At 60.1% G+C, this 57,671-nt stretch carries 40 protein-coding genes, 2 pseudogenes and 1 riboswitch (1 of these 43 running past the window's edge); of the genes and pseudogenes, 25 read left to right on the top strand and 17 right to left on the bottom strand.

Annotated features, from left to right (window positions below):
- Positions 1 to 805, top strand: partial view of a class I SAM-dependent methyltransferase gene (locus EOB59_RS04810; protein ID WP_024504268.1) — the 3' portion only. 254 nt of this gene lie to the left of the window's left edge; the window shows 805 of its 1,059 coding nt (coding positions 255-1,059); its start codon lies beyond the left edge, outside the window; it ends in the stop codon at positions 803 to 805.
- A gap of 610 nt (positions 806 to 1,415) precedes the next feature.
- Here EOB59_RS04810 and EOB59_RS04805 read toward each other — a convergent pair.
- From EOB59_RS04805 to EOB59_RS04795, 3 genes are read right to left on the bottom strand one after another with little or no spacing between them, the layout of a single operon-like run.
- Positions 1,416 to 2,471, bottom strand: coding sequence for a hypothetical protein (locus EOB59_RS04805; protein ID WP_024504266.1), 1,056 nt, complete (start codon positions 2,469 to 2,471; stop codon positions 1,416 to 1,418).
- Positions 2,468 to 4,534, bottom strand: a complete 2,067-nt coding sequence (locus EOB59_RS04800; protein ID WP_127873393.1) for a hypothetical protein — start codon at positions 4,532 to 4,534, stop codon at positions 2,468 to 2,470. The genes EOB59_RS04805 and EOB59_RS04800 overlap by 4 nt, the downstream gene beginning before the upstream one ends.
- 2 nt (positions 4,535 to 4,536) lie before the next feature.
- On the bottom strand, positions 4,537 to 5,874 hold the full coding sequence (locus EOB59_RS04795) for a metallophosphoesterase (RefSeq protein WP_128287788.1): 1,338 nt from the start codon (positions 5,872 to 5,874) through the stop codon (positions 4,537 to 4,539).
- Between the two features lie 1,076 nt (positions 5,875 to 6,950).
- Positions 6,951 to 7,067, top strand: a riboswitch (TPP riboswitch).
- Between the two features lie 103 nt (positions 7,068 to 7,170).
- On the opposite strand from EOB59_RS04795, the gene thiC reads away from it, so the two are divergent.
- The 6 genes from thiC to EOB59_RS04755 are packed head-to-tail and all read left to right on the top strand — an operon-like array spanning position 7,171 to position 12,353.
- Positions 7,171 to 9,006, top strand: coding sequence for a phosphomethylpyrimidine synthase ThiC (thiC, locus tag EOB59_RS04780; protein WP_063169414.1), 1,836 nt, complete (start codon positions 7,171 to 7,173; stop codon positions 9,004 to 9,006).
- Positions 9,003 to 10,004, top strand: a complete 1,002-nt coding sequence (thiO, locus tag EOB59_RS04775; protein ID WP_128287787.1) for a glycine oxidase ThiO — start codon at positions 9,003 to 9,005, stop codon at positions 10,002 to 10,004. The genes thiC and thiO overlap by 4 nt, the downstream gene beginning before the upstream one ends.
- The gene (thiS, locus tag EOB59_RS04770; RefSeq protein WP_024504260.1) at positions 9,973 to 10,170 is read left to right on the top strand and encodes a sulfur carrier protein ThiS; all 198 of its coding nucleotides are present in this window, start codon (positions 9,973 to 9,975) and stop codon (positions 10,168 to 10,170) included. The genes thiO and thiS overlap by 32 nt, the downstream gene beginning before the upstream one ends.
- 1 nt (position 10,171) lies before the next feature.
- On the top strand, positions 10,172 to 10,945 hold the full coding sequence (locus tag EOB59_RS04765; protein WP_128287786.1) for a thiazole synthase: 774 nt from the start codon (positions 10,172 to 10,174) through the stop codon (positions 10,943 to 10,945).
- The gene (locus EOB59_RS04760; protein WP_128287785.1) at positions 10,942 to 11,547 is read left to right on the top strand and encodes a thiamine phosphate synthase; all 606 of its coding nucleotides are present in this window, start codon (positions 10,942 to 10,944) and stop codon (positions 11,545 to 11,547) included. The genes EOB59_RS04765 and EOB59_RS04760 overlap by 4 nt, the downstream gene beginning before the upstream one ends.
- Positions 11,538 to 12,353, top strand: a complete 816-nt coding sequence (locus EOB59_RS04755) for a hydroxymethylpyrimidine/phosphomethylpyrimidine kinase (protein ID WP_128287784.1) — start codon at positions 11,538 to 11,540, stop codon at positions 12,351 to 12,353. Before EOB59_RS04760 ends, EOB59_RS04755 begins: the two co-directional genes overlap by 10 nt.
- Before the next feature lie 668 nt (positions 12,354 to 13,021).
- Here the strand turns inward: EOB59_RS04755 and EOB59_RS37145 are convergent.
- The 7 genes and pseudogenes from EOB59_RS37145 to EOB59_RS04725 all read right to left on the bottom strand — a co-directional run bounded on the left by EOB59_RS37145 (position 13,022) and on the right by EOB59_RS04725 (position 19,589).
- A complete protein-coding gene (locus EOB59_RS37145) occupies positions 13,022 to 13,156 on the bottom strand; it encodes a hypothetical protein (RefSeq protein WP_281061708.1) in 135 nt (44 codons plus the stop codon).
- Positions 13,156 to 13,819 (bottom strand): annotated as a pseudogene (locus EOB59_RS04750) (hypothetical protein). The gene EOB59_RS37145 and the pseudogene EOB59_RS04750 overlap by 1 nt, the downstream one beginning before the upstream one ends.
- Before the next feature lie 27 nt (positions 13,820 to 13,846).
- Positions 13,847 to 14,029: a hypothetical protein gene (locus tag EOB59_RS04745; protein WP_128287783.1), complete on the bottom strand. Its 183-nt coding sequence runs from the start codon at positions 14,027 to 14,029 to the stop codon at positions 13,847 to 13,849.
- Positions 14,030 to 14,809, bottom strand: coding sequence for a hypothetical protein (locus EOB59_RS04740; RefSeq protein ID WP_128287782.1), 780 nt, complete (start codon positions 14,807 to 14,809; stop codon positions 14,030 to 14,032). It abuts the gene before it with no gap.
- 1,002 nt (positions 14,810 to 15,811) lie between these two features.
- The gene (locus EOB59_RS04735; protein ID WP_245486530.1) at positions 15,812 to 16,576 is read right to left on the bottom strand and encodes a hypothetical protein; all 765 of its coding nucleotides are present in this window, start codon (positions 16,574 to 16,576) and stop codon (positions 15,812 to 15,814) included.
- A 558-nt stretch (positions 16,577 to 17,134) separates the two neighbouring features.
- Positions 17,135 to 17,980, bottom strand: a complete 846-nt coding sequence (locus EOB59_RS04730) for a matrixin family metalloprotease (protein ID WP_128287792.1) — start codon at positions 17,978 to 17,980, stop codon at positions 17,135 to 17,137.
- 88 nt (positions 17,981 to 18,068) lie between these two features.
- Positions 18,069 to 19,589, bottom strand: a complete 1,521-nt coding sequence (locus tag EOB59_RS04725) for a hypothetical protein (protein WP_128287780.1) — start codon at positions 19,587 to 19,589, stop codon at positions 18,069 to 18,071.
- A 957-nt stretch (positions 19,590 to 20,546) separates the two neighbouring features.
- Here EOB59_RS04725 and EOB59_RS04720 point away from each other — a divergent pair.
- Positions 20,547 to 22,496 (top strand): C1 family peptidase, encoded by a 1,950-nt coding sequence (locus EOB59_RS04720; protein ID WP_128287779.1) that lies wholly within the window; start codon positions 20,547 to 20,549, stop codon positions 22,494 to 22,496.
- A gap of 198 nt (positions 22,497 to 22,694) precedes the next feature.
- On the opposite strand, the gene EOB59_RS04715 is transcribed toward EOB59_RS04720, so the two are convergent.
- The 3 genes and pseudogenes from EOB59_RS04715 to EOB59_RS04695 all read right to left on the bottom strand — a co-directional run.
- Positions 22,695 to 22,928 carry a hypothetical protein gene (locus EOB59_RS04715; protein WP_128287778.1) on the bottom strand — a complete coding sequence of 78 codons (234 nt, stop codon included), beginning with the start codon at positions 22,926 to 22,928 and terminating at the stop codon, positions 22,695 to 22,697.
- 2 nt (positions 22,929 to 22,930) lie between these two features.
- Positions 22,931 to 25,240, bottom strand: coding sequence for a recombinase family protein (locus tag EOB59_RS04705; RefSeq protein WP_245486529.1), 2,310 nt, complete (start codon positions 25,238 to 25,240; stop codon positions 22,931 to 22,933).
- Positions 25,241 to 25,719: 479 nt separating this feature from the next.
- A pseudogene (locus tag EOB59_RS04695) lies at positions 25,720 to 26,193 on the bottom strand (transposase); the annotation flags it as partial.
- Between the two features lie 178 nt (positions 26,194 to 26,371).
- Here EOB59_RS04695 and EOB59_RS04690 point away from each other — a divergent pair.
- From EOB59_RS04690 to EOB59_RS04675, 4 genes are all read left to right on the top strand, one after another.
- Complete coding sequence (locus tag EOB59_RS04690) at positions 26,372 to 27,628, top strand: endonuclease/exonuclease/phosphatase family protein (protein WP_128287776.1); 1,257 nt, start codon at positions 26,372 to 26,374, stop codon at positions 27,626 to 27,628.
- Positions 27,629 to 27,894: 266 nt separating this feature from the next.
- Positions 27,895 to 29,709: a hypothetical protein gene (locus tag EOB59_RS04685; RefSeq protein ID WP_206622030.1), complete on the top strand. Its 1,815-nt coding sequence runs from the start codon at positions 27,895 to 27,897 to the stop codon at positions 29,707 to 29,709.
- Positions 29,709 to 31,253: a hypothetical protein gene (locus tag EOB59_RS04680; protein ID WP_206622029.1), complete on the top strand. Its 1,545-nt coding sequence runs from the start codon at positions 29,709 to 29,711 to the stop codon at positions 31,251 to 31,253. Before EOB59_RS04685 ends, EOB59_RS04680 begins: the two co-directional genes overlap by 1 nt.
- Entirely contained in the window at positions 31,250 to 36,574 is a 5,325-nt protein-coding gene (locus EOB59_RS04675) for an FtsK/SpoIIIE domain-containing protein (RefSeq protein WP_128287775.1), read from the top strand. Before EOB59_RS04680 ends, EOB59_RS04675 begins: the two co-directional genes overlap by 4 nt.
- Here EOB59_RS04675 and EOB59_RS04670 read toward each other — a convergent pair.
- Positions 36,562 to 37,014: a hypothetical protein gene (locus tag EOB59_RS04670; RefSeq protein WP_128287774.1), complete on the bottom strand. Its 453-nt coding sequence runs from the start codon at positions 37,012 to 37,014 to the stop codon at positions 36,562 to 36,564. The two genes, EOB59_RS04675 and EOB59_RS04670, sit on opposite strands and share 13 nt — an antisense overlap.
- Before the next feature lie 132 nt (positions 37,015 to 37,146).
- Between EOB59_RS04670 and EOB59_RS04665 the strand changes: the two genes are divergently transcribed.
- From EOB59_RS04665 to EOB59_RS04650, 4 genes are read left to right on the top strand one after another with little or no spacing between them, the layout of a single operon-like run.
- Positions 37,147 to 38,280: a cysteine desulfurase family protein gene (locus EOB59_RS04665; RefSeq protein ID WP_128287773.1), complete on the top strand. Its 1,134-nt coding sequence runs from the start codon at positions 37,147 to 37,149 to the stop codon at positions 38,278 to 38,280.
- Between the two features lie 40 nt (positions 38,281 to 38,320).
- Entirely contained in the window at positions 38,321 to 39,256 is a 936-nt protein-coding gene (locus tag EOB59_RS04660; protein WP_128287772.1) for a DUF4007 family protein, read from the top strand.
- Positions 39,253 to 42,594 (top strand): ATP-binding protein, encoded by a 3,342-nt coding sequence (locus EOB59_RS04655; protein WP_128287771.1) that lies wholly within the window; start codon positions 39,253 to 39,255, stop codon positions 42,592 to 42,594. Before EOB59_RS04660 ends, EOB59_RS04655 begins: the two co-directional genes overlap by 4 nt.
- Positions 42,591 to 43,439 carry a phosphoadenosine phosphosulfate reductase family protein gene (locus EOB59_RS04650; RefSeq protein WP_206622028.1) on the top strand — a complete coding sequence of 283 codons (849 nt, stop codon included), beginning with the start codon at positions 42,591 to 42,593 and terminating at the stop codon, positions 43,437 to 43,439. Before EOB59_RS04655 ends, EOB59_RS04650 begins: the two co-directional genes overlap by 4 nt.
- A gap of 832 nt (positions 43,440 to 44,271) precedes the next feature.
- Here EOB59_RS04650 and EOB59_RS04645 read toward each other — a convergent pair.
- The gene (locus tag EOB59_RS04645) at positions 44,272 to 45,450 is read right to left on the bottom strand and encodes an acetyl-CoA C-acetyltransferase (RefSeq protein ID WP_128287770.1); all 1,179 of its coding nucleotides are present in this window, start codon (positions 45,448 to 45,450) and stop codon (positions 44,272 to 44,274) included.
- A gap of 301 nt (positions 45,451 to 45,751) precedes the next feature.
- On the opposite strand from EOB59_RS04645, the gene phaR reads away from it, so the two are divergent.
- Complete coding sequence (gene phaR / locus EOB59_RS04640) at positions 45,752 to 46,363, top strand: polyhydroxyalkanoate synthesis repressor PhaR (RefSeq protein ID WP_128287769.1); 612 nt, start codon at positions 45,752 to 45,754, stop codon at positions 46,361 to 46,363.
- A gap of 21 nt (positions 46,364 to 46,384) precedes the next feature.
- On the opposite strand, the gene EOB59_RS04635 is transcribed toward phaR, so the two are convergent.
- Positions 46,385 to 47,524 (bottom strand): citrate synthase, encoded by a 1,140-nt coding sequence (locus tag EOB59_RS04635; protein WP_128287768.1) that lies wholly within the window; start codon positions 47,522 to 47,524, stop codon positions 46,385 to 46,387.
- A gap of 92 nt (positions 47,525 to 47,616) precedes the next feature.
- On the opposite strand from EOB59_RS04635, the gene EOB59_RS04630 reads away from it, so the two are divergent.
- The 3 genes from EOB59_RS04630 to EOB59_RS04620 all read left to right on the top strand — a co-directional run bounded on the left by EOB59_RS04630 (position 47,617) and on the right by EOB59_RS04620 (position 50,854).
- Positions 47,617 to 48,705, top strand: coding sequence for a citrate synthase/methylcitrate synthase (locus tag EOB59_RS04630; RefSeq protein ID WP_128287767.1), 1,089 nt, complete (start codon positions 47,617 to 47,619; stop codon positions 48,703 to 48,705).
- Between the two features lie 186 nt (positions 48,706 to 48,891).
- Positions 48,892 to 49,674 (top strand): 3-hydroxybutyrate dehydrogenase, encoded by a 783-nt coding sequence (locus EOB59_RS04625; protein WP_127809045.1) that lies wholly within the window; start codon positions 48,892 to 48,894, stop codon positions 49,672 to 49,674.
- Positions 49,675 to 49,720: 46 nt separating this feature from the next.
- The gene (locus tag EOB59_RS04620; RefSeq protein ID WP_127270167.1) at positions 49,721 to 50,854 is read left to right on the top strand and encodes a patatin-like phospholipase family protein; all 1,134 of its coding nucleotides are present in this window, start codon (positions 49,721 to 49,723) and stop codon (positions 50,852 to 50,854) included.
- A 33-nt stretch (positions 50,855 to 50,887) separates the two neighbouring features.
- Here EOB59_RS04620 and EOB59_RS04615 read toward each other — a convergent pair whose 3' ends face one another.
- On the bottom strand, positions 50,888 to 51,484 hold the full coding sequence (locus EOB59_RS04615; protein WP_127322484.1) for a TetR/AcrR family transcriptional regulator: 597 nt from the start codon (positions 51,482 to 51,484) through the stop codon (positions 50,888 to 50,890).
- Positions 51,485 to 51,606: 122 nt separating this feature from the next.
- On the opposite strand from EOB59_RS04615, the gene EOB59_RS04610 reads away from it, so the two are divergent.
- The 5 genes from EOB59_RS04610 to EOB59_RS35955 all read left to right on the top strand — a co-directional run.
- Positions 51,607 to 52,068 carry a (2Fe-2S)-binding protein gene (locus tag EOB59_RS04610; protein ID WP_013529191.1) on the top strand — a complete coding sequence of 154 codons (462 nt, stop codon included), beginning with the start codon at positions 51,607 to 51,609 and terminating at the stop codon, positions 52,066 to 52,068.
- A 2-nt stretch (positions 52,069 to 52,070) separates the two neighbouring features.
- Positions 52,071 to 54,344, top strand: a complete 2,274-nt coding sequence (locus EOB59_RS04605) for a xanthine dehydrogenase family protein molybdopterin-binding subunit (RefSeq protein WP_128287766.1) — start codon at positions 52,071 to 52,073, stop codon at positions 54,342 to 54,344.
- A complete protein-coding gene (locus EOB59_RS04600; protein ID WP_127323174.1) occupies positions 54,341 to 54,949 on the top strand; it encodes a hypothetical protein in 609 nt (202 codons plus the stop codon). Before EOB59_RS04605 ends, EOB59_RS04600 begins: the two co-directional genes overlap by 4 nt.
- A gap of 154 nt (positions 54,950 to 55,103) precedes the next feature.
- Positions 55,104 to 56,276: an efflux RND transporter periplasmic adaptor subunit gene (locus tag EOB59_RS04595; protein WP_128287765.1), complete on the top strand. Its 1,173-nt coding sequence runs from the start codon at positions 55,104 to 55,106 to the stop codon at positions 56,274 to 56,276.
- Between the two features lie 82 nt (positions 56,277 to 56,358).
- Positions 56,359 to 57,671 (top strand): efflux RND transporter permease subunit (locus EOB59_RS35955; RefSeq protein ID WP_245486527.1); only part of this gene is annotated, 1,313 nt, incomplete at its 3' end.

Here is a 57,671-nt window from a genome sequence, read left to right as displayed (position 1 = left end):
CTATCTCAACGCCGAGCAAGAGCTGGTGTTCGCTGATGAAGACAGCCCGGCCTTCATGGCAGGCGCATTCGAGTTCCTGTCCGCGCTGTGGCTCGATGAAGAAAAGGTGAGGCAGGCATTCCAGTCCGGCAAGGGCGTCGGGTGGCACGATCATAGCGCGTGTCTGTTTCGCGGTACGGAACGGTTCTTCCGTCCAGGCTACAATGCCAATCTGATCGACTCCTGGCTGCCGGCCTTGGAGGGCGTCGTCGAGAAGCTCGAACGCGGCGTGGACGTCGCGGATGTTGGATGCGGTCATGGTGCATCGACCGTGCTCATGGCACAGGCCTTCCCCAATTCGCGCTTCGTCGGCTTCGACTATCATGCCCCTTCGATTGAGCGCGCCCGCAAGGCGGCCGAGGTAGCCGGCGTCGGCGTTAACACGCGGTTCGACGTGGCGGCCGCCAAGAGCTATCCCGGAACCTATGACCTCGTCACATTCTTCGATTGCCTTCACGACATGGGCGACCCGACGGGCGCCGCCACCCATGTCCACGGATCGCTCAAGCCGGACGGCACGTGGATGATCGTCGAGCCGTTCGCGCATGATCATCTGGCGGCGAACCTCAATCCCGTCGGCCGCGTTTACTATGCCGCTTCCACTTTTGTGTGCACGCCCGCATCCGTGTCGCAGGAAGTCGGGCTCGCGCTTGGAGCCCAGGCCGGTGAGGCGAGGCTGCGCAAGGTTGTGACCGGCGGCGGCTTCAAGCGATTGCGTCGCGCCGCGGAGACACCGTTCAACATGGTGCTGGAGGCCCGCCCTTAGCGTGGCCGTCGCCAGAAATTGCAGCTCATCGCATTTGATGAAGATCACCGCCAAAAATCCGGACGCATCGGGCACATTTTCAAGGCGCCTGGGTTCACGCAGAGGTCGCTGCCGAGTTGTGTGCCAAGAGTCCCATACGTTGCGGCTCAGAAAGGACCCGACGCACGGCTACGAACATGCCCATAGCGATGGCCGCTATAATCACATATGCCCACCATGGCGCGTTCACAAAGCTGGTAAGCCACGTCGCACCGAACGCGCTTACGACAAAAACGAGAGCCTCGATAAAAAGACTGAGCCTGTACACATTGAGTCGTCTCATCCTCATACCACCCATCCAAGGACTGAGCTTGTTGCGCTACTGCGACAGCAGCCTAACATATTGGAGAGCGCTCACTATTTCTATGCTGAACAGTCTCGCCTGAGTATATGTTTTAGCTAGTCGCTAATTATGGAATTCTGCCAGTCTGCATTTCCCCCTGATCTGATGTAGAGCAGCTTCCAAGTGGGAATTAGTCCCCCATCGACCGGATCGGGCGACACGAACATGCGCTGAAGGCTTGGCGGAACGGCTACTGGGACCATGATGCTACTCGAATGCAAGATAGTGTCAGAACGTCCCGGGAAGGCTGCAGGCAGGGGATGTCAGGTCAATCAGCCTATAGATATGATACCGCCCATTCGCTGAGACTTCACGATGGGCATAGGAGGTGGGAATTCGTGCCTTGAGATGGACGCGGCTGTCGGAGCAGGCGAGCACGGCAGCAGCGATGGCCTGAACCTTCGGGCCGCTGACAAAAACGTTCACCACCGCACGCGAGCCGAACCCGTCGAGATACGTCTCGAAAGCATCGAGGTGGGCCATCAGCCCGAAAGCCTGGATGTCGCGAACTTCGCCATCTTCGAGCCGGTGGGTTTCACGTACCTTGGCCACCTGTTGATCGAGCAAAGCATCGATATGCGCATTCTTCTCGCTTCTTGGGACGAGGAGCGAGATCCGTTCCGGACTGACGATATCGATCAATCCGTAGAATACGTCTGCATCTCCTCCGATCCCCACGAGCAGGACTTTCTCTTCGCCCATTCCTCCGCTGCCTTGAAGATGAGGGACGGTGACGTATCGGTCCAAGCCGCTGGAAAAATCCTCTTTGCCGATCGCGTTCCCGTAGATACCTTCGGCGTACCCGAATTCGAGAGACTGAATCGACATTTTCTTGAATGCCACCGCAATCAGCCATTGGATGTAGATTCGCGGCATCGTCGAGCACTCGACGAAAACCTTCCGCAGGCTTCCTTCGTATGAGCCACATGAAGCGGCCATCTGAGTGAGCAGGTGATCGAGGAGATTGATGTTCTTCTGATACTCGATGGAAGGCTCGAGGGTGATCACAGTCACTTCGACGCCCCATCGGGTACCCATAGCGATGAGCTTTCGCCGGTTTTCTTCGACGGCTGGGACGTTCGCTTCCTTCAGAGCAAAGTCCAGAACCACGATCTTGCCGACCTTCAGGTCAAGATGGTTTTCGAACGCGGCGAAACGCGTTTCCCATCCAAGCGCGACGATCGCGATATCTGCCTTCATCGTTTCGCAGGTACCTGCATCTCTCGCCTTCTCGGTGACGGCCAGATGGCCGAAGACTCGATACTCGACAGTTGAAGCGGTCATTCGAGATCGCTCTCGAAAAGCGAGTGCTGGAATTCGGTCTTGAGTGCGGGCCGCGCGACGAGCTCCTTAAACACCGAGTCGGCCCAGTCTTCTGGGAGCCGATGCCTGGTAAAAAGCAGGTCGACCATCCGCGCCGCAGGGATTGTGTTGATTTCGTACGGGCCGCGATAGGAGAACCCGAAGTAAGGTGCAAATCGCCGATGCAATCTGATCATCATCTCCTTCGATGCGGGGTCGGCGCGGTCCACCTCAAAGTTGCCGGCGGCGGAGACCTCCCGGATAAACCCATCCCTTTCCGCCCGACGCAGGACCTCGTCCAGTTTTCCGCTGGGTTGCTCCAGTCGGTTCACCAGCGAGCGCATTTCCTTTAGATCGACCCTGAAAATGCCTCTCTCTGTCGTTCCTAGAGCATTTTCTTCGGCAAACTCTGTCTGGAGGCGAGCGGTCAGGTAACCCAACGCCCGCACCATGCGCACGCTCTCTTCTTCGTACGGATGTGAAAGCGCCTGAAGTCCATCAAGCTTCCGTTGAGAGGCGGCGTTCACAGCCTGTCTCTGCTGTTCGAGATGAATCTGTAAATCCGAGTTGATGAATTCCACCAGTTTTCGTGGATCACTGGAACTCGGAACACTGCGGCGGAAGATCTCTCCCATTATATCAAGGAAATCGCGTATACAGACGTCGCTCAATGATGTGATGATCTGGTGCCCTACGTACGGGTAGTCATGCAGACGCAGCATCTGGCACGCTTTCAGAAAAGCCCATCCCTGTTTCCGGGCGATCGACCTCTTCAGATTTGAAGCATCCGCCTTGCTCATGGGCCGGCGCTTAATTTCCGGGTTCATGAGCGCGAGCGCCAGCCCTTCGGCATAAGGGCGCGCTTTTCGATCAAGAAGGAATTGCTGCTGATCCGCCGTCCTCAAATTCACGGAGAGGAATTCACGTGCTGCATCAGCAAGTGCCACAAGCTCTTCTCTGCCCTCGGAATGACCCGATATGATAACCCGCTCGATGATGTCATTGACGGAAAGCCGCCCCAGCCGGTTTTTGAGCGAAAACGCGCTGAGCGCATCGTTGCGCTCGAGATCACTCCGCAGATGGTCAGGAAGCGCATAGTACAGCCGAAGCGACGACACGTTCTCGCACAGCGTGGCGAACTCCCTCGGATCGACTGAATCAAGATTCTCGACGTCCCGGTCAGCATTCGAGAGCGACTGGCCGGGTATGATCGTCCGGATCGTGTCGTAGAGGCCGCCGATGTAGGCGAGGACCCATTTCACGTTGCCGCGCGTCTTTCTCACCAAGGTGTTCAGGAACTGCTGTTGGAGCGGTGTCAGTGCTTCACAGTCGTCAATCAGTATCTTGAAGAAGGGCGCCCTGTCACCGGCGAAAGATGGGCCATTTAAAAGTGGAGTGATCGCGGTCGCGACCTTGTTAATGATCGCGCCAGGGTCTGTTGCTCTGAAGCCGGTCGCTCCGGCATCGGCGGCAAAGAAGAACGCGTTGAAGCATTCGTCGACGTACCGGGTTATCCCACCCCGCAGCTCATCGATGCTGAAGAAGTCGAGACGGGCAGGTTGGGGTATGAAGTGCAGCACTTCGCGATGCAGTGCCAGGGCGACGTCCCTATCTTCGGAGGCCCGGTATTTCAAGTGGCCGTCGCGTCTGAGCTGGCCGATGCTCTCGAGCAGGCGTTCGACTATCTTCAGCTCCAGATAGTGAGAGAAGATTACGAATTGCCGCGGGATCACGGCGGCCGTGTCGAAGCGTATCCGCTCCGGAATGAGGTTCAGAACGGCGTTGTCGATTAGGGGCGAGAATGTCTCATTGAGCTGGAAGAAGACGCCATACCAGGCGAGCTTGCCGACTTGGTCCGCGAGACTTTTGTCTTCAAGAATATGGACTGTGGAAAGCGAGCGAAGAATGCTGGTCTTGCCGCTGCCTCTCGTCCCTGCGACGAAGACCGGCTTGGCGGCGGCAGAAATCAACGCCGACTTCTGACTGAACCACAGTATCGGGCGGCTTTCGTACTCGATCCTGTTGGGGCCGAACGGATTCTCCATCGCTATTCGTCCCTTACCTTAATGCGCCAAGCCGAGTTTGCCTTGGTGAGGCCGTCTATCTCGATGAAGCGCGCCGCTTGGAGCATCAGAAGAGAGTCTTCCAGATCTAGCCCGAGCTCGGCGGAGGCAGCAATCTCAGTGATCTCGTCCCAGAAGAGTAACCCATTCCCGCGCCTGGTGGCATGGTCGCGCAGTCGGCGCAGCAGGTCAAACGTGTCGTTGTTCAGAAAGGCCTTGCCGTTGGACATGGTGGAAATAAAGCAATGTTCGCCTTCCATGACCGTCCCGTCGGCGACATTGGTGCGGTAGGGTATAAGTCGGATGCCGACGAGCTCTCCCTGATCGGTCGTGAAGAAGACGAGCTCATTGAAACCTGACTGTATCTCTGGTGCTGAGATGCAGATCAATTTGCCGTCCGGAAACCTTGGATCGTTGACGATCTCGACCGGATCAGCATGTATGTGTCCATGCAGGTAGACGATAGGCTTGTTGCCCTGCAGCAGCTGAGTTCTGACAAATCCGCTGTTGAGCATCTCCGCGTATGGCGTAATGCGCGGAGTCTTTTGTGGCAGCAGATTGTGATGGCCGATCATGATGCCGTAACGCATGTCGGGCTGCTGGAGCAATTCCTGTAGGCCTGCAAGCATCTCACGCGAGATGTATGGCGTGTCCATCTGACCGTAATACTCGTCGTCGGACGCCTCCTTGTCTGGATCGCTGGGAGGTGTCGCGGGCGAATGTCCCGAGATGTCCGGCGAGCCGAGATCTACAGGCTCTGTAGAAGGACTGAGTGCCTCGAGACGATCACGAAGGAACGCGGGAAGGTTTTGAAGCTCCCAACTGCCTATCGCTGTGTTGACGAGGATGAAGTTTGCGCCTGCGGATCCTGTCGGAAGTCTGAAGTGCACGGGTTGGTCCACGGGAACGGTCTGCCAACCCAAGCGGGCGGCTAAACTCGCCATTTCGCTGAATTTCTCAGTCGGTCCAAGTTCGCGCGCGTCATCACGGTTCACATCGTGATTTCCCGGTACGAATATCAACGGAAGCGCCTTTGAACTGCGTCCCTGTGCGCGGCAGAGCAACGTGAAATGCTGGAATGCCGAAGCAATGAAGGTCTTGTCGCCACGGCTCGTGAAATCCCCCATGAAGGCGATCGAATCCAAGGGCTTCGAAGTCGTCAGCCGCCGAAGTTTCGTCAAGACGGCACGCAGCGAAGACGCGCGTAGCTTCTGCGTTATTTTCGGAGCGAACTTGCTATCCTTGGCATCGATGTTGCTAGAGGAAGGATGCCAGTCCGGATAGTGAATATCGCCTACTTGAAGGATTCGCACCCGCCGCATAACTCGCCCCCCTGCCGAGAGCCATAGACTAATCCGTTCGCTTTTGCCAAGCGCGAACGATCATCCGCAGTGTCCTTAACGAGGTAGCCTGCACTTTTCGAGAATTGCCACGGCGGCTATTTTTCGGCTGTGAAGCACACGAGACCCGTGACGTGAGACCCAGTTGCTCAATGCCCAGTTGCTCAATGCCCAGTTGCTCAATGAGCTTTCTTACGAATAAGGGAGAATTTCCGCGGCCGGACTATCTCTGAGCGAGCGTGCATGACTGCCAACGGAAGGTCTTGCACGCACCCTTGCGATCTTGAGCAATGGTCGCCATGACTTTCTTCTTGCAGGCTTTTGAGTGGCCCAGCCTGCGATCACCAGACCCCACCGATTCTAAAGAGCGTGGCAGATGGGATAGTCGAGGTTGCCCGTGCACAGTCACGCTCAGGGCTTGCGCCGCCCAGAGGACACGCTGAAAAGGCAGATTGGGGCGCAAGCACGCCATTCACGAGAGGTTCGACATGAAGACCATGCAAGAAAAAGACATTCCGGCATTCGTACAAGCAGTTGTGGACGCCGGCTGCAAAATTTGCGCGATTGGCAACTTGGGATACGTCTTTGGCGATGCTGATTTCACGCCAGCGCAACGGAGGGCCGTCGAGCCACAGCTGCGTAGGATACGGCGAACGCGATCATCTCATGAACGAGATAGCTGTATATCTGCGGTCGATCGGACGCCATGTCGAGGTTGAGCCGAAGACAGGTATTTCCTGATGGCCGTGATCGCGAGAAGCCGTCTTCCAACCTCTGAATCCTAAAGGAGGTGACCCCCAAGGCCGTTCGTCACCTTCGACCAGAATAACCACATCCGTGACCGCCTGAGCTACTTGGTCGATACGCGCACATGGCCAATACAGTTTCTCCATCCTTCACGAAGCGAATGAGGCTTTGGCCATTCAGCCCCGGTCTACGGGGCGTGACTTGTCCCCGATGCATGCGCGAGCTCTCCGCCCGGCTGGCCGCCGGTCGTCGCCACCGGCCGAAGGCGCCCGAATGCGCTTGACAAGATAGCGTCAGCCCGTTCAACCTAAGGCATTCACCAGGGGAGTCCCGGCAAGGGGCTGAGATACTGCTGGCTTTCGCGGCGCAGTGACCCGTTGAACCTGATCCAGTTCATACTGGCGTAGGGACGGTGCAAGCGCTTTGCGGGAGTTTACGCCCGAGGTCCTGCTGCAGCAGGTCTACAGAAGCGTCTTTTCATCCTTCCGGCACAGAACTGGGTCTCCAATGCATGAGCAAAGGAGCCTCACGATGAATGCCCTCACCCCCGCCGTATCGACGGGACCACTGCCCGCCTCGCGGAAAATCCACAAGCCCGGCGTCCTCTACCCACAGATCAGGGTGCCGATGCGCGAGATTTCCGTCCATCCGACGGCCGGCGAACCGCCCGTCACCGTCTACGATCCGTCCGGCCCCTACACCGATCCATCAGTCGAAACCAGCATCGAAAAAGGCCTTGCCCGGCTTCGCCACGAATGGGTCACGGCGCGTGGCGATGTCGAAGCCTATGACGGCCGCCACGTCCGGCCGGAAGACAATGGATTCGCCACCGGCGAGCGCCTGACACCGGAATTTCCGATACGCAATCGGCCGCTCAAGGCCAAGCAGGGCAAGGCGGTGACCCAACTTGCCTATGCGCGCGCCGGCATCATCACGCCAGAAATGGAGTTCGTAGCCATCCGCGAGAATCTCGGCCGCGAGGTGATGCGCGGCAAGCTGCAACGCGACGGCGAAGCCTTCGGCGCGGCGATCCCAGATTTCGTCACACCCGAATTCGTGCGCGACGAGGTGGCGCGCGGACGCGCAATCATTCCCGCCAACATCAATCATCCCGAGAGCGAGCCGATGATCATCGGTCGCAATTTTCTGGTCAAGATCAACGCCAACATCGGTAACTCGGCTGTCACATCGTCGATGGCCGAAGAGGTCGAAAAAATGGTCTGGGCGATCCGCTGGGGCGCGGACACGGTGATGGACCTGTCGACCGGCCGCAACATCCACAACATCCGCGACTGGATCGTGCGCAATGCGCCGGTGCCGATCGGTACGGTGCCGCTCTATCAGGCGCTGGAAAAGGTCAACGGCATCGCCGAGGATCTGAACTGGGAGGTCTACCGCGACACGCTGATCGAGCAGGCCGAGCAAGGCGTCGACTATTTCACCATCCACGCCGGCGTGCGGCTGCACTACATCCCGCTGACCGTCGACCGGGTCACGGGCATCGTCTCGCGCGGCGGCTCGATCATGGCCAAATGGTGCCTGCACCATCACCGGGAGAGCTTCCTCTACGAGCATTTCGAGGAGATCTGCGACATCGCCAGAGCCTATGACGTCTCCTTCTCGCTCGGCGACGGCCTTCGTCCCGGTTCAATCGCCGATGCGAACGACGCGGCGCAATTCGCCGAACTGGAAACACTTGGAGAACTCACCAAGATTGCCTGGGCAAAGGACTGCCAGGTGATGATCGAAGGCCCGGGCCATGTCCCCATGCACAAGATCAAGCAGAACATGGACAAGCAGCTCGCAGTGTGCGGTGAGGCGCCGTTCTACACGTTGGGGCCGCTGACGACCGACATCGCGCCGGGCTATGACCACATCACCTCAGGGATAGGTGCCGCCATGATAGGCTGGTTCGGGACCGCAATGCTTTGCTACGTCACGCCGAAAGAGCATCTCGGCCTTCCCGACCGCAACGACGTCAAGATTGGCGTGATCACCTACAAGATAGCCGCCCATGCAGCCGATCTGGCGAAGGGCCATCCGGCAGCGAAAACCAGGGATGATGCCCTTTCGCGCGCGCGCTTCGAGTTCCGCTGGGAGGACCAGTTCAACCTGTCGCTCGACCCCGAAACCGCACGGTCCTTCCACGACCAGACCTTGCCCAAGGAGGCGCACAAGCTGGCACATTTTTGTTCGATGTGCGGGCCGAAATTCTGCTCCATGCGCATTTCCCACGACATCCGTGCCGAGGCCCAGAAGGAAGGCATGGCGGCAATGGCGGCAAAATACCGGGAGGGCGGCGATCTCTACATGCAGGCGGACGAGACTGGCGTACCGGTCGTGCCAGAGGCTCCCAAACCATCATGAGGGTGCTCGTCAAAGGGGCCGGCGTTGCCGGCCTCACCGTCGCTTTCGAACTCGCCGCCCGCGGCGCGACGGTCACCGTCGCCGAGATGCGGCATGGCCTTGGTGGCAACGCGTCGTGGTTCGCCGGCGGCATGCTGGCGCCATGGTGCGAGCGCGAAAGCGCGGAGCAGCCGGTGCTGGATCTCGGACGCGATGCTGCCGACTGGTGGGATGCGGTGCTGTCGGGTCAGGTGACACGGGCCGGGACATTGGTCGTGGCCGCGCCGCGTGATGCCGGTGAGCTTGACCGGTTCGCCAGTCGCACGTCAGGGCATCGGCGCGTCGATGAAAACGAAATTGCGCTCCTGGAACCCGACCTCGCCGGCCGCTTCCGGCGTGGATTGCTCTTCCCCGACGAGGCTCACCTCGACCCACGCCCGGCGATGGCGGCACTTCATGACAAGCTTGCGACCATGGGTGTCAAATTCCACTTCGGCTGCGACGCCCGGCCTGTTTCGGGATTCGCCCGTCAGATAGACTGCATGGGAATGGCAGCGGCCGATGACAGGCTGCGCGGTGTTCGCGGCGAAATGCTGATCCTTCGCACGCCTGATGTCTCGCTGTCGCGGCCGGTCCGTTTGCTTCATCCACGCTTTCCGCTTTATGCCGTGCCGCGCACCGATCACTGTTTCATGATCGGAGCGACGATGATTGAAAGCCAGAGCGCCGGACCGGTGACGGCGCGTTCCATGATGGAGCTGCTGGGCGCCGCCCATGCCCTCCATTCGGCCTTTGGTGAGGCCGAGATCGTTGAAACCGGTGTGGGTGTCCGTCCGGCATTTCCCGACAATTTGCCACGCGTCGAAACAGACGGTGAGATCATCGCGATCAACGGTCTTTATCGTCACGGTTTTCTCCTCGCCCCCGCCATGGCGCGCCAGGCTGCCGACCTGGTTTTCAGTCAAGACAGAACCAAGGAGCATGCTCATGAAACTGATGGTCAACGGCGAGGCGCGTGAGATTGCCGCCACCACGCTGGCCGAGTTGCTTGCCGCGCTCGATTATGAGGGCGATTGGCTCGCCACCGCCGTCAACAGCGACCTCGTGCACAAAGCCAACCGCGCGGAGTTCCAGTTGAGCGACGGCGACCGGATCGAAATCCTCTCGCCCATGCAGGGCGGCTAGCATGTTGGAGCTTTATGGAACCGAGCTTTCGTCGCGCCTGCTTCTCGGCACGGCTCAGTATCCTTCGCCGGCCATCCTTGCCGATGCAGTCAAGGCATCGGGCACGTCGGTGGTGACCGTCTCGTTGCGGCGTGAGATGGCGGGCGGTAGGGCCGGCGAACAATTCTGGTCGTTGATCCGCTCGCTGGGCGCCAGAATCCTGCCCAATACCGCCGGCTGCCTCTCCGTCAAGGAGGCCGTCACCACCGCGAAAATGGCGCGCGAGGTCTTCGGCACCAACTGGATCAAGCTCGAAGTGATCGGCAATCACGACACGCTACAGCCGGATGTGTTCGGTCTGGTTGAAGCCGCCCGCATCCTGTGCGAGGACGGCTTCGCGGTATTCCCCTATACCACCGACGATCTCGTTGTCGCCGAGCGGCTGCTGGAAGCGGGCTGCAAGGTCCTGATGCCGTGGTGCGCACCGATCGGTTCCGCCTTGGGACCGGTCAACATGACGGCGCTGCGCTCGATGCGCGGACATTTCCCTGGCGTCCCGCTGATTGTGGATGCGGGGCTGGGACGGCCGTCGCACGCGGCCACCGTCATGGAACTCGGCTTTGACGCCGTGCTCCTGAACACAGCGGTCGCCAAGGCGGCAGATCCGGTCGGCATGGGGCGTGCGTTCGGTAAGGCGGTCGACGCCGGTCGTGAGGCGTTCAGTTCGGGAATGCTCGAACCGCGCGACGTCGCCGTGCCATCGACACCGATGGTCGGCAGGGCCGTTTTTTCATGAAGCTCGATCCCTTTTATCTGATCGTCGACAGCGCTGCCTTGATCGAACGGCTGGTGCCGCTCGGCGTCGAGCTGGTGCAGCTTCGTATCAAGATCATGGACGAAGCCGGGTTGCGCGCCGAAATCCGGAAGGCCAAGGCCTTGTGCGCCGAGCACCAATGCAAGCTCATCGTCAACGACCATTGGCGGCTGGCGATCGAGGAAGGCTGCGACTTCGTTCATCTCGGCCAAGAGGATTTGCAGACCGCCGACCTCTTGGCGATAAAGGCAGCCGGTGTAAGGCTCGGACTCAGTACCCATGACGATATCGAACTGGAAATGGCTATGGCCGCGGGACCCGACTATATCGCGCTTGGCCCCATCTATCCAACCATCCTGAAGAAGATGAAATGGGCACCGCAAGGGCTCGGGCGGATTAACGAGTGGAAGCGCCGGGTCGCACCGGTTCCTTTGGTCGCCATTGGTGGCCTCAACCCTGACCGGCTCGACGGTGTCTTTGCGGCCGGTGCGGACAGCGCGGCGGTGGTCACCGACATCACATTGAATGCCGATCCCCAAGCGCGCACGCGAGAATGGATCGAAAAGACAGATCGATGGCGCTGAGGCGAGAACCGCATGTGCTTGTCGTCGGCGGATCCGACTCCAGCGGGGGCGCCGGAATCGTGCGCGACATCGAGACGATCTCTTCCGTTGGTGTTCGCACCTGCCTCGCTGTCACGGCGCTAACGGTGCAGACGCATGATGCTGTGATGGAAATCCAACATTCGTCACCAAGCCTGGTGGCCGATCAGATGCGCGCGGCGCTGCAGGCCAACGAGGTGGCTGCCGTTAAGATCGGCATGCTCGCGACGGCAGAGATCGTTGCTGCAGTTGCCTGCGTGCTGCGCGAAAATCCGCAAGTGCCGGCAGTACTCGACCCGGTGCTGGCCTCGACCTCAGGCCGGGCGCTGCTGGAAGCGGGCGCCATCGCCGCCATGAGGCGGAATCTGATGCCGCTTTGCCGTCTGGTCACTCCCAATCTCATCGAGTTGGCGCTCCTTGTTGGCTCAGAATTGGCGATGGATGAGGACGGCGCGGTGCTGCAAGGCCAAGAATTGCTGGCGGTCGGGTTTCACGCCTTGCTGATCAAGGGCGGCCACGCATCGGGGGCTCGATCGACCGATATTCTGTTACGCTCCGATCATGAACCCATCCACTTCGACACGCCGCGCCTTGCTATATCGATGCGCGGAACAGGTTGCATGCTGGCCAGCGCGATTGGGGCGCATCTGGCGAAGGCGAACTCGCTCGAAGATAGCGTGCGCGAAGGCAAGCTGTTTGTGTTCGAGAAGCTTCAGAAATGCCGGCTGAATAATCACAACGTTCTGCGTCCAGCCAAGCAGACCCATTTTCCAGAATTTTTCCCGTAGCGAGACTAGAGAAGGGGCCTCTCTATGCCATCCTTACAACGCGTTGAGTTCCACTGTGCCGTCCAGAATTATCTGTCGTTGTCCGGAATTAACCCGGGCTTAGAACTGAAACGAACCCGCCGAAAGGTACGAGCGGCCCTCACTCGATAAGGGTTACCAAACCTATTCCTGTGGGTTACCAATCCGCGTGTGGGTGGCCTTAGGTTACCGATCAGGGCCGCAATAAGCTAATGAAGACAGCTCCTTAGCGCCAGTTCGGAATTAATTGTCGTTCGGGCACATTGGTAACCTGTTGACCGAAGGGCATCGGGAACCCCTTCGGGCGAAAAGCGGTGGGATATGAGCCACTTAACAGTCAGGCCGACGACAGATAATTCTGGACTCGTAGGCTCAACTGACGACAGATAATTTCGGCCATTATACCAGTCTGCCTATTTATGCGGCTTTTGAGGCACGAAGCGTGAACATTGACGCATAGAAGTCTGGTTTCTCACCGCCTTGAACTTCGCGCCAGAAGGGATCATTCAGCTGCGGTCCAGAGGCTTGGCGCGGGAGAAGTAAACCCAGACCCGCGCCGGCTTTTCGACGAATGACTGCCAGGGAGATCAGCACCTGACGCAGAAGTCGGCTGGGCACTCCGGACCACGAATCCAATGCCGACGGGAGATTTAAGTACCGGGCTCGGCGTCGAATGTCAGATGCGCTTCCTCGACGAAATCGAGGAAGTCGTTATCCCAAACATCCGTCTCGACGATGTACCAGCGGCCGGCAAAGGCCTTGGCGAAGCTGCGAACCTTGGCCATCAGCCGGTCTCCGCCATGAGCTTTGGCAGTCGCACCAGATTGTTAGGCAGCGGCTACGAAGGTGAGGGTCCATCCGACACGGTCGCGACCGCGGAACTGGTCTGGTGCTGGTCGGCCACGACCTTGATCCAACGCTTCCTGATGCGCTGGCTGTCGGCATAGTCGCCATGCCGCGTCGTGCGCCCGTCGATCGCGGAACTGCGGACGCCCATATTCTGCGCCACGTGCGGCGTCACCGTTATCGAGCGCAGCTCATTGACGAAGTCTTCCGCGTTGTAGGCCTTGATCGCCTGTGGCCGCTCCGGTCGAGGTTCGATCATGTGCAGTGCGGCCACCCGCTCAGCATGTCGGTCGGCCAGTGTCAGGCAGACGTCGACCAGCAGGCCGTGGCGGTTCTCCATCAAGCCATGTCCCATAAAGCACAGCTTGGCCTCCTTTCCTCTGCCCTTGCGTATTCCAGCCGTTCCATCAAAAGCCGTGCGAGCGGATCGAGTAGAGCATCGCTCGCAGCAGATTTTCCGGCGGGACCGAAGGCCGCCTCATCGGCGAATACAGCGCCGCCTAGTCCCGCTCCAACGCCGCCAGTGCCTCGTTCACAATCGCCTGAATGCGGCGCAACGGATGATCGCGCCGCACCCGAGTCTCGAGATCAACACGAGCCACTTTTTCAACAGTCTGCTGGTCATCGTCCTACTTCGCGCCGCCAGTTCCCAACAGTAACTTGGCCAAAGCAAAAATAATAGTGGCTACAGCAACGCAAAAAGCAATGATCAAAAAAATTCCCCCAGCGTTTAGATCTTCAATCCAAACGACAGCAGCCAAGCCGATCAAGAACCCAATAGCTCCGGCCGAACCGTATTGTAAGAAGTTCATCTACCCGCCCTTGGTGCCGAAAGCAGACGCAATCTCTTTGCCGTATTTATTTGATACGTCTCGTATCTTTTTCTTGAAATTATCCAAGTTCCATCCCGGTTTAAATAAATCGTTGTCACCCTGTATCTCGCCCTTCCAGGCGTTCATCGCGGCGACGAAATCACCGTATTCTTCGAACTTTGACATGTCCTCATACAAGATTATTGGCTTCTCGTCTCGTATGCTTTTCCCTGGCGCCCAAGCAATCAAAAATGGTCCTTTCCCGTCAGGCGACCACCCAGCGCGCCTAGCGGAATCGATTGCGACCGTTGACATGGACAGACCAAAATTCGAAACAACTACCTCGCAGTCTTCCTTCTTTGATCCCGCGTTGAGTTTGTCGGACATATTATCATCATTTATCGGCCAAACTGTAACCATCTGCTCGGCTGGCGGCAGATCTAAGTTGAAGGCAGAGACAAAACTATTTAGATATGCCTGGCACACCTTAAGATGTCTATCTTTGTCAAACTCAGAAGCTTTAGCAGGAAATGCTAAAATACCATATGCCCCGAAATTTTCAGGAGGGTATTCTCCCGGTCCGCTGAACATCCGACTTGCCTTAACTCCTTTGGACAGTGTATTACCTGCATCTTGCACCGCATTGGTTAATACCTGACCTATTTCTTTTATCCCCTTTAGATCCTTGAAAGGATCAGTAAACCAGTCGGCGTCAGCCCTGACTGATGAGAAGACCACGATGGGGAGGCAAAGCAGTAGAGCGGATAATTTGCGGGGCATAGTCGAAGCCTATTGTTTCGAGTATTCCTGCATAACATTATCATACTGCGGTCCTTTTCCAAAACATTAGGAGGCCACAGGGGGGTGGGTCACGCCTTGACCCGGCATGCGGGAACCGGCGGGGGGAGCACCGCGCAAGGGAACGGGCGCACGACGCGGCACGGCGGCTATGCCGTCAGCCAGCGCGTCAGGAAGCGCATGGAAGAGGCGGTAGGGCGGCGTTCCACCGGGCAGCTTTCCAGCAATTGATGCCTTACTGCCGCTTGGCAGGGATTCCTGATTCCAAGCGAGTTCCGAGATCGTCAAGGCCTGCGGCGCCGCCGTCCCAAATCCCGCGGAGCCGTAATAGAAGCCCAGAATGGTCCGCAAGACACCTAAGATGATGGCGAGCAGGTCCTTGCCTAGTTGAAAGCGACCGGGCCGGCGGACCCCACTCCCACAATTAGTGTTGCGGTTAAACATCATTGGTCATTTGCCCGCCGAAAGGCTTATTCTTCTGCAAAGACGCTCCCTTAATTCGGGCCGCAGATCTTCTCTAACACCAGTCCGAACACCACCTAAGGACTATCCGCAGGCGGGGATTCCCCGATCTCTTGCCTCTTGTCGGGAACAGGTTTCGACAGCAAACCCGTTCGACCAGATGGTAACTTGGTCACTTCCGCCTACCCCCTTGTAGCAGCTGCCGTCGACCGGCGAAGTCTTCTCTTTCAACCCAGTTGCCTGAGAGCGCCTGAAAGCCAACACCGAAGCGCAATGAAGCATGAGCTCCGTTATCATGTGATCATCAAGCTGATTGGAACTCAGAGCCTCCTTGATCCTGGAAATCTGGTCAGGGGTGCCTATGTCCTCTGCACCGACACTGACCAACGCTTGAAAATGTAGGCGTTCCTGACTCTTTGTCTTCTTGTCGTTTTTGGTACGCGACTTACTCGATCGCTTGGCTTTGTCAGCTTTCTGCGCTTCGGGAACTGTTTTCCTTGATTTTCCCATCGAACAACACCTTCACTGGAGGGGACTGACCAAGCCTCTGATCCCGGTCTGAAGCTGAGTATTGAGATGCGTAGCCTCGGCCAAAGGCGTAAGGCCCGTTGGCCTTCCCTTGACCGATTTATCAAGCGGGCCGAAAGTGAACACGAGTTCGTGGGTCCGGTCGCGATTTGTGCTGAAGAATGTTCCGGAGGGGTTCACACTCGCCCGAACGAGCTTCCAGGTCGGCGTGATCGAACCGGAAGTGACGATCTTGAAGGACACGGTTTGCGAAAGCACGTTTTTCTGTCCGGTGATCGGCACGCTGGATCCCGGGCTGTCAGCGACATTGAGTATCGTGGCGCCGATGCGGCCTTCAAGAAGTGAGGACAGCTTCAAGTCACTGTCGACAAGGAGGGAGCCTTCCTTGTTTCCACGGGGGTCGCGGCACCCTCTTTTAGTGGAATCGACGGAGAATAACTGGGGCCTGTACAAATCCGCCACAGTGAAAAAGACGTTCGTCTTTTGCAGACGGGTCGCTTCAGCGGAACCTGCTAGTCCGGCAGCCGCAGTGAATATCGATGAAGGGCCCGAAGGTGGGGTAAGAAGGACCGTCGGGTTCACCGATGTCTTTTCGACAACCGTGAGGTTGATGGCGACCTCAACGCCCCAGTTGTTGAGGAAATCGGTATAGGTCTGTTGTGTCTTTCGATATGTTGCGTCTCTTCTGTCATTCTCTATCACTTGCGTTACGGTGTAACTAAGCTCGCAGCCAACGCTTCTGATGATCGTGCTGATCATGTCGCTTTCTTTAAGCGTGTTTGCGTTGGGCCATTCGCGAGTGCTCGGAACGTACGTTCCGCAGTCGGCAAGGGCAAGGCAGAAGACAGACGTCAGCACGCAGCGCCAGAAGCACATAGATACCACCCCAATGCTCAGACTTAAAAATGTATAAGCTTTTCGGGAAGGGACATAATTCCCTCCTCGACTTACCCCCTATGCTCAGCCGCAGCCTTCTAATGATAAAACTAAATGCCGCTTCGAAGATAAAGAAGGTAAATGCGATTCCAATGAAATCCTTGTGCCTGAACGGCACTAGATGACGGAAAAGTTTATGAAGCTCCCTAGCCTCTTCTAGGCCATCATCACTCAAGTGTGTGATATTGGCAATATAGCTCCGCAGCGATTGTCGTTGCCGGGAGTTATTGTTCTAATTCTGGTCACAACTGTTGGCAGCGTCGCGGTTGGCCCGATGCGACAAAGACGACGAGCGAAATCATATTACTGCTCCTATCCACCTAAGGCCGCAGGTTCTCGAAATGATAGAAGTTGGCCGTATCAATCTTAGGGCGACAAAAGCTACTGTACCCTGGCTAAGGTTTGCGCAGGTTCCATGGCCGAGATGATTTCTGTCGGCTCGCCACTCGTGTGGAACGGCGTCATAAATTTGATCGGGGTTCCGTTGATTTCTGTTAATTGGCCGCTCCAAGCCAGTGAATAGAGCTTCTTTAGGTCGGCAGTGTCGTCTGCGGTCAACTTACTGTCCGCGCCGTAGTTCATGATGCTGAATTTCTTATGCGTCCCAAAAATGATGGAGGGCCAAGCGGTCTCACTGACCTGCGCGAAAAAATGCCTAAGGCCAAAAATGTGACCGATTTCGTGAACTAAGGTCTCAACCTGCTCTGTCGGGTCTTGTTCGAATATCTTGGGATAGATAGTCACGACGTGCCGACCGCCGTCGGGGAAGAACGCGCTGGCCAGTACGCAACCGTTGACGTCGCAGTCGTCGCTGTGTTTCACCACAATCTCGAAATCCCAGGCGTCGTCTCGCTGCGCGAACTTGATTGGCACTGCATCGCCCCAAGCAAGAATGGCCTTCGCGAACAAATCCTCAACTTGAGCCTTGACTTTGGCGGGATCTGCAAACGATTGCACGGAGCTCTCACGGAACTTCCAGCGCAGCGTTGTTCCTTTTGCCCACAAAGGAATAAAGCCTTCTGAGGCGTCGACGACGATTTCTAACGGGGATTTGCCCTTTGGGGTCTTGTGCCCGCGCTCTTCGGTGTCGCAGCGGACACCCTCCCGGATAACGTGGACAAGGGGCTTGGTATTGCGCTCGGCGGCTTTATCGTCCCGGAGTTCCGGCGAAACGCTGGCTTTGGTGGACTTCGCGGGCGATAGTGTCGTTTCTTTTGTCCGTGCCATATGAAAGTTCTCCCCCATCCGTGATGAAACGCATTCGGCGATCTTGGTCTGCCGGGTTCCCGACTTGCAGCGCCCCGCTAAACCCTTTTTAAGCTGGGACATTCTTAAACCAGCTTGCCCGCGTCCCGGGCAAAGCCTGCACGTGGTCTTCCATTGCTGAAGGCGCAGCGTCCGGTTCGGGGCCGTAAATAATCCTTAAGGCCGCTTGCATCGTCGGCACATCCAAGACCCGTCCCGAGTGACCAGGATGATTGTGCCCAGCGTGATGGGTTGGGGATGATGACGCACGCGCCCCCTCCCATGGCTCGTCGTTCTTCACCCAAGTCCCGTCGACCGCGAACCATTCCACGCCGTCAAGGGTCATTGGCTTGACCACTCCAGGTCGCAGGGCTTCGTGGGCGCGGTACCAGTCGTCGATGCGGTCATCGACCCACCCGTGCAGCCGCCAAAAAATCGGATTAATGTGCGACGAAAAAGTCTCGCCTAGATAGTCGTACTCGGGATCCAGCCATTTTTCATCGAAGTCCAGTGCGTCGCGGCCGTTGGGAAGCGGCAAACCGCGCTTGGCCACATCACCGATAGGGTCGCGGGTCACCGAGGTCCACCGCATATGCATCCAATTGTGGATGGTGAACTCAATCCGTGAACCAAGCTCGCCGAGCGACAGGGAGGCGAGGTAGTCCGCGGAGGTATAAAGCGCCTCCCATGCCTGGAATCGGCCATAAAGCGTTGAGGTTTTCCTCAATTCGAACAGCCAATTCGTCGTGTCAGGGTCACCCGGCACGACCCACGCTGGCGGCAGGGAGTATCCATCGAGATTGCCAATCTGCGACGCCTTCGTTTCGGGCGCAAACGACGAGGGGAACTGCTGCTGCGGCAGACGTCGCCAGGTCCCGACAGAGGGATCCATAGCTCGAACCTCCTTCACCATGCGCCGGTGCATGTAGAAAAAATCTTCGCCCGAACCGTTGGCGAGTCGATCGGCCGACAGACTTGCTCGCTCTTTGGTTTTTGGGCCAGGCTGCCAACCGGTTGCGCGCAGAGCCTCCTTCTTGGGGTCGCTCAGGTTGTCCCATGTGTCGCGCGAGGCGTGCCAAAGCGCATGATGGTAGCGATGCTCTGCCGAGCTCATCATGTCGATGATGCTTTTCGCTAGGGGTATCGTTTTGCGTGGTTCAAGGAAATCCGACTTGACCGCGACAAAAGAGAACACTGAACCCGCCGGCGCTCCATTATGGGCCACGGTGCGCGTCACGGTTCCTACGATCGTTGGGCGATTGCGCGGCGCGTCCGGCCACTCGGGGGATAGGTAGCCCCGGTAGTCGTAGATCCAGCCCTCATACTCGGATTGAGGCTTGCCCTTAGCACGCCAGCTAATCACCGCAGGGTTGCCAGGTATAACGGTGCCTTCAACGAGTAAGTAGGGTTCGCTACCTACACAAAGATCTGGGCGCTCCCCCAATAAACCATAGATGCGCCCGTCCTCGCTAACTTCGAGGGATAGTTCGGCTTCCCAAACTGTCAGTTTGCCAAAATCGCCAACATTCCCCGCGACATTTAGAAAGCTACGGTACGTCCAGATGCCAGGGATATCTAGATTGATACCCATCGACGCCCCCACCCCTTCATTTCCGCTTCCTTATATTAGCAATAAAGCTTGGCGAGTCGACTCCTATTTGTCGTAATGTCGAAGTGTGGCGGGTGCACCTTGAACAAATCAGCGCACTAGATTCAGTTAAGACCCCATATGAATTTTGCGAATAAGCGTCATCGAGGGTTTTCTCTGAAATCGACATGTATGAAGAGCGAGCTCCAAACGTCCGGGAGTAGCGCGAGAACAGCTGGAGCCGCCGTGTCTGCAAACGCTCAGGCGGGTGGAGGCCGTCTCGGATTCGGAAGCGGCTGTTGTGTTGCGGTCCTTGCCGACGACGACCGTCCATACCACCGTCTTCATGTTGTCATAGATGACTTGGGTCTTGATTTTCACTGGGACTCGTTCTTTAGTATGTTCGAGGGCTAATACGTTTTCTGCAGAATAAACTGCGTTCAGACCTTGCGTTTGGCGTGAGTATTATGGCGGACCGCAAGGCTTACGGGGCTCGAGCATTTATGCGCGATCGTATGCCAGGAGATGCTTAGCTGGATAGACGAGATGTCGGTCCACGAGATCGTCTAACGTTAATGTTTTTTTCAAGCAGGCGGCGATTACTGCGGCGCGCCGCGGACCGCTTTCCCAAAAAACACCTAAGCATTCGGACCTGATTTCACTGCGATGCCTATCGAAGATAGCGAATAAAACGCGTAGGCTTCAGCGTCATTCGGATCGTTCGCAGAGTCTACAACGGCTACAGAAGGTTTAAGTAGGACTTGCGAGGAGCGAAGACAGACGAGCAGTTCTTTCGGGAGCGCCAGTGGTGCGACTTTGATATCTGCCTCCAAAGTTCTACCCCCTACAACGGGAGTGGCTCTCGGGCGCAGATCTATATGGAAAATGCATTCACCGAATATTGCGCAGCCGTGACCGGCGACTGACGCACACTTACGTTCCGGGATCATGGGTGGGGAAATGGCAAGGGCTGCAGCTACAAAGAGAACCTTCGACGCACTGCCTGACACGATTGACTTCCGAGATGCAATCTTTACGCCGACACTTATCCGTGTCGCGCCCGAAAGTGATATCAGCGCCTATTATGGCCTTGGCATACCCGTCCTGGATCAGGGCCGAGAAGGTGCATGCACCGGCTTCGGTTTGGCGACGGTCGCAAACTATCTCCTGAGGGTCCGAGAAAGGAATCCGGCGGCCGACGAAGTAAGTGCCTGGATGCTTTACGCGATGGCCAAGCGTTATGATGAGTGGCCCGGGCAAAATTACGAGGGATCCAGTGCGAGGGGAGCCATGAAGGGATGGTTCAAGCACGGTCTTTGCGCTTATGCGCTCTGGAAAGAACGCGATCCCGATCCCACTGTTGAGGAAAAGCGGTCTGCGGACGCGCTTGCTCGTCCGCTCGGCGCTTATTTTCGCGTGAATCACAAAGACCTCGTCGGCATGCACGCGGCGATTAACGAAACCGGCATTTTGTATGCCACGGCGCGCGTTCACGACGGATGGCAGTCGGTCAAGCCGGAACAGGAGAATATTGAATATCGTCCCGGGCAGATTGGCGGGCACGCCTTTGCGATCGTAGGTTACAATCGCCGAGGCTTCTGGGTTCAAAACAGCTGGGGGGAAAAGTGGGGCGCAAAAGGGCTGGCAAACCTGTCCTACACGGACTGGCTCGCGAACGGCACAGACGTATGGGTCGCGTCACTCGGCGCACCCGTCGACCTGACCTCGTCGCTTGCTACCGCAAACATGAGAGCGGACGCTCCGCGCAGCTACCAAAGCCAGGTTTATGCAGACCTTCGTCCATACATCATCACGTCGAAGAACAATGGTGTCTTGGACGACAAGGGCACCTATGGCTTAACCCCTGCCGGGTTGAAAACTCTGATAACTGAGCGGATGCCGCGCGCCATGTCTTCATGGCAAACTAGGCGTGTGCTGCTCTATGCTCACGGCGGTCTGGTCGGTCAGGACGGTGCGGTGCAAACGGTTTCAAGCAATCTCGCGCCGTTGCTTCAATCGCAGGTCTATCCTCTCTCATTCATCTGGCGCTCGGACGTTTGGACGACTTTATCAAACATATTGAGGGACGCAATTGGGCGCCGGCGGGACGAAGGCCTCCTGGACAAAGCCAAAGATTTCATGCTCGACAGGCTAGACGACACTCTGGAGGTCGGCGCGCGAAACCTCGGAGGTAAAGCGCTGTGGGACGAGATGAAAGAAAACGCGCGGATGGCGACGGAAGAGAAACTTGGCTCGGCGAACTTAGTAACCGACCATCTCATCAAGCTCCACAAGGACGGTGAGATTGATGAGGTCCATCTCGTCGGACATAGCGCAGGATCGATATTTCATGCCCCGGTCGTTTCAAAATTCGCCAAGGCCAAAGTCCCCTTAAAAACTGTCAGTCTTTGGGCGCCTGCGTGCACAGTCGCGCTCTTCAATGAGACCTATTTGCCAGCGCTCAAGAAGGGAATGATCGAGAAATTCGATCTTTATACGCTTGACGACCCAACGGAGCAGGACGACGATTGCGCCGGCATCTATCATAAGTCGCTGCTTTATCTTGTCAGCAACGCGTTTGAAAAAACACCTCACATCCCTGCTCTAAAGGACGGAGTTCCTATCCTCGGCATGGAAAGATTTGCCAAAGATGCGCTGGGGACGCTATTCGACGGAACAACCAAGCAGTGGAATTTAGCTCCGGGTCCAGCCTCTAAAGCAAGGCACCACGGCGATTTCGATAACGACGAAGTGACATTACTGTCAACGCTGCATCGAGTGCTCGATGGTTCCGTAACCAAGATAGCCAAGGATCTCGCGAAGCGTAGGCCGACTGGCTCCAATATACAGAAGCGAGAATTCAGGCAGTCCCTCGACCAAAAGCTCGGCCAGCCTTCCGCAGCGAAGTGAACCCATGCTTCCTAAGTCCCGCGGGCCAGTCCGTCTACGTTGATACGCCTGGATATGTTACGGAGTTCAGAGCTCACGGAGCTTACTCTCCACGAACCGCAACACTTGGTGACCACCTGCCTGCGGCGTACGCATCCGGTGAAGACCGCAGACGTGCGTATCCGGCGGCCATGAGGACTGAGCACCGGAGTGCTGGCGTCAAGTTTTTGATGGGGAGACGCGATAATATTCTTCGAGGAGGAGTTTGAGCTCCTCGATGCCTTCATCGGTGAAGGCCAAGATCCCGTCGTCTCGTTGGGTGCCGTACACCCAGATGACGCCGTCCTCCGGCTCGAGACCGAGGGTCAGTTCGTGGATGAGCGCTTCGCTGACGCCGAGGTCGCTGGCGACACGGCCGACGGTGTAGACGTGATGCACCTTATTGCGCTGCATGATCAGGCGGCAGCTGGTTGGGTCCGCAGTTTTGCGGACCTCCAATTCCACAGCAGCAGATCATCGGCCGGATAGGCGGGCAGTCGGGCGAGGGCGTCGGCGAGCCAGGCCTGCGGGTCGATATCGTTCATCTTGGCGCCGACGATCAGGCTGTAGAGAATGGCAGCGCGCTGTCCGCCGCGATCGGAACCGCAGAACAGCCAGGACTTTCTGCCGAGAGCGAAGACTGATTCATTATGCACCCCCTCTTCAAATGGCGGGAAACAGCGATTTCTGATTATCGTCGTTGATGATACGCGGAGATTTGCGCGCCAAATCGGCCTTGATCCGTTCATCTTCAAGGTCGCTGGCGCGGATCTGGTAGGGCGCGCCGGGGCATGACCTGCTCGGCTGGCAATATGCCGTCCCTGACGAACCGGCGGATTTTGACGTGCGACACGCAAGCTTCGCGGCCGCGTCCGACATGGTAAGCCACTCGCCGTTCTTGTCGGAAGACCGATAGCCGCTGATCTTGTGCACGTGCGCAGGGATTGGACGCGTCGCGCCGTCCAGGTCTTTCCCTGACCCGTCTTCATGCCCATGCGGTTGAGTGTGGCGGCGATTTCGGCATCCGACCATCGCGTTGCCATGGATCGCATGACCGCCAGAGCCTCCTCAGGCGTACTCTGGCCATGCTCTCCGGATTTGGGCTTGCGAACCCTTACCTGGGAATGCTGGCCCCCATGCCAATGGATGGTCAGGATCACATCGCGCGCGTCGTCATCGACGTCCGCCACAATGTCCTTGATGAGCGCGCGCAGCAGTTGCTGACGGCAGCGCATATCGACACCCGGCGCATTCCAGGCGGCTTCGAGATCCTGGGCGAGGCCGGTGAAGTCAGGGATCGCGTCGACAGGCTCCATACGCTGGACTTCACTGAGCCGGGCCTCGCAGGTCTCCACGCGCCTGAGCGTAGCTTCCCAGTTCCTCTCGAGCTGGGCCGCTATAAGCCGGTTCTCCGGGTCGCAGGCGGCGTAGCGGCGCTCGGCGAGCGATGCCTCATAGCGTGCCTGCTGCAGGTCCATCTCGATCATCTGCCGCCGCCTGGCTTCGCTCTCCAGCTGCATCTGTTCAGCCTCCAACGCCGCCTCGATCGCCATCGGCGCAACCGCCTCCAAGGCTTCGCGGGCCACCGCCGCATCGGTGCGAAAGCCGTTGAACGACATGCATCGCGCCTGCGCCATCATGGTGTTCTCGCAACGATAGACCGGGTAACCTTGGCCACGTCCGGCATACGTGACAACCAGTCTTCGCCCGCATCGACCACAGGAGAGAAGACCCGGGAGCAACGCGCGACCGCCGCGGCCCGACTTGACGCCGCCGGCTTTGCCATAGGCGTTGGCGGCGAGAAGTTCCTGGTTCCGTTCGTACTCGCTCCATCCGATATAGCCTTCGTGATGCTCCTTGAGCACCACCGCCCAATCGCTGGCCGGCTTGTAATGACCATAGCTCTTGCGGACGCGGCCATCCACGATCTCGGTGCGCTTCTCGCTCTTACCATAGACATAAGCGCCGGCGTAGAACGGGTTCTTCAGGACGGAGATCACGTTGCGGTAGCGGACCGGAACCCAGGCGAAGGACACCATCTTCTTGCCGTCGGAGGGTCTGGGGAAATGCACGCCATCGTCGATCATCGAGATCAGGACCTGGCGCGCACTGCCGAGTTCGCGGAAACGCGCGAATATCAGGCGAATGGTCTCCTGCAGGCGTATATCGGGATCGAACCCGAGACCGTAATCCCGGTGCCAGACGTAGCCGAAGGGCACAGAGATGCGCTGTTCGCCGCGCTGTGCCTTGGCGCGGGCAGCTTCGTACATGCGAGCACGCAGCACCCCGAGTTCGAACTCGCTTATGCTCCCCTTCATGCCGAGCAGCAGGCGATCGTTCGGCAGTCCCGGATCGTAGACTCCGTCCAGATCGATCACCCGTGCATCGGCTTCGCCGCACAACTCGAGCAGCCGATGCCAGTCCGGTCCGTTGCGAGACAGGCGGGACGCCTCCAGGCAAAGCACAGCGCCCACATGACCGGTGCACAGATCGTCGACCAGGCGTTCGAAACCGGGACGTTCCACAGCTCCACTTGCGGTGCGTCCCAAGTCCTCGTCGATCACCTCAACCTTGCGGAATCCCCAGCGCCGCGCGACGTCGACCAGCTCATATTGCCGACGCTGGCTCTCAAGATTGAGCTGCACTTGCGCCTGCGTGGACTGACGTACATAGACAACGGCCCTGCGCTTGAGGATGGTGGCCGGAATCAGATTACGGCTCGTCATCGCGGCTCTCCTCCGTCACGATACCGGCGGCGGCCATCAGCACATTGGCGAGCCGGGCGATCACGATCGTTCGTTGCGCTGCGCTCAGCCCGACTAGCTTGTGCGAGTCGAGCGGCATGCTGAGCTGGCGAACGATCACGAGAGATCGTGTCGGTGGCGGCAAGGTTCTCATTTTGAGTCTCCCCGATGATGAAACCATCCGGAGAGCCTCGCCGGAAACGGCGCTGGATCAAGAGCTTGTTCAGTTCAAGCAGTGCAGCAAGCGACGCGCGCGGGGAGCCCAGATCCATTGCTGCGCACGCCACGGGATCTATCATCCAGGCCGGAGCGGTAATGACATGCCCGGCACGATGACGAGATGAATGATCCGGCCGTTGGCGCGTTCTTCGCTGTTCTCGCAGCGAAGCCGGCGTCCGAAATACGGATGCCAGCGATAATGGACTTCGACCTCCTGCCCAACATGGGCAGAATGACCCCGAGATTGCGATGCCGCGCAGGGCTCGCTCGGCTGCATTGTTCGATAGGCAGATCCGCCCATCGTCGAGGAACCGGGTGAAGGATGACCACCGGCGCAGCATGTAGTTGAAGGCCTTGCTCAGGTCGTGTCCGCGCGAAATCTTGTCGCGCGTCTCGATCATCCAGCGCTCGAGCTCGGTGACTAAGCGCGCGCTCCGCTCCTGGCGCACGGCGTGGCGTTGGGCTGGCGACAGGCCGTTGATCTCGCGTTCGATATCGAACAGGGCATCGATGCGCTTCACGGCTTCGACCGCCAGCGGATAGACCAGGTTGGGCTTCTCGCTGCGCGCCTTCTTGCGCGCCGCCGCTTCGATATCGGCCAGCTCGAACACTTTGCGCCGACTGTGGGCCCAGCAGCTGGCTTCCAGAATAGGCGCCGGCTGACGGCCCGTCGCATAGAGATTGCCGTAGCCACCAAAGGCATCGGCCAGCATCAGCCGCTCAACCGCCAGGTAGCGCGCGATACATTGTGGCCCCTAGTTAATTTGTCAGGGAAACTGCATAAGATTGAAGCCAACGGACTGTGGTTGCGCAAGCTATGCTTGCCGCCGCTTTGCCGCAAGACGTTCCGACTTGTGCGTAGGTACTAGCCCATTCCAATTCAGGGGGTCATTGATGCGTCGCCTATTTGTGCTTCTGAGCCTGTTGTTTTCAAGTCTGGCGGGCGCGGCTGCCGCGCGTGATATCAGCATTGCCACCTGGAATCTGGGTTGGCACATGGATCGCGCGGCAGTCACGGACTGGATTGAAGCCTGCACCGCAACTTACGAGTTGGACCTGGCCACAAAAAGATACCGCCCATCGACACAGATCGGTGCGCAGTTCGGATGGGACATCAACGCATTCGATATAGAGGGTTGGGATGCCGCCCGCTTCCCTGTTTGCGATGTCTACGGAGCCAATAAGCAGGGATTCGGATTTGCCACCGTCCGCGTCACACGCGCCGCGTACGAGCAACGGCGCACCCAAATACAAAATTTCATCGCGAACAGCGTTCCGGCCGATATCATCGCATTTCAGGAAGTAAGCGGCAAAGAAGCTGTTCTTGAGGTTTTGCCAAACGGCGCTGCCGATTGGGAGGTCTGCTCCTTCACGACCTTCAAGGTCCAACGTCTTGCCATCGCATGGAAGAGGTCTCTGGGCAGTCAGATAGCTTGCGCGACCGAAGACCCTCTGACGCTCAAAGATGTCAGGCCACCCAAGGATCAGCCCCGGCCAGGGCTGTCCTTGGCCATCGATATCGGCGGAACGCGTCTGCAGGTCCTCAATGTGCATCTGAAATCGAGCTGCGTCTCCCCCATCGGTGGAAACCCACTGGCTGGAGATGCGTCCGCTTGCCAGATCCTGCACGATCAGATCGTCCCCCTAGAGACCTGGATCGACCGAGAGACGGCGGTCACCGACAAGACCATCCTGCTGGGCGACTTCAATCGCAACCTCTGGCACGAGCTTGAGGACTCCCGAGCGGTGCGAAGTGATGGCAGCGACCCTACAACCCCACTCCCCGCCGGCGTGCGCGTGAGCTCCCTGTTTGAGGAAGTCATCGACGGCAAGCCTGCATCGAGCGCCTTCACGATGCTCAAGGAGCTGTGTCCTCTCAATGAGGTTGGGAAGCTTCTGTGCGGGATGGGTGAGACACGAGCACTTGATACGCCAGAAGTCGATGTCTTGAGGTTTCACGCCTATCTTGGGTGCCGAAATCCCATCGGGCTCGACCACATCTTGCTGGGACGGGGCCTTGTCCCTCGAGGTGATGCGACGCATACCTCGATTGGAAGACTCGGGGGGAGTCGTCATCCCAACAAAGACAATCCCGAGCCGCTGCTCGGCATCGCAGACCATTGCCCGTTGATCGCAAGTTTTAGCTTTTAGGTCTGAGAGACTCGGTGCGTTCTTCGCTTGCGGTTTCATGGTCGCACAGATGAATAAGGACGTCTTATCCCTTGCGTTTAACGGGACCCCAATCTTTGGAACCCTGCCGCGAAGGGGTGAGGAGATGGCGTTCACCGATCCCTCGGTGTTGTATTGTTGCGTTTCACGAGTTCTACAGTAGTCTGCAACTGACTGATTTTCATGGGGCTGCGCTGGAATTCCAGGACTGTCGTCAGCGCAAGGCGGCAGTCGGGGGGGAATAGCGCATGCCGGCCAATAACTGGATCCGATTTCTTCGGAACTACGGACCCATTCCGACCAACGATAATATGTACGACGAGACCATTCAGCGGGCGTTGGCTCGTTTGAAGATGCAGCCTATCGAGCTGCCGGCTCAACATCTGGCATGGTTGGTCGGCAATTTCAGGTCAGACGAGTGCCAGTCCATCATCCTCACGGGCACCGCCGGCGACGGAAAGACGTATCACTGCCGACGCGTGTGGCTTGAGCTCGGAGGCACGATCGAAGATTGGAACGGTGGGGAGAAGATCCAGCGCCTCAGCTTGGGGTCTCGCCAGCTCATTGTCGTGAAGGACCTGAGCGAGCTCCGCTCCGATGAGAGTAAACCGCTGATCGAGCAGATGGCGTGGGATGTCGCAGACACTAATTCCCCCAGGGTCTATCTGATGGCGGCCAATCATGGCCAGCTTCTCGAAAAGATGAAGACTGCCGGAAGCGATAAGACGACAAGCGCTCTTGTTGAGGCGGTTGAGAATCTCCTGGTCGTTGGCCGGAGTGGGAACGCTGCGATTAAGCTCGATTTGAGAGACCTCAGCCGGTCTGCCGCCGCCGCGATGATCGATCAGGTAATCGATGCGGTGACGCTGCACCCGGGTTGGGACGGGTGCGCGGATTGCCCTGCGCTAAATGGAGCAACCTGTCCGATCCGTGAGAACCGCGAACGGCTGGTCGGAAACCACGACAGTAGTCTCTTTTGGCGACGGCTCGGCAATCTGGTCGAAGCCAGCGAACAGAATGGTGGTCACTTTACCATCCGGCAGGTTTTATCCCTCGTCACGAACATCATTCTTGGCCATCCCGATGCACGCGACGGACTTATGGCGTGCACTGATGTCGCCGAACTGGCAGCTGCGGGAACCGCGGAGCGAGCCAGTCCCTACCGTAATGTGTTCGGCGGCAATTTGAAACCAAGCCGAGCGGAACGAACCGAACCCTTTCGCAAGCTCAACCTGTTCGGCATAGGATCGGAAACGAGCAACAAAGTCGACAATATACTGGTCTACGGCGCCGACGATCCGGCACTGGTGGAAACGTACCGGACCCTCGTGCAAACCGATCAGGTCTACGGCGAAACGCTAGCCTATAAACGGGCGCAACAGTCCTACCTCGAGGGCGACGATCCGAGCGCCGTCTCCCGTTTTCTCGGGCTCCTACGCGGGCAGCGTCAGCGGTTGTTCTTTACAATCTCAGACGAGCTGGCAGACACGTTGGACCTCTGGGACCTGACCGTCTTTCGGTACGCTGGGCTCTATCTCGAGACCAGTCGCGCATTGGCCGAGAAACGAGCGTTACCACGGCAGGTGATGCCCATGCTCATACGCGGGCTAAACCGGGTGTTCACTGGCATGCTGATCCAGAACCAGGACGAACTGGTTCTTGCAAGTTCGGGAAGCCAATCGCAGTCGAGAACCAGCCCTCTGCTCGAGGAATTCGTGTCCGTCGCCCGCAGGGCCGGCGAGGAGGTGGCGCTGCTCGGTGACGGGGATGGAGGCATGAAACTGGTGGTTCGACTCGCACGTGACGATCCGCCTGAAGTCACGCTGCAGCTGTCCACGACCCGTTTTGAATTCTTGGGACGTGTGGCCGAGGGCGCACTGCCTACGAGTTTTTCGCTCGAGTGCCACGAGGACCTTCTAGCGTTCAAGGCACGACTGCTGAGCGCCGTCGAACGGCGGCGATTCCTTGATGGAGACGATCGTAGTGACGGGATCGTCCTCAAGTTCATCGACCTTAATTCTGACGGCCGTGCATCATCGCGTAGCGTCACGGTGAGGCTCTGATGATGGAGATCCTGAAACGCCCTATTTCCCATGAGGATCGCACAGGACCAGCGTTCTGGGTCGACGAAGCGATTTGGGGGCACCGCCTGCATGACGAACAGACGCCCTGGCTGATACTTCTCGAATTCCTTGGCGTGCTCCGATCCGAACAAGTCGCCGGGCGCGCTTTTGCGGAAGGGGAGTTCAACGCACTTTCCTATCGTCCGCAGACACAATTGCGACTGCGCAATCTCATCTTCAATAATCCCTACCTTTTGACCATCGGGGCAGAGAGGCTCTCCGACGATGCAGCCTGGACCAAATGGCTGGAGTTAATGGAACAGAACGCCGGCGGCCTCGAGAGCCGGGACTTCAGTTATCTCCGCGGCCGCTTCGACTCCTTCGATGATTTTGCCTCTGTGGTGGGATTCTTGCAGTCGTCCGCCATCGAAGGCGCCAGCAACAAACGCTGGAGTTCGAAGTTCGTTTTCCCCTTCGGTCCCAGCGCGCTGTACGAGGATGCTGCGGTGACGGCGTCTGGTGTCTCAACCGACAGGCGATTTTTTGCCCGAACCGGCGAAGTTCTCTATTTGATGCTATGCCGGTCCAAGCGGGCCACCGAGCTCAAAGAGCGACTGGTCGGAAAAATCTTCGACCAACCGACCGTCTACGATCGGCTGGTCGCTGCGCTGCAAGGCGAGCCACAACTTGCCGAGCGTGATCGGCCGGGCGCCTACCTACCCTGCTCAACCCACCCGATCTTCGATCAGCTCGCCGAGGATTGGATCGCCATTCTCGATAGCCCGATTTCGGTGTTCGACGCTCTGCCGCACATCGTAACCATCACCGGGCTCAATCTTGTTCGATACCAGCTTGACCGGGCGCGTGAGCTGCTCGACTCGGTGCCCATTACGATGATCTGCGAGATCGTGTCGCCAAAAAAGACCGTAATCCGTGACCTTGCGGCGGACTCTTTCCAAGCGAACAATGCGCTGCCCGGTCTTGCCATTGAGCATTACGTCCGCAGTGCCGAAACCTCTCATGAGTGGCAGCTCGCCGTTGCATCGGACGATGCCGTTCTCAGCGCCGCGGAGGTCCTCGGCCGCCAATTTGACTGGCCCGACCCTGACGACCTCCCGACCGGGATGAGCAATCCTGGCGACCTGATTGACGAGCTGGTCGGCAGGGCAAAAACGAGGCACGCGCAGCATGTGGGCAAGGTTCATTCGACCTGGGCGCGGCAGATCGGACTGAGCTCGCGTCGATCAAGCCGGCGCGTGCGCTACGCACCGACCGACCGCCTACTCAAGACACTTGTTGTGTGCTGCGTGAGCGAGCGGATGGAGTTCAAGGACTTCCTTGCCGCCCTCCACGATCGCTACGGCCTCGTGATCGGAGATCAACAGGCCGCGAGCATCATCGGCGCCGGGAAAGCCGATCAGGAAGACTTTTCAGACAATGCGCGGCGGCTGGAGGAAAGGTTGATTAGCCTCGGCCTGCTCAACCGGCTCTCGGACTCGGCCGCCTATGTGGAAAATCCGTTTCGCCGCGAGGTGCGAGCATGAACGCCCTCGATCTAATCGGCACAGCAGGCGCTGCGGCGCTCCAGGAGCGCCTGCAGGGCCTCGGGGCCGACAGCGGCACCGCTCGCTTCATGCTCGATCGCCTCACCGGACCGCAGGTTGCGGCGATCGTCACGCAGCTGGTTTCTGACGCTTCGATCCAGTCGCAAGTCAAGATTGCTGTTCCCCGCGCACTGGTCGATGGCCAGGGTCTGCCCGATTCCGTGATCACCGATGAAAGGACCGTCGCGTGGCGTCATGCCGAGTGCGACCGTCCCGCGCTCCTTATCGCGAACACCGACGATGATCAGGGCGCATCGTTGCACGATGTGGCGTTGATCGGTGCCAAGGAACTCAAAGAGGGACCCGCCTATTGGGTGCTCCCTGCATCCGATGGACTTGGGCTTCCGGAAGAGCACATCGAGGCATGGCACATAGCCCTCAAGGCTCTGTCCAGTGTCGATGACTGGCCCCTCGCGCAGCTCAGCAACTATGTTGCCATGACACGCGCGGCGATTGACACCATGTCACTACCCGTAGCGGACGCACTTGGCTGGGCGTTGCCGGCACTGCAATTGCCGCGCGACACAGGATACTTCCGATCGCAGCGGCCAAAGGATCTGCAGCAGCAAAGCCGATGGCGACGCCTTTACGACAAACTCATCGCTGACCGTAGACCGCTGCTTTCCAAGCAGCGGCCCAATCGCCAGCCGATCGAAGCCGACGAGCTGCGGGATCAGTTCGAGACGGTTCGAGACGAGATCGCCGCCGAGCTGCACCCGACGATCGAGGCATTCGTCGATTCGCCGACCGGGTGGCGCGAGGCGACGGAAAGGCTCGCCGAGCTCGAGTGGGAACAGGACAATATTCTTCTCATCTTTTCGGGACTCAAGCTCAAGAAGCTGAAGCTTCCGGAAGAGACCGCTCAGTTCTTCGACTACGAGCGTCCCGATCGCCTCAGCGACCCCGACAAGGCGTATCTCGGCGATCTCAAGGATCGATCCCTCAAGGAAGCCCGAGAGGACGACCGCGAGTTCTTCGAAGCTCATCGGGAGGATCTGGCGGCCAACAGGCAGTTGCGCGCCAAATGGGAGAAGTTCGTCTACGGACGCCCAATTGAGTGCACGGATTTCCTCGATGGCTTGGTCCGCAGTATCGAGCGTCTCTTTGCCCAGCTCGGCACGCTCAAGATGCCTCGGCGGATCGAGATCCGATCTTCACGCCGGACCAAGACGCAATGGCTGGACATGAATGCGGACGTGGCCCGCGCCTTCAGCCTCAAATACAAGGCCCTGCGTCAGGTTCTCCCACCGGCGGTTAGCTGGGAAACGCCGCACATTTTCGAGTTTGAGGCGCTGCTCGAAGCCGCAAGCAGGAGCCGCAAATTCCGCGAGAACGTCGCGACGTCGCGCGCAAACATTCAGATCAAGTTCGACCTCACTCTGACGGTGGGAAGCGGCCCAGGTGCGGAGAAAAACACGGTCCAGTTGATCTGGCGGGCCGAGCCAAACGCGATCGGACTGGCGTTGCCCGATGACTTGGCCCGGCTCGAAAAGAACCCATTCGGCATTGCCGAAGTGTCACGCATGCTGGTCAGCAAGAAGGGAGCGATGCAGTCGGTGTCGCTCGCCGACGTAGGCACTTTGCAACCCTCGTTCCGCCAGGATGCGGGATCGTTGGTTCCACGATCAACCAATGTCGAAGACTTAAGCAAGGCCCTGCCCAGGGCCATCAAGGCAGCCGTCGCGGGCGGTCGCATGACGCCGCCTGCCGGCGCGGACCTTGGAGAGACATGGACTGCCTTCGTCGCGGGCTACTCGGCTGCCATCGAAGATTGCCGGACGAACGGCATGGGGGGAACACTTCAGCTGGAACAGGCCGAGTTGTACGCCAGGCTGCTTGAGCAACTTCGTAGCTCGGCGCCAGGTGACCTAAACCGGCGGGACCTGTGGGAACCGATCCTGAGGATCGGCACGGTTCGGATTGCCGGTTCGACGCCGGCTGCGATCGTAGCGCCGTGGCACCCGATGCGAATGGCCGCAACGGCGGTCAAGATGCGATCGCTCTGCGGCCTGATTGATCACCTGCTCAAGGCCGAGGAAGTCAATTTCGGCGACCAGCGGCTCTTTTTTGCCGATCTCCGGTCCGAACTCGCTCACCCTTACTACCCGGAGGCAGTCCCGGGTTTCACCGGTGGCGAAGCGGTTCTGCTGACGGAGACAAGCACGCTCAACGACTACAGCTTCATGGAGCGGCCGGTTCGCGATCCCTCGGAAGCGTCCACGGATGTGGATCCGGCCGAGGCCGCGCGTGAGATCCGCGGGCTGATCGGCCGTTATCTCGACTTGCAGCCGCATGAGCGCGCCAATCTGAGCATCATGCTCTACAACTGCGATGCTGCTGGCCTGCCATTGGCCACGGTCAACGCGTTGGGGTCAGTCCACGAGGAAGAGGTCCACTGCAACGTCCTCGTCCGCCATCGAGACCGCTCCAAGCTCAACAAGGTCTATACCGATCTGCTGGATCAGTCCGGCAACGACCCCGACGCCATCGTCGTCAGTGAAACCTCGCTCAACTTCATGTCGAAGCTCAGAATTGGGGTGATGCTTGAAGGAAGCACTGGGCGTCGGGCACCGGACGAGCGCAGCGTAGACGTGGCGTTCCTGCATGATGTCGTATCGCGCCAGGCTAGAGAGGCCTGGTTTTCTGTCCCCCGCAACGACGACACGGACCCCTCGATCGCCGACCACGTGCCGCCTCGCTGGTCGTATCGCCGGGTGGTTGGAGAAGAACAACTCACCGCCACAAGCTATCTGGTTTCGCCCCGCCAACCTCGGGTCGGCTGGTCCTATCTTGACGCTCTGGCGGCTGTGATCCGCAAACAGTCCCATCGCGACAACGAGCATTACCTGCCCGCGCGTCAGATTTCGCTGCAGGACCATGGCCTGGAGGCCATGTTCAAGGATGTTCACGGCCTGGCGGAGTGGGTCGCCACTTATGACGACCTCCTCGACAAGCGGCAGCTCATGGCGCAGGGCATCAAGGTCATCCGGTATCGGCGCGAACGCACACACGGCCGAAACATGGTGGTGTCTTCGACGTCGGACTTGCGCGTCCTGCCGGTGCTTGTCCGTCGACGCCTAGATCAACTCAGCCTCGGGCTTAGCGACGACCGTCTATCGGCGCTCGCCGAGAGAATGATTGCCGATGCGACGGCCATCTCTGGCGATGTCATATTGCGTGCGGCCAAGCGCGGCGTATCAGCGGGGGAGTTGATAGGCCTGGTTCTCAGTCGTGCACTTGTTGCTGAGGAGCTTTTGAAGCGTCCGGCATCGTGGTTCCTCCTCGACGACTACGCGCAATGGCTGGGCCAGCGTGAGGAAGGAATTGCCGACATCCTTGCGCTCAGCGTGGACCCGGGGCCTGATGGGCGCCCAAGGCTTCGCGCTGTTGTAACCGAAGCGAAGTATGTCGAGACCAGTGGTCTGGCGGAAGCCAAACGTCATTCCAGCCAGCAGTTGCGACAGACAATGCGCCGGATCGAGGACGCGCTTTTCGGCGATCCAGGGCGGCTTGACCGTGACCTGTGGCTTTCGCGTCTTGCCGACATCCTGCTCGATGAACCGTCGGCTCTGACCGCGAACTTTTCGCTCGAGGAGGTGAGGAACGGGATCCGCAATGGAACGGTGGAGATCGATCTGAAGGGCTATTCCCATATTTTCGTATCGGGACCCGCAGACGCGGATGGCTCGTCCGGCGATCAGGACGAAGTGACCGAGGTTCGGGGATTGCAGGAGATCTACACGCGCGAAGGTCTGCGGCAACTGATCAAGGCCTATGAGGCCTCTGAACCGTTGATGCCGATCAGAAGCGCGCTGGGCGATCGCAGGCCGTGGGAGACATCTGAGTTTCGCGCGCCGGCACCGCGCGTTCGGTGGACGACCAGGAGTGGCCTAGCCAGTGGCAGCGGCCCCGAGCCGGACGCACCTCCGCCGAGCCCTCCGCCAACGACACCCACGCCCCTTCCGCCCGAGCCCAACGTGAGCACCGGAACAGCGGCGGTTGCTGATAGCGGCGAGGCTCAGCCTCATGCCACTGCCCGCTCCACAGCGCCCGATCGGGAGGAGCAGGAGGCGGCCGGACCGATCCCAGGGGGCAACGAGAGCTTTGCCGGCCTGGTGTCCCGGAGAGCGGGGCAGGTGCAGGAGGCGGCTGGTGAGGACGAACAATGGCTCGAGGCGACAGCCGGCCGGCTGCGAACGGCCCTTATGGGTTACAATCTACAGGCCAAGATCGCGGGGATGCGATTGACGCCAAACGCCGCCTTGGTGCGATTTGTCGGCAGCGACCGCCTGCGAGTCGAAGACATCGAGGCTAAACAATCCGCGCTTCTGACCACGCATGGCCTGCGAGTGATCTCGATCTCACCGCTGCCCGGCGAGATCGTGGTCGGCGTGGCGAGAGCAAAGCGGCAGATTGTCTCGATGTGGGATCTCTGGGAGCGCCGCACCCTGAACCGCAATGCCGCCGGTCTCAACACGAGCTTCCTTCTTGGTCTGCGCGAGCTGGACGGCGAAATTCTCTATCTCAACTTGCCATTCGCTGGCGTGTCACAACACGACCCGCATACGCTCATCGCCGGCGCGACGGGCAGCGGTAAATCGGTGCTAATCCAGGCGCTGATCCTCGACATCGCCGCGACCAATCCTAGCGCCCTAGTCCACATCCATCTGATCGATCCAAAAATGGGCGTCGACTACTCCGCAATCGAGCGGTTGCCGCATGTGAAGGGTGGGATCATCATTGACCAAGCGGCTGCGATCGAAATGATGGAAGGTCTCGTCATCGAGATGGACCGGCGGTACGAGCTGTTCAGGCAGAGCGGGGCTCGCGACATCCGATCGTTCAACATCAAGGCCGCGCCAGAAGCACGGCTGCCGATGAAGTTTCTCATACACGATGAGTTCGCCGAATGGATGCTGACCGAGGATTACAAGGGTGCCGTCACCTCGATTGTTTCCAGACTCGGGGTGAAGGCGCGAGCCGCCGGCATCCATCTGGTCTTTGCGGCACAACGGCCCGATGCCGGGGTGATGCCTGTTCAGCTGCGTGACAATCTCGGTAATCGGCTGATCCTCAAGGTCGCGAGTGTCGGAACCTCAGAGATCGCACTCGGGACGAAGGGCGCCGAGAACCTGCTCGGCCTCGGGCACCTGGCCGCGCGGCTGAGCGGCGAGGCCTCGACCGTCTTCGCACAGGCGCCGTTCCTGTCTGACGAGGACATAGAAGACGTGGTGTCGGCGATCGCGGCTCAGGACGGTTGAGCTGGCAAAACCGGAGGCGCGGGAGGACAAAACAGGGGGGCGAGGGCGTAAATGACCCCGGCGCACGAAATAGCCGCCGCGACCCACAACAGGAACTGAATGATCTTCACCGTCGAGGGCGGCCATTTCCTGTCCTTGTTCTTGAGCGAGACCGCATACTCGCCGTCGAGCTTGTTCAAATTGGTAATGTAGAGGCTGAAGGCCCGGCTGAAGCGACCCATGATGAAAACGCTTGCGATACTCACGACGGCCGCGAACAAGAAGATTGCGACGGCGATGAGCCGATCGGTCTTGAGCTGGGACGCCGCGAAGTACCACAACCCGCCGATCGCCACCGAGAACAGCGGGGGAATCTTGTAGAGAATGTCGTTCATCGCTCTGAAGTGCGCGTATTGCTCTTTGTAGATTTCCTTGACACTGACATCGTTGCCGTCGGGCATGGGGATGCGTATCTCCTGTTCCGCCAGTACTCTATCAGCAAATTGCCTGGGCCTCGACCGTGGGGCCGATTTCGAGTTTTTCCCGTCCCGGATAAGGTTGAGCTTGATCCGAAGACAGAGTCACACGCGCCCATGCCGATATATCTTGACGGTCACTCGACAACACCATTGGCGCCAGAGGCGATGGAAGCGATGGCACCTTGGTGGCATGCTCAGGTCGGAAATCCGCACTCACCTCACCTGAGCGGTATGTTGGCGTCACAGGCCGTTGAGACTGCGCGCTCGGAACTCGCGTCCCTCATCGGCTCTGATCCACAGGAACTCGTCTTCACGTCCGGGGCGACCGAGGCAAACAACATCGCGATAAGGGGCATTGCTCTCGCCGCGCTTGAACGTGGCATCGGGCGGCGTGACATTGTCGTATCGGCCATCGAGCACAAGAGTGTGCTGTCGTCCGCGAGTTCGCTGCGGAGTGCCGGCTTCCGCATCATCGAAGCGCCGGTTGATGTGAACGGCATCGTCGATATTTCAGCTCTCGAACGGTTGGTCGGCACCGAGACGCTCTTGGTGTCTGTGATGGCGGTCAACAACGAGGTGGGATCCATCCAACCGCTCGCCGATGTCGTTCGTATTGCCCGTGCGGCGGGGGCGCTCGTGCATGTCGATGCTGCACAGGGGGCCGGCAAGCTGCCTTTGGACTTTGCGGAGTTCGATTTAGCGAGCCTATCGTCGCACAAAATGTACGGTCCAATGGGCATCGGTGCGCTGTTCATATCATCTGCCGCTCCAATCCGGCCGTTGCCGGTGTTGTTCGGTGGCGGTCAGGAGGCTGGCGTTCGCCCTGGAACCGTACCGACGCCGCTCGTGGTCGGGTTTGGCGCGGCCGCCAAGGTCTCCAGGACGCGGCTCGCACCGGACGCCGCCCATTCAGGGCGGCTATCGGCTCTCTTCCTCGAAGAGTTGCGCGGGAGGCAGGTACAATTCATCGAAAATGTTTCCGCGCTGCAACGGGTACCCGGGAGCCTGAGTCTGAGATTTCCGGGCAATGAAGCAATGTCAATGATAGCGAAGGCCGGCGATCGTATCTCGATTTCCGAAGGATCAGCTTGCACGAGCGGGCAGATCACTGCATCGCACGTCCTTCTTGGGATGGGATTTACTCATCAGGAGGCTTCGGAAACTGTCCGACTGTACTTCTCCCGCTACAATACGGAAACGGAAGCCACGGACGCGGCAGTCGTGCTTTCGGAAATAGTGAGCCGCTAGGGATTGCTGCTGGCGGAGGTCTCCAGTAGCATCCGCTCCCATGTTGAACGACCTTTACGATCCGGCCACCGCGATTCGCGTTTCGGGCCACGAGACCTTCTCGCTCCGGCTTCTCTGGCTGAAGAAGGCGTTCGACCATGCATCCGGCCCGGACGGAGTCGATCGTAGAACATTTCAGGAACAGAGTGCAATCGCTACCTTCGGCGTCGGCAAGAATATGGCGCTCTCGATGCGTCATTGGGCGTTGGCAACGAAGATCCTGGCCGACGGACCCACCCATCTTCATGCCACCCCCCTCGGGCGGCTGATCTTCGCGGACGGCACCGGGCTCGACCCCTATCTCGAGCATCCATCCACCCTGTGGTTGATGCATGCCCACCTCGTGAGTGAGCCGCACGCGGCAACGACGTTCTATTACGCCTTCAACCTGCTCAATCAGATTGCCTTTACCCGAGACGATCTCGTGAAAGCCATGGCGGCCATCGTTGAAGCGCGCGCAACCGCGAGAGCAACCGCCGAGACCCTCAAGCGCGACGTGGAAGTGTTCGTGCGCAGCTACGCGCCCCGTCACTCAGACGCAGGGGAAGACGCGGCAGAACCGCTGCTCGTCGAACTCGGCCTGCTGCGCGAGCAGCGCTCGACCGGGCAGCTCGAATTCGTCCGCGGGCAGAAGCCCTCCCTGGAAGACAGCATATTTGCGCTCGTGCTGAAGCAGTTCTGGGAGCGTCATCACTCGCTGTCCCCCACCCTCTCGGTGGAGCAGGTGCAGTATGACCCCGGCTCCCCCGGGCGTGTCTTCAAGCTGGACGAGGATAGCCTGGTCGCACGCCTGATGAGCATCGGGGACGCCACCGGCGGGAAAATGGTGTGGACCGATACGGCGGGCCTCCGTCAGGTCGCTCTGGCTGGCCGTCTCGAGGAAATCGACGAGATCGACCTCGTCAAAGCCGGTTACCGTGGGCGGAGAGCGGCATGACCAAGCTCGCCGACATCGTAAAGGTCGAACGCCGGTTCGCGCTGTCCGCTCGGATCGACACCGATCTCAACGGAACGCCGCCGCTCACCGGGTACGTGTTGCAGGCGAGCGTCCGCAAGTCGCTGGTGGCCATGCTGGCGGGGATCGCCGAAGGGTCGCAGTTCGCGTTCACTTGGACCGGCCCGTACGGCGGCGGTAAATCTTGTGCGGCGCTGCTTGTTGCCAATCTGGTCGCCGGCAACAAGAAGCAGCGCGCTCTCGCCGAAGGGATAGTTGGGCAAGATTTGGCGGAGCAGTTTTCCTCCGCGTTTCCTGGGCGAGGCCGCTCGTGGGATGTGCTTGCACTGACCGGCCGGCGCACGAGCCTGGCGGGCGCCTTGGCGGACGCGGCCGCAGAGCAATTTGAATGGGCTCAGGCGACGCGGGATGCAGCGGGCGACGAACGAGCACTTATCGACCAATTGGAAGTGCGTGCTCGTCAAAAGGGAGGATTGCTGATCGTCATCGACGAGCTCGGCAAGTTCCTCGAGCATGCGACGAGTTCTGCCGGCGACGTGCATATTTTGCAGGATCTCGCCGAGCGAGCAGCACGCTCTGACGGTCGGCTGGTGGTTGTCGGCATCCTGCATCAGTCGTTTGAGCAGTATGCCAACCGGCTGAGCCGGACTGGTCGGAACGAATGGGCAAAAGTTCAGGGTCGGTACCAGAACGTGCCCTTCGTCGCGCAGGCCGACGAGGTCGCGGCGCTCATCGCTCGCGCCATTGGCGGCGACCAAGCTCCGGCAAGCGCCAAAGCGATCGCTGGCCTCACCGCGGCAGCGATTTCGCATCGTCGGCCGGTCGATGTCGCGGCGTTGACGGAAATCCTCACCCAAACATGGCCATTGCACCCGGTCTCGGCGCTGTTGCTGGGGCCGGTATCTCGGCAGCGGTTCGCACAAAATGAGCGGAGCGTTTTCGGTTTTCTGTCATCCTCGGAACCGAACGGATTTCAGGCCCACTTGGCGCGGAACGATGTCGACGGAAACGCCTGGTATGGACCGGATCAGCTTTGGGACTACCTGGTCGCCAATTTCGGCAGCGCCCTTTCCGTTGGTCCTGAAAGCAATCGGATGACGCTGGCCATGGAGGCCGTGGAGAAAGCTGCACTGTACGGCCCGCTAGTTGCCAAGCTTGCCAAGGCTGCAGCAGTCATCGAGCTGTTCAGGAACGGCTCTGGACTGGCTGTTGCCGACGACATCCTCTCTCTTTGCGCACCAGAAGCAACAAAGGCCGACGTAACGGCGGCCATAGACGAACTGGTCAACCGGGCGATCCTCATTCGGCAGCCGCGGCTTGGTGGATATGCCCTTTTTGCCGGCAGCGATTTCGATCTCGACGAGGCCATCTCCAAGGTCGCGCTGAAACTCGACGCCGATGTCCTGGCAGATTTGCCGTCACGGCTCGGCGTGGGACCGATCGCGGCGAAGAGCCACTACTTCGCGACCGGTGCATTGCGCACATTCGATGTCGTCATTCAGTTTGCCGACGAGAGCCCACAAAGTCCCGCTGCGTGGGCTAAAAGGACCGCCGCCTCGTTGGCCAAGACGAAGCGGCGGTCGGCTGGTCTTCTTGTTATGCTGTTGCCCGATGCGCGAAGCTTTGAAGCGCCGGTCAAGGTCGCTGCCAAACAGCTCAGCATCGAATTGGAAAACCTGGGCGTCTTGGCCGGCGTGGCCGCCAGCGAGCAGGTCTATCTGCTAAGGGATCATGCGAGCGACCTCTATGCCTTGGATCGCATCGAAGAGACGCATCCGCAGCTCGAGGGTGATCGGATTGCCCGCCGAGAATTGTCGGCCCGCAAATCGTTGATCGCTGAAGTCGTTCGCAGCGACTTGCTGAAGGCCTTCACTTCGGCCCGCTGGTGGGCATTCGGTGACAGCGCAAAGGATGCAGCCGGCAAGAAACTCGATGGTAGGGAACTGACCGTCTTGGCGTCGGCCCTGGCAACGGCTGCTTTCAGCAGCGCACCCGTCATCCAATCGGAACTGCTCTATCGTGATAAGCCCTCGACTGCTGCAATGGCAGGCCTGAGGACCTTGATGCATGCCATGGTTTCGAAGTCGGATGTTGCAGACCTCGGGATCGAGAACTTCCCGGTCGAGCGCGGGCTCTATCTGACGATTGTTCGGCCGTTGGGGCTGCATCGGCAGGACGATAAGGGCGTGTGGCGCTTCGCCGATCCCGCCGATGGCGGGGCGGGCAAGACACTGAGGCCTGCCTGGACGGTGCTGGGTGAGAAGCGGGTCAACCTGGCCGAACTCTTCGACACCTGGGCCGCTCGACCATATGGCATAAAGCGCGGCGTTATGCCGGTGCTGGTATTGTCCTATCTGCTGGCGCACAGAAATGCGGTCGCGGTCTATGTCGACGGCGTTTTCCAGCCCGCCATCGACGATATCGTAGCCGACCGGATTCTGCAGGACCCTGCAGCCATCGAGTTCCGCCGAATTTCGCGCTCCAAGCGGGATGACGCGTTCGTCCAGCAGCTCGCCGCACTTCTTTCGACCGGGGCAAGCCCCGTTGAAGCGAAGGCCCTTCCGGTCGCATCGGCGCTCTATCAGCGCTTTCATGCTCTTCCGCTTTGGGCGCAGCGCACTCAGACGCTGGCCGAAAAAGTTCGTAAGGTTAGGGACATTGTGTTGAAAGCCAGCGACCCTGAAGCGCTGCTGTTTTCGGACCTCGCGTCGGCCCTTGAGGGAGAGCCCGATCCGGGGGTCACCGTGGTGGCCGCCCTGAACAAGGCCGAACACGCCTATCCAAAAATGCTGGAGACACTCCGCACGAGCCTGGCCGAGCATCTTGGGGTCGACCCGAAGACATTTGAGGGAATAGGGCCACGGTCTTCTACCGCCTCGGGCGTGTCGGCCGAGTTGCGCGTCGATGCCTTCATCATGCGTGCCGGCGCTTTCGAGGGAAATGGCGGCGACATTGAAGGATTGGCCAGTCTGCTCGTTCATAAGCCGCCGCGTAACTGGTCCGACCGCGAGCAAGAACAGGCCATGTTCGAAATGGCCAAACTCTGCCTGCGCTTTCGCGAGGCAGAGACATTTGCCGCTGTTCGCGACCGCTCGCCAACCTCCCAGGCTATTTCGGTCATGGTCGGGTTGGACCCGAAGGAAAAGCCTCTCTTTCACGCTTTCCAGGTGTCAGAGCAGGAGCTTGCGGCTGCAGACATGGCGGCAGACGACCTGATGGCGCAGCTTCGCCAAAGGGGCATGAGGCCGGCCGTGGAGCTTGCCGCTCTCGCGCGCATCGTAGAACGCCTTTCCGAAGGCAAGGGATTGGAACCAGCATGACGACTGCGGTGCGTGAGCGTCATATCCTTGGGATATCGGGGGGTCGCGATAGCGCGGCCCTTGCCGTCCATATGCGGCAGACCCGGCCAGAGCTCGATCTCGAATACTTCTTCACCGACACCGGAAAGGAGCTGGCCGAGGTCTACTCATTCCTCGACAAACTCGAGGGGTTCTTAGGCAAGCCCATTACACGGCTCAATCCAGATCGGGATTTCGACTTCTGGCTCAAAGAATACAATCACTTCCTGCCCTCACCGAAAACCCGATGGTGCACACGGCAGCTAAAGCTCCGTCCGCTCGAGCACTGGCTGCGTGGGGACCTAGATGCCGGGGTTGTCGTGCATTCCTACGTGGCAATTCGGGCCGATGAACCCAGTCGCGAAGGCTATCAGGCGACCCATGGCAACATGCAGGTGCACTTCCCTCTGCGAGAGGACGGCATCAGTCGCGCCGGCGTGATTGAAACGCTCGAGAGCGCAGGCTTGGGTGAACCCGAGTACTATCGGTGGCGGACCCGTTCGGGCTGCACATTCTGCTTTTTCCAGCAAAAGATCGAGTGGGTGCGCTTGATGCGGGAGCACCCGGAAGCGTTTGACGAGGCCAAGGGATATGAGAAGACCGCCCGCGATCACGGCTCACCCTTCACCTGGAGCCAGGGAGAGGGGCTAGACGAGCTCAGCGCCCCGGCACGGGTGGACGAGATAGAGCGCGAGTTCGAACAACGCCGGGCCAGACTTATAGCCCGGCGCCGTGTGAACCCGCTCGCCGGCAATGTTGTGCCTACGATCGACGACGTCTACGGAATCGACGAGGCCGCGGCAGGTTGTGTCATCTGTCATAAGTGAGCAGTTGACCTAGGAGCAGCCTGACCAAAGGGGGTGTCAGGCATCGCTGGTACACGCCGACTATCCACGAGTGTCCCGGCTGACGGCCTGCAAAGCTCATTCTGCTCGTCGAACTAGATCAGCGAATCTTTCGGCGATGTATGGTCGAGCTCTGAGCCGCGCCTCCAAATGGCTCGGTTCCCAAAGGTCCACCCAATGGCCTTTCTGCGCCAGCCCCTCGCAGTAGTTGAACAGATCGTTCGACCACCCGGGATGCGCAAGAAGACATGGATTTGGAGGGACGGCGATGTGCTGCTTTTCGCAAGCGAACTAGCAGCCGTCTCGCGGCCTCAACCTGGTGCCTCTCAACACAAACGGGAAAAACGTCGATTGACGACCATCTTTTCCCCGACGACCGAAACGGACCCACATCGCAGTGCTCAGCGCGACGCTATCCGTGGCGCGCATTTGTGCAAGTGCAAAGTTGCTCTTTCAGACATATATAAATTAGATGTTGCTTTTATGCAACTACATTTAGCCTTTTACTTGGACAAATTGAACGTTTGCACATTTATAGATAGTAGTTTCGACATAAACTTTGTCGACGGCATTTAACAGCGCATACATGCTTCACTGTTGCCGAATTGTGTTGGTCAGGTGCGCGGCACGCCCCGACCCGCATCTGATTGAGCGACGGATGCTGCAAATGAACGTTGGAGGCGAATAGCGTTTCCTTGAGTTGGCAAAGAACAGCATCCGACCAAGGCTTGGTCACGCACAATCTGAGCATCCGCGCCGCCCAAGTACAGCCTGGCGAGACATCGTATAGGCGGAACGCGGCCGTAGGCATCCCTCACATCGCCTCCACGCACATGGCGACGCCCATGCCGCCGCCGATGCATAGGGTGGCAAGACCTTTCTTCGCACTTCCGCGGCGCATCTCGAAGACCAGCGTGTTGAAGACGCGGGCGCCGGACGCGCCGATCGGGTGGCCGATGGCGATGGCGCCGCCATTGACGTTGACGATCGAGGGATCCCAGCCCATGTCCTTGTTGACGGCGCAGGCTTGCGCTGCAAAGGCTTCGTTGGCCTCGATCAGGTCGAGATCGCCGACCGACCAGCCGGCCTTTTCCAAGGCCTTGCGCGAGGCGGGAATAGGTCCGGTGCCCATGATCTGCGGATCGACGCCGGCGGTTGCCCAGGACACGATGCGTGCCAGCGGGGTGATGCCGCGCCTTGCGGCTTCCGCTTCGCTCATCAGCAGCGCGCCGGCGGCACCGTCATTGATGCCGGAGGCGTTGGCGGCGGTCACCGTGCCATCCTTGTCGAAAGCCGGCTTCAGCTTGGTCATGGAGTCGAGCGTGGCGCCGTGGCGGATGTATTCGTCCTGGTCGACGATGGTATCGCCCTTCCTGCCCTTGATGGTGACGGCGACGATCTCGTCCTTGAACTTGCCGGCCTTCTGCGCGGCCTCGGCCTTGTTTTGCGAGGCGAGCGCGAACTGGTCCTGGTCTTCGCGGGTGATCTGGAACTGACGCGCGACGTTTTCGGCGGTGTTGCCCATGTGATAGCCGTTGAAGGCGTCCCACAGCCCGTCCTTGATCATGGTGTCGATCAGCTTGAAGTCGCCCATCTTGACGCCGGCGCGCAGGTGCTGGGCATGCGTCGAAAGCGACATCGATTCCTGGCCGCCGGCGATGATCACCTTGGCGTCGCCGGCGGCGATCTGCTGCATGCCGAGCGCAATGGCACGCAGGCCCGAGCCGCAAACCTGATTGAGGCCCCAGGCTGTGGTTTCCTTGGGCAGGCCGGCATTGATCGATGCCTGGCGGGCCGGGTTCTGGCCTTGCGCGGCGGTCAGCACCTGGCCGAGGATGACCTCGTCGACCTCGCCTGGTTCGACACCGGCGCGCGACAGCAATTCCCTGATGACGACGGCGCCGAGTTCATGCGCAGGGGTGGCGGCGAAGGCGCCGTTGAAGGAGCCGACCGGCGTGCGCGCCGCACTGGCAATGACGATGGAAGCGGACATTTTCTTCTCCAGACTTCAAGGGTGTTGCTCTGTCGTTGGGGACTTTTCTTGCCCTTTCCCAACCCCAAGTCAAACCGGAAATGGGCATGGCGCCCATGCGCCGCAAGCAGGTCGCGCCCTGCCGTGGCGACCGTTCGTCCATTGCTGCGCAGCATATTTTGCCTGCTATGCAGCATTTAGTGATCCCGCACTGCACAAACTGCTTGGAATTGTGAAGCTTTTGCGCATATCCTCAAAAAAAAGGCACAATCGTTATCGGCGGCTTGCTCAGAGGCGCGCCGGTGTCCCCGGGAGGATGTAGATGGCCGCTAAAGACGATCCGATCATCATCAAGAAATACGCCAATCGCCGCCTCTACAACACCGGCACCAGCACCTATGTGACGCTCGAGGACCTCGCCGAGATGGTCAAGAAGGGCGAGGAGTTCACCGTCCAGGACGCCAAGACCGGCGACGACATCACGCATCCGGTGCTGACACAGATCATCTTCGAACTGGAGAACAAGGACGGGCAAAACATGCTGCCGATCCCGTTCCTGCGCCAGCTGATCGCCTATTATGGCGACCAGATGCAGATGATCGTGCCGAGCTTCCTCGAACAGTCGATGCTTGCCTTTTCCAAGGAGCAGGAGCGCTTTCGCGAGCAGATGAAGGGGGCGATCGGCAAGTCGCCGCTCGACATGATGAAGATCACCACGCCGATCAAGGCGCTGGAGGAACAGACACGCCGCAACATGGAAATGTTCCAGAATGCGATGCGGCTGTTCACGCCGTTCCCGCCCGCCGGCACCGCGCCAACCGCCGCGCCATCGCCCGAGCCGGCCAGGAAGGAAACGTCAGAAAAACCCGACGATCTTCAGGAACTGAAGGACCAGATCGCGGCCATGCAGCGCAAGCTCGACACGATGTCCTGAGCGCTTGGCGCTCTTGCAACCCTACACCAGCACGCCCTCATAGCGGCCGCGCGGCCTGATGACACTTCCGCTTGTGATCTGTTCGACCGTGTGCTCGGCCCAGCCGACGCTGCGTGCGAGCGCAAACAGGCGAAACGGCGCATCGCGCGGCAAGCCGAGGCTGCGCGTCAGCGCTGCCAGCCCAAAGTCGATATTGGGAAGCGCGCCGGTCGCCGCAAGGGCAGCATCGCGCAGCGACGATAGTGTGCCGTCAACCTCGATCACCGACAGAAGCGCCGCCCCTCGGGGATCGCCGTCAGGATAGAGCTGATGACCGAACCCCGGCAATGGCCGGTCGTGGCTGAGCCAGCGCCGGATCGTCGCATCGGCGCCATGTCGGGCCGCATCGTCGGCCAGTTGCATCACCGCCTCGCCGGCGCCGCCATGGCGAGGACCGGACAGCGTCGCGAGCCCGGCCAGCAGGCAAGCGGCCAGCGGCGCGCCGGTCGAGGCTGCGACGCGCGCGGCGAAGGTCGACGCATTCAGTTCATGATCGGCAAGCAGGACAAGCGCGCGGCGGATCGCATTGGCGCCGCCGGTCTCCACCGACCAGGCCTGCGCCAGCCGCTGATGGACGGGATCTGGTCCTGCCGGTGCGCCCAGCGCGGCGGCCAGCACGCCGACAGCGTGCGCGGCATCGGCATGCAGCGAGGCCCGGTTACGCCCAAGCGACGGGCGCCCTTGGCCGGCAAGCACGGCAAGTTGCGCAAAAGCCGAGGCCCGGCCGGCTTGATGGGGCACATCCGGCGACGGTGCTTCGAAAGCCACCGGTTCCGGCCGAGCCCAGAGAATGGCGGCGGCTTCTTCCAGTGTGGCGTGCCCGGAGAGCACTGCGGCGTCCTGCCCGCGATAGATAAGCCGACCGTGCGAGACGGTCGAAATCGCCGTTGCGATCGAGGGCTCACCCCACGCGATGGCGCTTTCGGCGATGACTGACGGGCTGCGGCCGCGCGCCCGGCGGGTCGCCAGTGCGGCGATATCGTCGGCGCGGTACTGGCTGCGGCGCGGATCGGCGCGGTCGGGCCGCATGCCGATGCGCCCACGGCTGACATAGGCGTACAGCGTCTGCGCCCGCACCTTGAGGCGCTCAAGCGCCTCTTCCCGGGACAACCACTCGGACATATCGAGCCCTGATATTGATTCTATTGATCAAGATTGATGGAAACGTTGCCCATCTCTATCTCCGATCCGGAAATGCTTCAAGGAGACAGGCTATGGCGAATGGGCTCGATGATGTGGTGGCGGCGGAAACCGTGCTTTCCGATGTGGATGGTCTTGGTGGCCGTCTGACGATCCGAGGTCATTCGCTGCCGGAGCTGGCCGGCCGCTTGAACTATGCCCAGGTGATGCGGCTGCTGCTCGACGGCTTCTTCGACGACCTTCCCGATGAGGCGCAACTGACGCGGGCACTGGGCCAGGCACGCGCTGAGGTGTTCGAACGGCTCTTGCCCTCGCTGCCCCTGATGGCGTCGCTCGATGTTTACAGCGCCATGCGCGCCGGCATGGCGCTGCTGCCGGACGGCGAGACCTTGACCGATGCCTTGCTGCTCATCGCAGCGCCCGCCGTGCTGACGCCGGCCCTGCTGCGCCTGCAGCGCGGCGAGCAGCCGATCGCGCCGGACAGCCGCGCCGATCATGCCGCCGACATGCTGAGGATGCTGAGCGGCAGCGTCGCCTCGACGGCGCTGGCGAAGGCGCTCGATACCTATCTCGTGACCGTCTGCGATCATGGCCTCAATGCGTCGACCTTTGCGACGCGCGTGGTGGCCTCGACGCAGGCCGGCCTGACATCCTCCGTGCTGGCCGGACTCGGCGCGCTCAAGGGGCCGCTGCATGGCGGCGCGCCTGGCCCTGTCATCGAGATGCTGGATGCGATCAAGGCGCATGGCGATGCCGCCGGCTGGCTGCGCGACGAGATCGCGCACGGCAGGCGCATCATGGGGTTCGGACATCGCGTCTACCGCGTGCGTGATCCGCGCGCCGATGTGCTGAAGGCCGTCGTGCGGCAACTCGGCGGCGAGGGCGAAACCGGCCGCCGGCTGGCATTCGCGGAGACAGTGGAACAGGTAGCGCTCGACGTGCTGCGGATCGCCAAGCCGTCGCGCTCGCTGCAGACCAATGTCGAGTTCTACACCGCGCTGCTGTTGGAGGCGGCGGGTTTTCCGCCACAAACCTTCAGCAATGTCTTTGCCGCCGGGCGCGTCGCCGGCTGGATCGCGCATGCGCGTGAACAGCAGACGACCGGGCGGCTAATCCGCCCGCAGTCGCGTTATGTCGGGCCGGTGCCGGACCTGGTTGCCTGAGGTCTTTTGGCGCCTGGCGAGCGACCGGCGATCCAAACGATATCCTCCTGGTGAGCGGCCGTGTGGCCGCTCATGACGAAAATTTCATCTCCTCAAAAATTCTGGCCGCTGTTATTGCGTCGCATTGAGCATATATGCTGCAGTGCAACATAAGCTCGCTCTTGCCGCAACCAGAGGACTCCGCCCTTGGCCGCCAGAAAAACCGCAGTCATCACCGGCTCCACATCGGGCATTGGCCTGGCCATCGCCCAGGCGTTGGCGGCCGAAGGCCATAATGTCGTCGTCAACTCTTTCTCCGACACGGCCGCCGACCACGCCATCACTGATGCGATCGCCAAACACCACGGGGTGAAAACCGCCTACATCAAGGCCGACATGTCGAAGCCGGCCGAATGCCGGGCGCTGATCGCCAAGGCGGCTGAGACATTCGGATCGGTCGATATCCTCATCAACAATGCCGGCATCCAGCATGTCGCGCCGGTTGAGGACTTTCCGATCGAGAAATGGGACGCCATCATCGCCATCAACCTGTCGTCGGCGTTCCACACCATTGCAGCCGCGATCCCGCTGATGAAGGAGGCCGGCGGTGGCCGGATCGTCAACATCGCCTCGGCGCACGGCCTGGTCGCGTCGCCGTTCAAATCGGCCTATGTCTCAGCCAAGCACGGCATCATGGGATTGACCAAAACGGTCGCACTCGAACTGGCGCGCGAAAAAATCACCTGCAACGCCATCTGCCCGGGCTATGTCCTGACGCCGCTGGTCGAGGCGCAGATCCCCGACCAAATGAAAGCCCATCAGATGGATCGCGAGACCGTCATCCGTGAGGTCATGCTGGACAAGCAGCCGACCAAGGAATTCGTCACGGTGGAGCAGATCGCGGCAGCGGCGGTGTTCCTGTGCTCGGACGCGGCAGCGCAGATCAACGGCACGCATCTCTCGGTCGATGGCGGCTGGACCGCCGCGTGAGGCGCAAAATCTTCTCATCTATCCAAAACGAACCAAGGACGACGCCATGACCAAAAACGGCAAGGCGGAGGAGACAAAGAAGAAGATCAACATCGCGCTTCAGGGCGGCGGCTCGCACGGGGCCTTTTCCTGGGGTGTGCTCGACCGCCTGCTGGAGGACGGACGGCTGGAGATATCAGCAGTGTCCGGCACCAGCGCCGGCGCCATGAACGCGGTGGCGCTGGCCGACGGATATGTGCGCGGAGGTGTCGAGGGAGCGCGGCAGAAACTTGACGATTTCTGGCGCGCGGTGGCGGCCAAGGGCCGGTTCAGCCCGGTACACCGCATGCCGTGGGATGTCGCCTGGGGCAACTGGTCGATCGAGAATACGCCTGGCTATGTCTTCTTCGACACCATGTCGCGGGTGTTCTCGCCCTATGTCGCCAATCCGCTCGGCTTCAACCCGCTGCGCGACGTGGTTCAGCAGGAGATCGATTTCGACAATGTCCGCGCCTGCAAGTCGATGGAACTGTTCATCTCGGCGACCAATGTCGAGACCGGACAGTTGCGCGTCTTTTCCGATGGCGAGATCGACCTCGACACGGTGATGGCCTCGGCCTGCCTGCCGCAACTGTTCCGTGCTGTCGAGATCAAGGGGGTGCCCTATTGGGATGGCGGCTATGGCGGCAACCCGGCGCTTTATCCGTTCTTCAAGACGGCTGCGACCGAGGACGTGCTTCTGGTGCAGATCAATCCGGTGGTGCGGGAGGGAACACCAAGAAGCGCCAACGAGATCCAGAACCGCATCGACGAGATCGCCTTCAACGCCGGGTTGCTGCGCGAATTCCGCTCGATCGCCTTCGTCAAGGAACTGATCGCCGCCGGCCGTCTGCCGCATGGCGAGTATCGCGACATCCGCATGCACCGCATCGATGCCGACGAGGCGTTCAAGGACCTGTCGGCGTCCTCGAAGGTCAACGCCGAATGGGCGTTTCTGACCTACCTGCGTGATCTCGGCCGCACCGCCGCCAGCGACTGGCTGGAAGAGAATTACGAGGCCGTCGGCAAGCGACCTACGCTCGATCTCTCCGGCGAACTCGATGACGGCTTCAAGCCGGTGCGCGGTCCGGCACCTGGCCGGCGGGTCAAGGAATTTCTTGCGGCGCGCAAGAACCCGGAGGCAGAGCGCCGGCGCGCCTGAGCGACCAATCAATGTGCATCGATTGGTCCGCAATCATGCCTTCAAGGTCAGGTCGATCACCCTGATCAGGGCAGCGGCCGCCTGCCGCTGTCCCTCCGGATCTCTGATCCGCGCCTTCATGCCTTCCAGCCCGTCGAGCAGCATGTCGGCAAGCAGTTGCGCCGACAGGCCTCTGGCCGCCAGGTCGACGCCGTTCCTGGCTGCCTCGCGCTCGATCGCGGCGCCGATGTGTTGGCCAAGCCCGCCGCGCCAGCAGCCTACCAGATCGCCAAGGCTCGATTTCATGTCCAGCAATTCGGCGCCGTGCGGCGAAGCAACGACCGCGCCCATCATCGAGATGAATGCCTCGTCGATGGCCCGCATCATGCGCTCGGTGAAAGGGCCATCGCCGGATAGGGCAATCTTTGCCGCCTCGACCGAGCGTGACAGGATCATCATGGCGATGGCGCGGAAAATGTCGGTCTTGTTCTTGAACAGGAGATAGAGCGCCGGGCGCGACATGTCTGCGGCGCGGGCGATATCGTCCATGGTGGTGCGCGAGAAACCATAGGCCAAAAACACCTTCATCGCGCCATCCAGGATACGGACGCGTTTGGGGTCTGTGGCGGTGATGTCTTCGATCTGGTTCATGGAGCAATTCTATCCTGCAAAATCCTATTTGACAAAATGACGAAATTTGTCAATCTGTATTAGGTGAAATGGCCGAGAGGACGCTTCGCCCTTGGCAGCGGACGACAACAAAGGGTATCCCCATGCGCCTTACCGTCGACGGGCAGTCATTCGATATCGATGCCGATCCGGACATGCCGCTGTTGTGGGCGCTGCGCGATCTCATTGGCAAGACCGGGCCGAAATTCGGCTGCGGCATCGCCGCCTGCGGCGCCTGCACGGTGCATGTGGACGGTCAGCCGGTGCGTTCCTGCTCACTCCCGGTTGGGCAGGTCAGCGGCGCCGTCACCACCATTGAAGGCATCGGGACAGCAGGCGGACTGCATCCGGTGCAGCAGGCATGGCTGGAGGAACAAGTCGCGCAATGCGGCTACTGCCAGGCCGGCCAGATCATGAGCGCGGTGGCGCTGCTCGATGAAGTCGCCGACCCAAGCGATGCCGACATCGACAATGCCATGGGCGGCAATCTCTGCCGCTGCGGCACCTATCCCAAAATCCGCTCGGCCATCAAGAAGGCCGCGGCGCTCAAGACGGCGGGTCTCTGACCATGGCCAGTGTCGGAAAGATCGCCCGCCGCACGTTTCTGATCGGCGCTGCCGCTGTCGCGGGCGGCGTTGCCGTCGGCTATTACTACTATCGCAAGCCTTTTCCGAACCCGCTCGAGGCCGAACTCGGCAAGGGCGAGGCGACGTTCAACCCCTATGTGAAGATCGGCGCCGACAACACCATCACCATCGTCGCGCCGCGCGCCGAGATGGGGCAAGGCATCTCGACGACGCTGGCGGCCATGGTCGCAGAGGAACTCGACGTCGGGCTCGACCGGGTTAAGGTCGAGCATGGACCAGCATCCCATGCCTACTACAACGCCGCGATCCTTCAAGAGGGCGGTCCGTTCGCCTTCTTCGACGAGAGCATGACGGCGCAAGCGGTGCGCTCGGGTCTCGGCGTGGTTGGCAAGTTCCTTGCCCTGCAGGGCACCGGCGGTTCGGCTTCGACACGCGATGGTTTTGACAAGATGCGGCAAGCGGGTGCCGCTGCCCGGCAGATGCTGATCGCGGCTGCGGCGCAAGAACTGGGTGTTGCCGCAGCCGATCTGGAAACGGCCGACGGTTCGATCCTGCACAAGGCGTCGGGCAAGTCGCTGACCTATGGCGCGGTCGCCGCGGCTGCCGCCGCGATGGCGCCGCCGGACGAAGTCAGGCTCAAGGACAAAGCCGACTGGAAGCTGCTGGGAAAGCCGCAAAAGCGCATCGACATGCTGGCCAAGGTCACCGGGGCGCCGATCTTCGGCATCGATGTCAGGCTGCCGGACATGCTCTACGGCACGGTCAAGATGAGCCCGCGCTTCTGGGCCAAGCCGGTCAAGGCGGACCTTTCCAGGGCCGAAAAAATGCCCGGCGTGATCAAGATCGTGCCGCTTGAGACGAATTATGGCCATGGCTTCGGCATCATCGCCGACAACACATGGGCGGCATTCAAGGCGGCCGAGGCGATCGACGCCCAGTGGTTCGATCCCGAATACCCGCTCGGCAGCGCTGCCATTTCAGATGTGCTGAAGCAGGCGCTTGCCACCAAGGGGTCGGTGATGCGCGACAATGGCGACGTCGATACCGCTTTTGCCGACGCGCCGCGCGAAAGGATCGTCGAGGCAGACTATGCCGTGCCCTATCTGGCGCATGCGACGATGGAGCCGATGAACGCCACGGCACAGTTCAAGGACGGTGCGCTCGACATCTGGTGCGGCAACCAGGCGCCGACCCTGGTGCGGCAGCTTTGCGCCAACGCGGTCGGCATCGAGCAGGGTAAGGTCAATGTGCACACCACCTTCATGGGCGGCGGTTTCGGCCGGCGCGTCGAGACGGATTACGCGCTGTGTGCCGCGTTGATGGCGAAAGAGACGGGCGGGCGTCCGATCAAGGTAACCTGGACGCGCGAGGAAGACATGCGCCACGACGCCTACCGGCCGGCTGCTATCGGCAAGTTCCAGGCGCGGCTTGGCGACGATGGCATGCCGGTGGCCGTCGACATGAAGATGGCCTCACCATCGGTGATTGCCGGCATGCTGCGCCGGCTGTTCCCTTCGATATCGCCGCTCGGTCCCGACAAGACCATCGTCGATGGCGCTTACGACCAACCCTACTCCATCCCGAATTACCGGGTCAGCGGTGTCGCGGCGCCGGTCTCCATCCCCGTCGGCTCCTGGCGCTCGGTCGGCAGCTCGGTCAACGGTTTCTTCCACGAGGGTTTCATGGACGAGATCGCCATTGCCGGAAAAATCGATCAGGTCGAGATGCGCAAGAGACTGATGGCCGCTTATCCCTCGGCGGTGAAGGTGGTGGAGAAAGTCGCCGCGATGGCGAAATGGGGCGAGGCGCTGCCCGCCGGCAAGGCCAGGGGCATGGCCTTCACGCTGTCCTTCGGCAGCTGGGTCGGCGAGATCGTCCAGGTGGCGGACACGCCGGCCGGCATCCGCATCGAGAAGGTGTGGATCGCCGCCGATGTCGGCACCGCGCTCGACCCCGGCATCATCGAGGCGCAGCTGATCTCGGCGGCCATCTACGGTCTTTCGGCGGCGATGGGGCAGGAAATCACCTTCGCCGACGGCATGGTCGAACAGTCGAACTTCCACGATTTCGACGCCATGCGGATCTTCCAGTGCCCGGTATTCGAAGTGGCCATCCTGGAAAACTTCCACAGGATGGGCGGCGTCGGCGAGGTCGGCACACCGCCGGCGGCTCCGGCGCTCGCCAACGCCATCTTCGCGCTCACCGGAAAGCGCATCCGCACGCTGCCGCTGTCGAAAACGGTGGCCTTCGCATGAAGAAGCTCGTCATCATGCTGACGCCTGCTGCCATGCTTGTGCTCGCAGCATCGTTTGCGATCGCGCAAGAGAGCCAGACGCCGGCGCCGGTGGCAGTCGACACAGCAAAAGCCCTGTCCGAATGGGACAAGGTCTATGCGGTGTTCTCGCATCCGCGCTGCGCTGACTGTCATGTCGCGGACGAGCGACCGCGCTGGTCGGGTGCGCATTACGGCGGCACGCGCGTGCACGCCTTCAATGTCCAGCGCGGTGCTGACGGGTCGGGCTTCGGCAGTCCGGGCCTGCGTTGCATGACTTGCCATTTCTCCAGCAATTCCAGGGCATTGCACGGGCCGCCCGGGGCCGAGAACTGGCATCTGGCGCCAGCCGAGATGGCCTGGTTCGGCAAGTCCTCGGCCGAAATCTGCGCCCAGATCAAGGATCCCTTGCGCAATGGCAACCGCAGCTTGAAGGACATCGCGGTGCATGTTCGCGACGACAGACTGGTCGCCTGGGGCTGGGCGCCGGGATCGGGTCGTGAACCGGCTCCGGGCTCCGCCGAAGCGACCTATCAAGCGATCGAAAACTGGGCGGCGGCGGGCGCATCTTGCCCGGTGGCGCAATGATCTTGCAACTTTCAGACTATATTGCGGTGCAACTTTGATGTAGAAGCGCGCTTCGCCGATCACGGCAAATTGAACACGGCCCGGCGCGCACCCATATCGGCGACGCGCCCGCGTTATGAGGACGCTGGCCGAACCCGCAGTGGAAAAAACGACGATGAGAATCAGGTTTCACAAGCTTGCAGCCGTTGTTGTGCTCATTGGTTTCGCGGCATGGATGGCGACAGGCGAGTTTTCGTCAGTCGGCAGCGTAGCCGCCAACAAAGCCAAGGCAGCCGAAGCCGAACAGGCCAAGGCGCCCGATGCGGCGAAGCCGAAGCCGGCGGAAGCCGAGCCGAAGGCACCGCTGCGCACGGTCGCTGTGGTGACGCCGCCACGCAAGACCTATGCACGTGCCATCCGCATTTCCGGGCTGACCGAAGCCGACAAGCGGGCGGTGCTGGCGACGCGCGTCGCCGGTGTCATCGACAAGCTGCCTGTCAAGCAAGGCGATCACGTCAAGACGGGGGATCTGGTGCTGATGCTTGCGGCGGAAGAAAAGATCTCGATGGTCGACAACGCCAAGCAATTGGTGGTGCAGCGTCAGGCCGAGCTGGACGCAGCCTTGCGGCTGATGAAATCAGGCAATCTGCCGAAGCTGCAGCTCGACACCGCACGCTCGAACCTGACCTCGGCGCAGTCGCAACTGGAAACGGCACAGGCCGAACTCGACCGCAACGAGGTGAAGGCGCCTTTCGACGGCGTTATCGACCGGGTGCCGGTGGAACTTGGCAGCTCCATCATGCAAGGCGGCGAGGTGGCGACCATCCTCAAGCTCGATCCGGTGATTGCCCGCGGCGAAGTCAGCGAGCGCGATCTCGGCTACCTCAAGCTCGGCGACAAGGCCACCATACGGCTGGTCAGCGGCCAGACCGTCCAAGGCACCGTGCGCTACATCAGCCGCGACGCCTCGTCGGCGACCCGCACCTTCCGCGTCGAGGTTGCCGTCCCCAATGCCGACGGCTCGGTGCCGGCCGGCATGACGGCGGAAATCTCGCTCAACGCACAGCCCACCGACGCGGTGCTGCTGCCGCGCTCGGTCGTGACGCTCGGCGACAAGGGCGACCTCGGCATCCGTGCCGTGGGCAAGGACAACAAGGTAGCGTTCTTCCCCATCGACCTCGTCGATGACACGCCGACCGGCCTCGTCCTCGGCGGCATCCCGGCCGACGCCCGCATCATCGTCGCCGGCCAGGAACTGGTGAAGGAAGGCGATCTGGTCAATCCGGTCGAGGCCGACCAAGCGATCATCAAGAAGCTGCTCGGCGAAGCGACGGCCGGCACGCAGTAGGAAGAGATCGCGACGGCCTAGCCCTGGGCGGGGACAATCGGCTGCGACGCAGCTCGTGGAAATTCAAGAACAGGCGTTAGCCATGGATATCGTCAGACTCGCAATCAACAATGCCCGCCTGACCATTTCGGTCCTCGTCTTCCTTCTGCTGGCGGGCTGGGTCGCCTATCAGGCGACGCCAAAGGAAGCGGAGCCCGACGTTCCGATTCCGATGATGTATGTCAGCCTGATCTACCAGGGCATTTCGCCCGAGGATTCGGAGCGGCTTCTGCTGCGGCCGATGGAAAGCAAGCTGAAAAGCCTGAAGGGCCTCAAGGAGATGCGTTCGGCCGCCTTCCAGGGCGGCGGCTACGTGCTGGTCGAATTCCAGCCGCAGACCAATCTGGCCACTGCGCTGCAGGACACGCGCAGCAAGGTGCAGGACGCCAAGGCCGACCTGCCGCAGGCGGCGGAAGAACCCGTCGTCACCGAAGTCAACATTTCCGAATTTCCCGTGCTCGTCGTCACGCTCTCGGGAAATCTGCCCGAACGCGTGCTGACCGCCGCCGCGCGTGAACTGCGCGACCGCATCGAGGAGGTTCCCGGTGTTCTCGAGGGCTCGCTGCAGGGTGCGCGCGACGATCTCGTCGAGGTCGTCATCGATCCGATGAAGCTGTCTTCCTATGGGCTGCAACTCGATCAACTGATCGGTGCGGTCGGCAACTCCAACAGCCTGGTCGCCGCCGGCAATATTGAAGGCTCGGAGGGCAAATACGCCGTCAAGGTACCGTCGCTGATCGAAACGCCGGAGGATGTCGCCGCACTGCCGGTGGTCGCCGGCCCCAATGCCGTGGTGCAGGCCAAGGACATCGCGACGATCCGTTCGACCTTCAAGGATGCCGAGACGGTGACCCGTCTCAATGGCAAGCCGGCCATCGCCATCGAAGTCAAGAAGCGCATCGGCTCCAACCTGATCGACACCATCGCCAAGGTGCGAACGGTGTCCGACGAGTTCGTCAAGTCGATGCCCGAGGGCATGAACGTCACCTACACGCAGGACAAGGCGGTCTTCGTCAACCAGCTGCTCGGCGACCTGCAGAACCATGTGATGATCGCCGTCATCCTGGTGTTCATCGTCATCCTCTACGCGCTGTCCGGCCGCGCCTCGCTGCTCATCGGGCTTGCGATTCCGTCGTCCTTCCTGATCGGCATCCTGCTGCTGGCGATGATGGGCTACACGATCAACATGATCGTGCTGTTCAGCCTGATCCTGGCCGTCGGCATGCTGGTCGACGATGCCATCATCGTCACCGAGTTCGCCGAACGGCGGATGAGCGAGGGCATGCCGAAGGAGGAAGCCTTCGCGCTCGCCGCCAAGCGCATGGCCGGTCCGGTCATCGCCGCGACGATGACGCG

It is taken from the genome of Mesorhizobium sp. M7A.F.Ca.MR.176.00.0.0, from assembly GCF_004023165.1.
Lineage (GTDB): Bacteria > Pseudomonadota > Alphaproteobacteria > Rhizobiales > Rhizobiaceae > Mesorhizobium.
This window is presented reverse-complemented; position numbering and strand designations above follow the sequence as displayed.

Coding starts and splice junctions, on each gene's coding strand:
- EOB59_RS04805 (WP_024504266.1), bottom strand. CDS start 2,471: ATGACCGCTTCAACTGTCGAGTATCGAGTCTTCGGCCATCTGGCCGTC.
- EOB59_RS04800 (WP_127873393.1), bottom strand. CDS start 4,534: ATGGAGAATCCGTTCGGCCCCAACAGGATCGAGTACGAAAGCCGCCCG.
- EOB59_RS04795 (WP_128287788.1), bottom strand. CDS start 5,874: ATGCGGCGGGTGCGAATCCTTCAAGTAGGCGATATTCACTATCCGGAC.
- thiC (WP_063169414.1), top strand. CDS start 7,171: ATGAATGCCCTCACCCCCGCCGTATCGACGGGACCACTGCCCGCCTCG.
- thiO (WP_128287787.1), top strand. CDS start 9,003: ATGAGGGTGCTCGTCAAAGGGGCCGGCGTTGCCGGCCTCACCGTCGCT.
- thiS (WP_024504260.1), top strand. CDS start 9,973: ATGAAACTGATGGTCAACGGCGAGGCGCGTGAGATTGCCGCCACCACG.
- EOB59_RS04765 (WP_128287786.1), top strand. CDS start 10,172: ATGTTGGAGCTTTATGGAACCGAGCTTTCGTCGCGCCTGCTTCTCGGC.
- EOB59_RS04760 (WP_128287785.1), top strand. CDS start 10,942: ATGAAGCTCGATCCCTTTTATCTGATCGTCGACAGCGCTGCCTTGATC.
- EOB59_RS04755 (WP_128287784.1), top strand. CDS start 11,538: ATGGCGCTGAGGCGAGAACCGCATGTGCTTGTCGTCGGCGGATCCGAC.
- EOB59_RS37145 (WP_281061708.1), bottom strand. CDS start 13,156: ATGGCCAAGGTTCGCAGCTTCGCCAAGGCCTTTGCCGGCCGCTGGTAC.
- EOB59_RS04745 (WP_128287783.1), bottom strand. CDS start 14,029: ATGAACTTCTTACAATACGGTTCGGCCGGAGCTATTGGGTTCTTGATC.
- EOB59_RS04740 (WP_128287782.1), bottom strand. CDS start 14,809: ATGCCCCGCAAATTATCCGCTCTACTGCTTTGCCTCCCCATCGTGGTC.
- EOB59_RS04735 (WP_245486530.1), bottom strand. CDS start 16,576: ATGATCAGCACGATCATCAGAAGCGTTGGCTGCGAGCTTAGTTACACC.
- EOB59_RS04730 (WP_128287792.1), bottom strand. CDS start 17,980: ATGGCACGGACAAAAGAAACGACACTATCGCCCGCGAAGTCCACCAAA.
- EOB59_RS04725 (WP_128287780.1), bottom strand. CDS start 19,589: ATGGGTATCAATCTAGATATCCCTGGCATCTGGACGTACCGTAGCTTT.
- EOB59_RS04720 (WP_128287779.1), top strand. CDS start 20,547: ATGGCAAGGGCTGCAGCTACAAAGAGAACCTTCGACGCACTGCCTGAC.
- EOB59_RS04715 (WP_128287778.1), bottom strand. CDS start 22,928: ATGCAGCGCAATAAGGTGCATCACGTCTACACCGTCGGCCGTGTCGCC.
- EOB59_RS04705 (WP_245486529.1), bottom strand. CDS start 25,240: ATGACGAGCCGTAATCTGATTCCGGCCACCATCCTCAAGCGCAGGGCC.
- EOB59_RS04690 (WP_128287776.1), top strand. CDS start 26,372: ATGCGTCGCCTATTTGTGCTTCTGAGCCTGTTGTTTTCAAGTCTGGCG.
- EOB59_RS04685 (WP_206622030.1), top strand. CDS start 27,895: ATGCCGGCCAATAACTGGATCCGATTTCTTCGGAACTACGGACCCATT.
- EOB59_RS04680 (WP_206622029.1), top strand. CDS start 29,709: ATGATGGAGATCCTGAAACGCCCTATTTCCCATGAGGATCGCACAGGA.
- EOB59_RS04675 (WP_128287775.1), top strand. CDS start 31,250: ATGAACGCCCTCGATCTAATCGGCACAGCAGGCGCTGCGGCGCTCCAG.
- EOB59_RS04670 (WP_128287774.1), bottom strand. CDS start 37,014: ATGCCCGACGGCAACGATGTCAGTGTCAAGGAAATCTACAAAGAGCAA.
- EOB59_RS04665 (WP_128287773.1), top strand. CDS start 37,147: ATGCCGATATATCTTGACGGTCACTCGACAACACCATTGGCGCCAGAG.
- EOB59_RS04660 (WP_128287772.1), top strand. CDS start 38,321: ATGTTGAACGACCTTTACGATCCGGCCACCGCGATTCGCGTTTCGGGC.
- EOB59_RS04655 (WP_128287771.1), top strand. CDS start 39,253: ATGACCAAGCTCGCCGACATCGTAAAGGTCGAACGCCGGTTCGCGCTG.
- EOB59_RS04650 (WP_206622028.1), top strand. CDS start 42,591: ATGACGACTGCGGTGCGTGAGCGTCATATCCTTGGGATATCGGGGGGT.
- EOB59_RS04645 (WP_128287770.1), bottom strand. CDS start 45,450: ATGTCCGCTTCCATCGTCATTGCCAGTGCGGCGCGCACGCCGGTCGGC.
- phaR (WP_128287769.1), top strand. CDS start 45,752: ATGGCCGCTAAAGACGATCCGATCATCATCAAGAAATACGCCAATCGC.
- EOB59_RS04635 (WP_128287768.1), bottom strand. CDS start 47,524: ATGTCCGAGTGGTTGTCCCGGGAAGAGGCGCTTGAGCGCCTCAAGGTG.
- EOB59_RS04630 (WP_128287767.1), top strand. CDS start 47,617: ATGGCGAATGGGCTCGATGATGTGGTGGCGGCGGAAACCGTGCTTTCC.
- EOB59_RS04620 (WP_127270167.1), top strand. CDS start 49,721: ATGACCAAAAACGGCAAGGCGGAGGAGACAAAGAAGAAGATCAACATC.
- EOB59_RS04615 (WP_127322484.1), bottom strand. CDS start 51,484: ATGAACCAGATCGAAGACATCACCGCCACAGACCCCAAACGCGTCCGT.
- EOB59_RS04610 (WP_013529191.1), top strand. CDS start 51,607: ATGCGCCTTACCGTCGACGGGCAGTCATTCGATATCGATGCCGATCCG.
- EOB59_RS04605 (WP_128287766.1), top strand. CDS start 52,071: ATGGCCAGTGTCGGAAAGATCGCCCGCCGCACGTTTCTGATCGGCGCT.
- EOB59_RS04600 (WP_127323174.1), top strand. CDS start 54,341: ATGAAGAAGCTCGTCATCATGCTGACGCCTGCTGCCATGCTTGTGCTC.
- EOB59_RS04595 (WP_128287765.1), top strand. CDS start 55,104: ATGAGAATCAGGTTTCACAAGCTTGCAGCCGTTGTTGTGCTCATTGGT.